Below are 57129 nucleotides of genomic sequence, written 5' to 3'. Positions count from 1 at the left end.
CGTGGCCGGCGATGCCGAGCACGTGCGCAACCCGGATCTGCTGCCGTTGTACCGGCAGGCAGTCAAGAACGCGCGGGTGCGCGACTGGTTTCGCCTGCTCGATTATGCCCGCGAACAGCGGCGCCTGATCGCGGCGGGCGGCAATCCCAACGCGCAACTGGTGCTGGAGGCCTGGCTGGTGCGCTGGGCATCGTTGCTGCGATCTTGACGGTGCCGTGGCGTCGCCGACGGTGCGGCGATCGTGTCCGGTCGCTTCCGCATCGGTCCGATGCCCTTGTTACGGAGTGTTCTGCGTGGCGCAAAAAGCCTTGTCCCTGACATTTCACGATACCCAGACCCTGCACGCGGCCTACATGCCCTGGTTGCAGCGCGGCGGCATCTTCGTGCCCACGTCGGAGCGCTATTCGCTCGGCGATACGGTGTACCTGCTGGTGACCCTGCCGGAGGAAAGCGAGCGCCTGCCGGTGTCGGGGAGCGTCGCCTGGCTGTCGCCACCCGGCATCGGGGGGCGGCGCGTGCCGGGCATCGGGGTGCATTTCAGCGCCGACGACCAGCGCGTGAAGACGTTGATCGAGGCGTGTCTCGACGGTGTCACGCCGACGCGTCCCAGCTATACCCTTTGATTCATGCCGCGGGTCGTGTGCCGGCCCGTTCGATCGTTTAGGTACCCCATGTTCGTTGATTCCCATTGTCACCTCGACCGACTCGATCTCGCCGCCCATGACGGCCAGCTCGCCACTGCCCTGGACGCCGCGCGCCAACGGGGCGTGCGTCAGTTCCTGGCGATCGCCGTCACGCTGGACGACGTGCCCGGGCTGGTCGATATCGCCCGTGCCCACGACGATGTGACGTTTTCCGCCGGCGTGCACCCCCTGCATACGGTGCCGGACGAACCCGACACCCAGGCCATCGTCGCCTGCGCCGAACGCCATGGGGCGGTGGCCATCGGCGAGACGGGACTGGATTATCACTACGACGGCGTCGCCCACGACGTCCAGTACGCCCGCTTCGCCAACCATCTGCGTGCGGCTCGCGAGCTCGCGTTGCCGGTGATCGTGCACACGCGTGACGCCAAGGAAGACACCCTGGCGCTGATCCGCGAGCATACCGACCCGGCGGTGGGAGGCGTGCTGCATTGCTTCACCGAGGACCTCGACATGGCGCGGGAAGCGATAAGGCTGGGGTTCTATATTTCCCTCTCCGGTATCGTCACCTTCCGCAATGCCACCGCCGTGCGTGAATTGGCGCGCCGCATTCCGCTCGACCGTCTGCTGATCGAGACGGACAGCCCCTACCTGGCGCCGGTACCGCATCGCGGCAAGCCCAACGAGCCGCAATGGGTGGTGGAAGTCGCCGAGTGCATCGCCGCCGAGCGCGGGATCAGCGTCGACGAAGTGGCGATGCAGACCACCGCCAACTTTTATCGGCTGTTTCGCGAGGCATTGCCCGAGGCCCCGGAAGACGTGCGCGAGGCGCTGACGCACCTGACCGGCCAGTAATGCCATGCACGAGGAGGCAGCATGTCACTTGAGTCGATGACCGCACACCTCGAGGCATCGCAGGCGAGCGAGATCCCGCCCCTCGACCGCTGGGATCCGCCGTTCTGCGGTGACATGGCCTTGACCATCGCCGCCGACGGCCGCTGGTGGCACGAGGGCGCGCCGATCGGTCGCGCACGTCTGGTGCGGCTGCTGTCGCGCCTGTTGCGGCGCGAGGCGGACGGCGACTATTACCTGGTGACGCCGGCCGAAAAGCTGCGCATCCAGGTCGAGGACCGTCCCTTCCTGATCGTCGATGCCGACTGCCAGGACGGGGTCTGGACGTTGACCACCCAATGGGGCGATAGCGTGACCCTCGACGCGTCGCGGCGCCTTGCGATCAGCCCCACGCCCGCCGGGGAGCCGGTGCCGGAAGTGCCCATCCGTTTCGGGCTGGCGGCGCGGCTCAATCGCAACGTCTATTACCGTCTGATCGAACTTGCCGAGCTTTGCGAAGGTGACGAGGGCACGGCACTGGGGGTCTACAGCGACGGCATCTGGCAGCCGCTCGGGCATCTTCCCGGGGAGCTGCCGTGAGCGAGCCTCCCACGCCCGAACAACGCGCCGTGGTGGGGCACGGCCAGGGACATGCCCGCGTCTCGGCGGTGGCCGGCGCCGGCAAGACCACCACGCTGGTCCAGCGGGTCCTGCACCTGCTGGCCAGTGGCGTGCCGCCCCAGCGCATTCTGGTGCTGATGTTCAATCGCGCCGCCCGCGAGGACTTCACGGCCAAGCTGCAGCGCGAGGCGACGGGGCAGCGCCTGCCCGACGTGCGCACCTTTCACTCCATCGGTCACCGACTGACCCAGACGCTGACGCGCTGGGGATACCTCTCGCCCCGGCAGTTGATCGCGGCGGACTGGCAGCGCGAGCGTCTCCTGCGCCAGGCGGTGCAGATGAGCCTGGAGCAGGCCGATGACAGCCAGCGTCAGGCGGCGCTGGAAGCCGACCGGCTCGAGACGCTCGCGCAGTTCTGCGAACTCGTCAAGGCCGAGATGCGCACGCCCGAGGAGCTTCACGAACGCCTCGACTTCGGGGACGACACCCAGCATTTCTGCGAGGCGTACGCGCATTTCGAAACCCTCCTCGCCGATCACGGCGTGATGACCTACGCCGACCTGCTCTACCGGCCGTTGCGCTGCCTGGAGGCGACGCCCGAGGCGCGCGCCCGCGTGCAGGGATTTCTCGACCACGTGATCGTCGACGAATACCAGGACATCAACGAAGTACAGCAGCGCCTGCTGGCCATTCTCGCGGGGAAGCGCGCACAGGTGATGGCGGTCGGCGACGCCAACCAGTGCATCTACGAGTGGCGCGGTGCGCGCCCGGACGCCATGTTCGAGCGTTTCGGCGCACTGTTCGGCACGGCTCACGACTACCCGTTGTCGTACACCTTCCGGCACGGTCATGTGCTGGCGCTGGCGGCCAACCATGCGATTCGCGCCAACCGCCGGCGTCCCGATCAGCTGTGTCTGGCGGCGCCGGGCACCCCGACGACCCGAGCCGACGTGGCCGTGGGCAATGCGGCGCTGCTCGAGGCGCTGCGCGAATGGCAGCAGGCCGGACGCGCGCTGAGCGAAACCTGCGTGATGGTGCGCAGTTGGGCCCTGTCGGTCTCCGTACAGTTGCAGCTGTTGCGCGCGGGGGTCCCGTTCCGGCTCGCCCGCGAGGACCGCTTCGTCTTTCGTCTGCCGCTGGTGCAGGCGCTGGCCGGTTACCTGGCCCTGGCGCGCGACGGCAACCGCCTGCACGACCCCGAGCAACTCAACCTGCTGCTGTCGCAACCGACGGTGTTCGTGCCGCGCGAGACGCTGACCGCGCTGGCCCGGCAGCTGGCGCACACCCAGCAATGGCCCGAACGTCACGACCCGTTGTTGAGCGCCTTGAAGCCCCTGCAGCGGCGCAATCTCAAGCGGCGCTGGCAGTTGCTCTGCGAATTGCCGCGCCTGGGGCATTGGCCGCCGGCCAAGTTGCTCGAACACGTCGTGGAAGCCACCGAGGCGGACAAGGCGCTCAAGCGTGCGGCCTCGCGCCGCGCCAAGGCGGAGGATGACGTGCGCCTGCTCGATGTGCTGATCGAGCAGGCGGGCGAGCTCGCCAACGATCCCGATGCCTTCATCGAGCTGCTGAGCCAGCCGGTCGAGGGCCGCGAGGATGGCGTGCTGGTGACCACGGTGCATGGCGCGAAAGGGCTGGAATGGCCCCTGGTCGCCTTGTGGGGCGTCAACGAAGAGGATTTTCCGCATTACACGCGGGAGACCCCGCTGGATGCCGAGCGTCTCGAGGAAGAGCGCCGCCTCTACTATGTCGCGATCACGCGGGCGCGCGAGCGTCTGCTGGTGCTCCACGACGGCGGCGACCATCGTCCCAGCCGCTTCATCGACGAGACTGCCTGGGACGACTGCCACCGCGCCGCCGCCGCGCTCGGCGAGGCGCCGTTTGAGTCGCTGGCGGTGCGCGCACCGGAGGTGGTGGGGCCTTATCTGGAGCGCTGCGGCGTGCGTCTGCCCGTGACCCGCGTCGAGGAAAGCGCGACCGCCGCGACCCGCCACTGGGAGGTGGGGCAGTGGGTGCGCCACGGGGTCTTCGGCGAGGGCGAGATCGTGGTGCTCGAAGGTGATCCCGCCAATCCGGTCATCGAGGTGCGTTTCACCCAGGCCGGCCGCCGACGGCTGATCGCGGCAAGGGCGCCGCTCGAGCCCATGGCGGCGCAGGCGAGCTGACAGGCGTCCCGCCGCCGGGCGGCTGGCGAGACGCTATCTTGGCGAGACGCTATCTCTCGGGCGAGGGCCTACATGTTGGGGTAGTTGGGCCCACCGCCGCCTTCCGGCGCGACCCAGGTGATGTTCTGGGAGGGGTCCTTGATGTCGCAGGTCTTGCAGTGCACGCAGTTCTGGAAGTTGATCTGGAACCTGGGCTCGCCGTTTTCCTCGACGATTTCGTAGACCCCGGCGGGGCAATAGCGCTGCGCGGGCTCGGCGTATTCCGGGAGATTGACGCGCACCGGAATCTCGGGATCGGTGAGCCGCAGGTGGCAGGGCTGATCCTCTTCGTGGTTGGTATTGGAGAGGAAGACCGACGAGGCCTTGTCGAAGGACAGCTTGCCATCGGGCTTGGGATACTCGATGGGCGTCGCCTCGCTGGCATGGCGCATGCTGGCATGGTCGGGCGTGGTGTCGTGCACGGTGGGAAGCTTGCCGCCCAGCCACTGGTCCAGGAAGTTGTAGGCGCCGCCCTTGACGGTGCCGTACTTGTGAATCGCGGGGCCGAAGCTGCGGCTTTCGTGCAATTCCGCCCAGGCCCAGCTGTTGCGCCACTTGGTGGTAAAGGAAGACAGCTCCTGGCCGCCCTCGTCGCCGCCCACGAAGGCCTCGAACACGCTCTCGGCCGCCACCAGGCCGGATTTCATCGCCATGTGGATGCCCTTGATCTTGGCGAAGTTGAGCGTACCGGCGTCGCAGCCGATCAACAGGCCGCCGGGAAAGGTCATTTTGGGCAGACTGTTGGCGCCGCCCTTGGTAATGGCGCGTGCCCCATAGGAAACGCGCGAACCGCCTTCCAGGTACTGCTTGAGCACCGGGTGGTGCTTCATGCGCTGGAATTCGTCGAAAGGCGACAGGTAAGGATTGTCGTAGGACAGGTCGACGATCAGGCCGACCACGACCTGCTGGTTCTCGGCATGGTAGAGAAACCAGCCGCCGTGGGTGTCGCCGGGCAGCGGCCAGCCGGAGCCGTGCAGCACGCGTCCGGGCTCGTGCTTGTCGGCCGGCACGTCCCACAGTTCCTTGAGGCCCAGGGCGTAATGCTGGGGATCGCAACCCTCGTCGAGCGAGAAGCGCTGGATCAGCCGCTTGCCGAGATGGCCGCGGGCGCCCTCGGAGAACAGCGTGTACTTGGCGCGAAGCTCCATGCCCGGCATGTGTCCGGGCTTCTCGCTGCCATCGGCGGCCACGCCCATGTCGCCGACGACGATGCCGCGCACCGTGCCGTCCTCGTCGTGCAGGGTCTCCTGGGCGGCGAAGCCGGGAAATATCTCCACGCCCAGCTGCTCGGCCTGTTCGGCCAGCCAGCGGCACAGGTTGCCGGCACTGATCACGTAGTTGTCGTACGCGCCGCCGGTGTTGTGCATGCTCTTGGGGATCAGCGCGTTGGGAAGCTTCTGCGCATTCTCGGCGTCCTTGAGCAGATACAGGTCATCGCTGACGACCGGCGTGGTCAGAGGGGCGCCGCGCGATTCCCAGTCGGGGAACAGCTCGCGCAGGGCGCGCGGCTCGAGCACCGCTCCGGAGAGGATATGCGCGCCCACCTCGGAGCCTTTCTCGACCACGCAGACACTGAGTTCGCGCTGCGCCTCGTTGGCCTGCTGCATCAAGCGACAGGCGGCCGAAAGCCCCGCAGGGCCGGCGCCGACGATGACGACGTCGAAATCCATGTATTCGCGTTCCACGGCTTGATCTCCTTCATCTTCGCGTCGGGCGAGCGCCTCACCCGGTCATGCGCGCCACGTCGCTCGGGGAGAGCGGCACATGAACAATGTTTCGTGGTTGAATTGTATTTTAAACGGTTGTTTGATTCCAGCCGGAACGGCCGACGCGCATGATGTCATCTTCCATGGAGTTTGTCTGCGACTCAGGCGTGGGGCGCTGCGGGGTTTGACCGCGTTGGACGAGTTCACGCAATATTATATAGGGTCGCCGAGTGTGTAACGGGCGACATTTTTTCGGGACACGCCCCCTATCAAACGCTTGAATGAATTTGTTCTAAGGGCATGCCTGCCGGTTCTAACCAAGCGAGGACACCATGAAAGTACTCGTCGCGGTCAAACGCGTCATCGATTACAACGTCAAGATCCGGGTCAAGCCGGACCACTCCGACGTCGATCTCACGAACGTCAAGATGGCCATGAACCCATTCTGTGAGATTGCCGTGGAAGAAGCGGTGCGCCTCAAGGAAAAGGGCGTCGCCAGCGAAGTGGTGGCCGTCACCATCGGCCCCAAGGCCGCGCAGGAACAGCTGCGTACCGCGCTGGCGCTGGGCGCGGATCGCGCCATCCACATCGAGACCGACGACAAGGTCGAGTCGCTGACCGCCGCCAAGCTGCTCAAGCGCGTCGTCGACGACGAACAGCCCGGCTTGACGATCCTCGGCAAGCAGTCCATCGATACCGACAACAACCAGACCGGTCAGATGCTGGCCGCGCTGGCAGGCATGGGACAGGGCACCTTCGCGTCCGAGGTGCAGGTCGAGGGCGACGAGGTCCGCGTGACCCGCGAGATCGATGGCGGCCTGCAGACGGTCTCGCTCAAGCTGCCGGCGGTGATCACCACCGACCTGCGCCTCAACGAGCCGCGTTACGCCAAGCTGCCCGACATCATGAAGGCCAAGAAAAAGCCCATCGACGTGCAGACGCCCGATGCCCTGGGGGTCGCGGTGACCTCCAGCCTGAACGTGCTCAAGGTGGAATCGCCGGCCGAACGTCAAGGCGGCACCAAGGTGGCGTCCGTGGATGAACTCGTCGACAAACTCAAGAACGAAGCCAAGGTGATCGCATGAGCATTCTGGTAATCGCCGAACATCACAACGGCCAACTGGCCGGCAGCACTGCGCATGTGGTCGCCGCGGCCCAGGCCATCGGCGGCGACATCGACCTGCTGGTGGCGGGCGAAGACGTTGCGGGCGTCGCCGAGGCGGCCGCCGGGCTCGCCGGCGTGAGCAAGGTCCGCGTGGCCGATGCCGGCGTCTATGCCCATCAGCTTGCCGAGCCGGTGAGCGACCTCATCGCCGGGCTCGCCGGGGAGTATTCCCATGTGCTGGCGGCGGCTTCCACCCAGGGCAAGAACGTCTTGCCGCGCGTTGCCGCGCTCAAGGACGTGGCGGCGATTTCCGAGGTGCTGGCCGTGGAAAGCCCGGACACCTTCCTGCGGCCCATCTACGCGGGCAACGCGATCGCCACCGTGCAGTCGAGCGATGCCCTCAAGGTACTCACCGTGCGCACCACGGCCTTCGATGCCGTCGAGGCCACGGGCAGCGCCACCATCGAAGCGGTGACCGCCGAGGTCGACAATTCGCTGTCGCGTTTCATCGGCGAGGAACTGGCCAGCAGCGATCGCCCCGAGCTGGGCAGTGCCCGCGTGGTCATCTCCGGCGGGCGCGGCATGGGCAACGGCGACAACTTCAAGCTGCTCGAGGGCATCGCGGACAAGCTGGGGGCGGCGATCGGCGCATCGCGGGCCGCCGTGGACGCCGGCTTCGTGCCCAACGACATGCAGGTGGGGCAGACCGGCAAGATCGTCGCGCCGGAGCTCTACATCGCCGTGGGCATCAGCGGGGCGATTCAGCACCTGGCGGGGATGAAGGACGCCAAGGTGATCGTGGCGATCAACAAGGACGAGGAAGCGCCCATCTTCCAGGTCGCCGATTACGGCCTGGTGGGCGACTTGTTCGAGGTATTGCCGGAGCTGGAATCCAAGCTCTAGGCACGCTCTGGAACGTGCCGTATCGGGGCGGTCGTGCCGCCCCGTCACCCCCCGGAAGAACCGGCCCTCGTGGCCGGTTCTTTCGTTGCATGGGGTGGCTCATGATTGATAATTGTTCTTGTTTGTATTAGCGTGCTAGCCCTTCAGGTGCTGGCCGTTGAGGTAACCGGCACGCAAACGCAACGGGAGAAGGCGTGGTGGCAAACGACACGCGACACCGAACACGGACAGGCTGGTGCGCGGCCTGGGCCGGCATGGCGCTATTGACGAGCCTCGTGACGCCCGCCTGGGCGCAGCAGACGTCATTGCGCGAGGCGAGTGCGCAAGCGCAACAGACCCAGGCGGCGTTGCAGGAAAAGATCGACGCGGCCGACGACGAGACCCGCGAGCTGCTCACTCGCTTGCGGGATGCCAGCCGCGACGCGTCCCGCCTCGAGCGCTACAACGAGGAACTGTCCCGCCGCAACGAGACGCAGGCGGCGCTGATCGAGCGGCGCCGCGAGGCCATCGACCAGCTGTCGGTCACGCGCGAGGCGCTGCCTGGCTTGCTGCGTGACATGGTGACGCGCCTGCGCACCCTGATCGAGGCCGATCTGCCGTTCCTGCGCGAAGAGCGTCTGGCCCGGGTCGAGAGTCTCGAGTCGATGCTCGATGACAGCGAAATGGCGGCCGCCGACAAGCTCGATCGCGTCTTGTCCGCCTGGCGCACCGAGCTCGATTACGGACGCGAGATGGATACCTGGCAGGGCACGCTGGTGGGCGATGAGGCACGCCAGGTCGATTATCTGCGCGTGGGGCGCGTGGGGCTCTATTACCTGACCCCCGACGGGCGCTCCGGGGCGGTCTGGCGTGCCGACGAGCGCGCCTGGCAACCGCTCGAGGGCGATGCGCTCGACGAACTTCGCAAGGGCATGCGCATCGCGCGTGACCAGCGCGCGCCGGCCCTGCTGGACCTGCCGGTCTCGGTGGCGCTCGAGACACGCGCGTCCGACGCTGCCAATTCTTCAGCCGCCGAGGACGAGGAGTCGTGATGAGCGCATGGAAGTCTCTGCTGTTATCCCCGGTGCTGGTCGCGGCGATGGCGTTGCCGGGTGTCGCGTCCCTGGCCTCGGCGCAGGACGATGGCGCGACGCCCTCGCTGGGGCAGTTGCTGGAAAGCTTGCGTACGGACAGCGACGCCGCCGAGGCACGTGACCGGCAGCGCCTCGCCGCCTTGATGGAGGATCGGGAAGCGCTGCGGGACGCCGTGAACGAGGCCGAGGCCGAACGCGAGGCGGCCCGTGAGCGGCGCGACGCGCTGGAAGCTACCCAGGCCGAACAACGCGAGGCGCTCGAGGCGGTGAACGAGCGTCGCCGCAACGAGGCGGGCGACCTCGACGGCGTGTTCGGAGTGGCGCAGGGCGCCATCGGAGAACTGCGCGATGACCTGGGCGACGGCTGGTTGACGGTGGGCACCCGGACCCGGTTGCCGGCGCGCCTGGACGATGGCGCCATCATCGACACCCAGACCCTGGAATCGCTGGGCCGGACCTTTGCCGCGCTGACCGCCGAAACGGGACGCGGCGTACGTTTCGAGGCGCCCATCGCCGATGCCGAGGGCAACGTCGAGCGGCGCGAGGCGATTCGTCTCGGCGACTTTCTGGCCTTCAGCGACGGCAAGCTGTTGACCCGCGACGTCGGCGACGACTCGCGGGAACCGACACTGCGCGTGGTGTCGCACACCCCGGAAGCGGCCTCGCAGGCCTTGCGCGCCTTCCAGCAGGGCGACGGCGATCGCGTGGTGTTCGATCCGACGCGGGGCAATGTGCTCGAGGCGCTCTCGCAGCAGCCCACGCTCTGGGAGCGTTTCCAGCAGGGCGGTGCGGTCGGCTACGTGATCGTGGTGCTGGGCATCGCCGGTCTGCTCGTCGCCTTGTCGCAATACGTCTACCTGCTGCTGGTCAGCGTGCGTCTGCGGCGTCAGCTGCGCTCGCCCGATGCGCTGCGCGACGACAATCCCCTGGGCCGCGTGCTCGGGCGCTTCGCGGCACTGGGGCGCGAGCATGCCCCGGAGGCCCTGGAAGCGCGTCTCGATGAAGCGCTGCTGGCCGAGAAGCCGCGTCTCGAGCGCGGCCAGCCTCTGGTCAAGCTGATGGCGGCCGTGGCGCCGCTGCTGGGGCTTCTGGGGACCGTGACCGGGATGATCGGGACCTTCCAGTCGATCACCGTCTTCGGGACCGGCGATCCGCAGCTCATGGCGGGCGGGATCAGCCAGGCCCTGGTCACCACCGTGCTGGGGCTGATCGCCGCCGTGCCGCTGCTGTTCGCGCATACCGCCTTGAGCAGCCGCAGCCGCGAGTTGCTCGGCACCCTCGAAGGGCGCGCCAGCGCCGTGCTTGCCGAGCATCTCGAAACGCCCGACGGCCACACGGGAACGCAGGCCCATGCCCACACTCGCTGAGCCCATCGTCTGGCTGGTAGGGGCCGGCGGCCCCGTGCTGGTGGTGATCGCCCTGGTCGCCATGGCCCTGTTCGCCATGGGGCTGGAACGCGGCCTCTACTGGCAGTTCGTGCATCGGCGTCGGCGTCGTGCGCTGGTCTCGCGCTGGGTCGCGCGACATGACCATCTGAGCTGGAGCGCGCTGACGCTGCGCGAAGTATGGACCCAGGAACTCATCGGCCAGCTGCGGCGCCCCTTGCCATGGCTCAAGTTGCTGGTCGGGCTGTGCCCGTTGCTGGGACTGCTGGGCACGGTTACCGGGATGATCCAGGTCTTCGACAGCCTGTCGCTGACCGAGGCCAATCAGGCGCGCGCCATGGCCGATGGCGTGGCGCGCGCCACGCTGCCGACCCTGACCGGGATGGCGGTTGCCGTGGTGGGGCTGTTGTTCACCACACGACTCGAACACGTGATTCGGCGCGAGGACCAGCGGTTGCATGACCGCATGGCGCGTGCCGTGGAGGATGCCAATGCGTAGGCGTCGACTACAGGACGTCAACGACGACGCCCAGGAGATCAACCTCACGCCGATGCTCGACGTGGTGTTCATCATGTTGATCTTCTTCATCGTGACGACCAGCTTCATCAAGGAAAGCGGGGTCGAGATCGAGCGCCCCGAATCGTCGGCCGCCACGGCGCGTCCCGATGCCCAGGTGATGGTCGCCATCACGGCCGAGGACGCCGTGTGGGTGGATGGTCAGCCGGTGGACGCGCACCGCGTGGGCAACGAGGTGGCCAGCCTGGTCAGCGACGAGGGTGGGGTCGTGATCCAGGCCGATCGCCAATCGACCACGGGGCTGCTCATCGAGGTCATGGATGCCATCCGCGACGCCGGCGTGGATGACGTCGCCGTGGCGGCGGAGCGAGGCGCCGACGGATGAGGGTGATCGCGGGAGCCGCGGGCGGCGTGCTGATGGCGCTGGGCCTGTTCTATCTGCTGGCATTGCTGGTGGCGCCGCCGGACGATGCGCGCGAGCCCATCGAGCAGCCGATGTCGGTGTCGCGTGTCGAGGCGCCACAGGCGCAGGCACCGGCCCCCCAGGCGGCCGCGCCCGATGCGCCGACGCCACCGGCCGACACGCCGCCGCCACCGCCGCCGTCGCCCGTGCCGGCGGCGCAAAGCGACAGTGCGCTGGCGTTGCCCGAGCCAGAGCGCTCGGCACCGCCCACGCCGGAGGTGCCGCAAGAGACATTGCCGGAGCTGGAGGAGATCGAACCCCAGCCCGAGCCCACGCCGGAACCGCAGCCCGAGCCGGAGCCGGCTCCCGAGCCCGAACCGACGCCACAGCCGACCGAGTCCTCGTCGGCGAACGAGGCGTCCCAGGGCGAGAGCGAGGCCGCCTCGGCGGACCAGGCCGCGGATAGCGGGGAGTCCAGCCAGGCGCCGTCGCAGGAAGTGGGGTCTCCCCAGCCCACCGAGCGCGTGCCGCCGGAATACCCGTCACGGGCGCAGCGTCGTGGCATCGAGGGGTACGTCGAAGTGCGCTTCACGATCCAGCCCGACGGCCGGGTGGATACCGATTCCTTGCGGGTCACCGAGGCCCAGCCGCGAAACGTGTTCGAGCGGGCGGCACTGAAGGCGATCTCCGGCTGGCGGTTCCCGCGTGCGGATGCCCCGCGTGAAGCGCGTCAGCGTCTAGAATTCCGCCTCAAGAGGTAGCGCATGCGGTTGTCTCATTGGAGCTATGCAGTGGTGGTGGGCCTGTGCCTGGGGGCCGCCGGCAGCAAGGCGCTGGCGGCAGGGCCGCCGCTGGCGCCGGACATGGTGAACGCCCTGGAGTCGCTGCAGCAGCGCCTGCAGGACGACGGGGCCAGCCAGGACGAGATCGACGACGCCAAGGCGGCGGCACGCCGACTGCAAGGGGGCAATGCGGCGGACCGCTGGGCGCGGGTGCTATTCCTGCAACTGGCGGCCACCGGTGAAGCCCGGCGGGGGCGTGACGGCGCCGCCGCCGATCTGTATCGCCAGGCGCGGCGCATCGACGGTGTCGACGGCGACTCGCGCCGGCGCTGGCTCGATCAGGAAGCTCGCCTGCGGCTGCGTGCCGGCCAGACCGCGCAAGGCGCCGAGCTGCTCGGCGAGTGGATCGAGCGTCACGGTGGCGACCGCGACAGCCTGTGGTTGATGGCGCAGGCGCAGGCGACGCTGGAGCACTGGTCACAGGCCGCGAACTGGGTCGACCGTGCACGCCGCGCCGGTGGCATGAACGACACGCGTCGTGCCCTGGCGGCGAGCGTCTATCAGCATGCCGAGCGCTATGAGGCGGCGCTGGGATTGCTCGACACGGCGCTCGAGGGGAAGGGCGACGACCCCGATGCCTGGCGGCGCGCGGCGGCCCTGGCGCAGCGCATGCAGCGTCCCGGCCTGGCCGCCGCGTTGTGGGAAGCCGGTTGGCGGCGGGGGGCGCTGCAAGGGCGCGAGGCGCTCGAGCAGTTGATACGCCTGCACGTGGCGGGTGGTACGCCGGCACGCGCCGCCGAGTACCTGCAGGCCGCATTCGAGGACGGTACCTTGCCCCGCGATGTCGAGCATCAGCGGCGCCTCGCCGAAGCCTGGACGGCGGCGCGCGCCCATCGCGAGGCGCTGTCGGCGTGGCGCACGCTGGCCGAACGGACCCGGGCCGCCGAGGACTGGCGGCAGCTCGGCGAACTGGCCTATGGATGGGGCGAATGGTCGACGGCGGTGGAGGCACTGCGCGAGGCTCGCGAGCAGGGCGCCGACCCCGCGCGAACCTGGCTGCTCGAAGGTGTGTCCCTGCTGGAACTGTCTCGCGAGGAAGACGCACGGCAGGCTTTCGAGGCGGCCCGCGACGCGGGCGCGTCGCAGGCCGAGGACTGGCTGGCATCGCTCGACGCCGACTGAGACCGGCGTCGCGCCGTTCTCAGCTCGCGCCGGCGTCGCAGGCGAGCTGCGCCCACACCGGCGCATGGTCCGAGGGCCGCTGAATGCCGCGCAGTTCGTAGTCGATGCCCGCATCCGTCACCCGCTCGCAAAGCGCGGGGGTGACCATGATGTAGTCGATGCGCAGCCCGCGCTTGGGATCGCGCTCGAAACCGCGCGAGCGATAGTCGAACCAGCTGAAACGGTCGTCGACCTCGGGGTAGCGCAGGCGGTAGCAATCGCTGAGCCCCCAGTCGACCAGCCGCGCGAGCCATTCGCGCTCCACCGGCTGGAAGCTGGTCTTGCCCTCGCGCAACCAGCGCTTGCGGTTGGCCTCGCCGATGCCGATGTCGATGTCGGCGGGCGAGATGTTGAAATCCCCCATCACCGCGAGACGTTCACTGGGCGTGTGGCGTTCCTGCAGCAGCGTCGTGAGCCGTGCGTAGAAGTCGCGCTTGTTGGGAAACTTGGTAGGGTGGTCGACGTTCTCGCCCTGGGGGAAGTACCCGTTGTAGACCGTCAGCGGCTCGCCATCGTCACACGCCAGGCGCACGCCGATCAGCCGGCGCTGGGCCTCCTCGCCGTCGTCGGGCAGGCCGTAGTACACCGCCTCGGGCGCCTGGCGCGTCAGCAGCGCGACGCCGTAGTGCCCCTTCTGGCCGTGGAAGGCGACGTGGTACCCCAGTGCCTCGACCGCCTCGCGAGGGAATTCGCTGTCCTGTACCTTGGTTTCCTGGAGGCCGATGACATCGGGCGCGTGGGCGTCGACGAGCGCTTCCAGTTGATGCAGGCGGGCACGGATCCCGTTGATATTGAACGACACCAGGCGCATCAGTCGTCACCTCGCTTGTCGCTGTCGGCGGACGAGGTGCCGCCATGGATGTCGAGCTTGGGCGCCTGCTGCTGACGCGCCAGTCGGCGTGCCGCCTGCAGCTTGCGCTGCTGACGCTTCTTCTGGGTATAGCGCGCCGAGGATTTGACCTCGTCGGGGTTGTCGTGGCGCCATTGACGATAGTCCTTGCGGCGCCCGGTGCGAATCGTCACCTTGCTGGCGAGCGAGCGGGTCTTTTTCCTGCGTGTCATGTCGTATCCCGTGTCGTATTGACTTGGCGCCCATTCTACCAGCCGCGTCGTCGAGCGACATCCGTGCCGGGCGCGATGCCCGCGCGAGGCTCGGCAATGACTGATACAATGCCCGCTTCCGCCGTGATCCAGCTCGGCTGAACGACGGCCGTGGCGCGCGCCGGGAGGCGGGTGAGCGCGCTGGATTCATGCATTCCGTACGAATATTGGACAGACATAGAAGCCTATGAGCGAGTCGGACAAAACCTCAGCACCGGCCCAGAACCGCAAACCGAAACGTCGGCGTCGCAAACCGCGCCGCTCGCAATCCCAGTGGGACATCAAGCAGTTTCAGGTGCCGCCGGTCGCGGGGAAGTGGCGTTTCCACGATTTCGACCTCCCCGTGCCGTTGATGCGCGCGATCCATGCCCTGGGGTTCGAGTATTGCACGCCGATCCAGGCCGAGGCCCTGGCCAAGACCCTGCTGGGCGGGGACGTGGTCGGCAAGGCCCAGACCGGCACCGGCAAGACCGCGGCCTTCCTGATCTCGATCCTGGCCTACTTTCTCGAGGAGAAGGCACCCGACGGTCAGAAGCCGGGGGCGCCGCGTGCGCTGATCGTGGCGCCGACCCGGGAGCTGGCGCTGCAGATCGAGAAGGACGCCAAGGCCCTGGCACGCTTCACCTCGCTCAACGTCGCCAGCGTCGTGGGCGGCATGGACTATCAGAAGCAGCGTGACCAGCTGGGCCGCAAGGTCGATGTGCTGGTCGCCACGCCGGGGCGCCTGCTCGACTTCCACGAGAAGCGCGACGTCGACCTGACGCAGACCGAAGTGCTGGTGCTCGACGAAGCGGATCGCATGCTGTCGATGGGCTTCATCCCCGATGTCAAGCGCATCGTGCGGCATACGCCCAAGGCCGAGGAGCGTCAGACCTTCCTGTTCTCGGCGACCTTCAGCCAGGACATCCTCAACCTCGCCAATCAGTGGACGCACGATGCCGCGCATGTCGAGATCGAGGTCAGCCTCGAGAATGCCGCCAACATCGATCAGCGGGTCTATCTGGTGAGCGACAGCGACAAGCAGCGCCTGCTGGTCAATCTACTCAACCAGGAGAACATGGAGCGCGTGATCGTGTTCGGCAATCGTCGCGACCTGGTGCGCAACCTCGACAGCGAGCTGCGCAAGGCGGGGATCAACGTGGCGATGCTGTCCGGCGACGTGCCGCAGAACACGCGCATCACGACCCTCGACAAGTTCCGCAACGGTGAGGTGGACGTGCTGGTGGCCACGGACGTGGCAGGGCGCGGCATCCACATCGACGATGTCAGCCATGTGGTGAACTACACCCTGCCCGAGGATCCCGAGGACTACGTGCACCGCATCGGACGCACGGGACGTGCCGGTGCGGAGGGCGTGTCGATCAGCTTCGTCGGCGAGGAAGACGCCTTCGCCCTGCCGGGGATCGAGTCCTACATCGGCGACAAGCTGCCGTGCCAGCATCCCCCCGACGGGCTGCTTTGACCCTTGGCCGAGACGACGGATAACGGGCTCGACAGCGAGCTCAAGGCGACGATTCAGACGGCCTATCGCCGGGTGCTCGACTCGCTCGAGCTGACCCCGCGGTACGGCCAGCGTCTGATGATCGCCGAGATCGCGCGAACCCTGGGCGGTATCGAGTCGGACGACGCCGGACGGCGGCTGTCCAACGAGCACGTCTGCGTGCTGGAGGCGGGCACCGGTACCGGCAAGACGCTGGCCTACCTGCTCGCCGCGCTGCCCATCGCCCAGGCACGCGGCAAGCGCCTGGTGATCTCCACCGCCACGGTGGCCCTTCAGGAGCAGGTGCTGCATCACGACCTGCCGGCCCTCAAGGCGCACAGCGGCCTCGACTTCGAGTTCGCCCTGGCCAAGGGGCGCGGTCGCTACTTGTGCGTGGCGCGGCTCGATCAGGCCCTCGAAGGTGGCGAAGACAACCCCACGCTGTCGCTCTTCGAGGAGGCGATGTCCTCCGGCGACGGGGACGACTTCCAGGCCCTGGCCCAGGAGATGGCCGACGCCTATTCGGCGGGGCGCTGGGAGGGCGATCGCGACAGCTGGCCCACCGGGATCGACGACGCCGACTGGCGGCGCCTGACGATCGACCATCGCCAGTGCACCAATCGCCGCTGCGGACACTTCGGGGCCTGCGCCTTCTTCCGCGCGCGTCGCGGGCTCGACCAGGCCGACGTGATCGTCGCCAACCATGACCTGGTGCTGGCGGACCTTTCCCTGGGCGGTGGGCTGGTACTGCCGTCGCCCAAGGATTGCATCTACGTCTTCGACGAAGGCCACCACCTGCCCGACAAGGCGCTGGATCACTTCTACCACCGGCTGCCGGTCAACGGCACGCTGCGCTGGCTGCGGACACTGAAGAAGTCGCTGACCGAGCTCAACACGGCCCTCGGCGTGCAGCCGACCCTGGCGCGCCTGCTGGCGACCCTGCCGGAGGCGATCGCGGCGCTGGAGCCGCGCCTGGGCGAGGCCTTCGCCATGGGGCATCGCCTCGCCGAGCGCGAAGAGGGGCTGCCCGACGATGCCACCGATGCCGTGCACCACCGTTTCCCGATGGGGCGCGTGCCGGAGGCCCTGAGCGAGCAGGCCCAGTCGATGGTGACGGCATTCGCCGAGCTGTCGCGCACGCTCGAAAGCATGGCGGATATCCTGCGCGAGAGCCTCGACCCCGAAAAGGCCACGGGGCTGCCGCGCGAGCAGGCCGAGTCCTGGCTGCCGCTGGTGGCGCTGCTGCACGGGCGCGCGCTGGAGGCGCATGCCTTGTGGCAGGCCATGGCGACGCCGGACCCGGCCGAGGGCATTCCCCAGGCGCGCTGGCTGACCTTCGAGCGTATCGCCGGCGATGCGGAACTGACGTTTTCGGCCAGTCCGGTGTCGGCCGCCGAGACCCTGGCGCGCCACTTGTGGGGCACCTGTCACGGGGCCGTGGTGACCTCGGCGACGCTGACCGCGCTCAATCGTTTCGAGCGCCTGCAGGAGCGGGCCGGACTCGCCAATCGGTATCGCTATCAGCGCCTGCCGAGTCCCTTCGACTATTCCCGCGCCGTGCTCAGCGTACCGCCGGAGGCCGTCGATCCCAGCAACCGTGAGGCCCACGAGCGTGCGCTGATCGACTTCACCAAGGCACTGGACGAACGCGAAGCCGTGCTCATGCTGTTTTCGTCACGCAAGCAGCTGCGCGCGGTGCTGGAGGCGTTGCCGGAGACGGTGCGCGAGCGGGTCGTCGCCCAGAATCACCTGCCCAAGCATGAATTGCTGCAGCGCCACCGCGCACGGGTCGACGCCGGGGAGGGCAGCATCATCTTCGGGCTGGCCAGCTTCGCCGAGGGCATCGACTTGCCGGGCGAGTATCTCACCCACGTGGTGATCACCCGCCTGCCGTTCTCGGTGCCCGACGATCCGGTGGGAGCAACCCTGGCGGAGTGGATCGAGAGCCGCGGCGGCAACCCCTTCATGCGGATCTCGGTGCCGGATGCGTCGATACGCCTGGTTCAGGCCTGCGGACGGCTGATCCGCAAGGAGGCCGATCAGGGTCGCATCACGCTGCTCGACCGGCGCGTCCTGACTCGGCGGTACGGGCGGGCGCTGCTCGATTCGCTGCCGCCGTTTCGCCGCGAGATCGACGGTCAGGCGCAGTAGGCGCGCCGCCCGCGCCGCCGAAAGCCCGGCGCGGACGGCGGTGGGGCGGGCGATCAGGCGCCGCGCTGGCGCTGACCGAGTACCGGCTTGAGCTTCTCGTCCATGCTGCGCATGGCCGTTTCGGTGGTCGGCCAGTCGATGCAGGCATCGGTGATCGAGACCCCGTATTGCAGCTGCGAGCGGTCCTCGGGAATCTTCTGGTTGCCCCAGCCGATATGCGATTCGACCATCAGGCCCATGATCGAGGTGTTGCCCTCGAGGATCTGGTTGGCGATGTTGTCCATCACCAGCGGCTGCAGGGAAGGGTCCTTGTTGGAGTTGGCGTGCGAGCAGTCGACCATGATGTTGGGCGTGACGCCGGCCGCGCGCAGCTCGTTCTCGGCCAGCGTGACGCTGACGCTGTCGTAGTTGGGCTTGCCGTTGCCGCCGCGCAGGACGATGTGCCCGTAGGCGTTGCCGCGCGTGCGGATCACCGCGACCTGGCCGCCCTGGTCGATGCCCAGGAAATTGTGCGGGTGGGCGACCGACTTGAGGGCGTTGACCGCGACATCGAGACTGCCGTCGGTGCCGTTCTTGAAGCCCACCGGCGACGAGAGACCGGAGGCCATTTCACGGTGCGTCTGGGACTCGGTGGTGCGGGCGCCGATGGCCGACCAGCTGATGCAGTCCTGCAGGTACTGGGGCGAGATGGGATCGAGCGCCTCGGTGGCCAGCGGCAGCCCCATTTCGGCGAGTTCCACCAGCAGGCGCCGGGCGGTGCGCAGCCCTTCCTGGATGTCGAAGGTATCGTCGAGGTGAGGGTCGTTGATCAATCCCTTCCAGCCGACGGTGGTGCGCGGCTTCTCGAAATACACGCGCATCACGACGTACAGGCTGTCGCTGACCTCGTCGGCCAGCTTGCGCAGACGGCGCGCGTAGTCGCGCGCGGCTTCCACGTCGTGGATCGAGCACGGTCCGATGACCACGACCAGGCGCGGGTCGTCGCCATCGAGAATGCGCTGCAGGGTCCGACGACCCTCGAGTACCGTGCGCTCGGCTTCCTCGGAAAGAGGGATTTCCCGCTTGAGAGCTTCGGGGGTGACCAGCACGTCCTGCGCGAGGACGTTGATATTGTTGACCTGCTGTTCTGACATTCCGCTACCTGTAGATATGTGTCGCCAAGGGCATCGGTTTCGCTTGCGAAGAAGCGCTACTATCGCTTGTCGGCGCCGGGAAAATCAATGTCGCAGCCGAACTTATCGCCGAGCGAGCGGTCAATGCCCGGATGCCTTGAGCGCATCCGCCGTCGTGTCGCCTTGATGGGACGGGCAGAAACAGGAACACTAGACACATCACAAGCAAGCGGATCGGCCACATGACCCCAGGTCTTCGCCCCATTCGATTCATTGTCTCGATCATTCAGTGCCCCGCGGGCTCGACTGGAACATGATGACCACACAGCAGATGCAAATTTCATGCGGTGCCGCCGAAGCGGGCGGCCCGCGCCATGGTGCCTCCGGCATTGAGGGGGAGTGAATGGGCACAAGGGAAACCGATCACCAGCTCGTTGAGCGTGCCCAGAAGGGAGACACCCGCGCTTTCGACCTCCTGGTCAAGAAGTATCAGCACAAGATCATCGGTCTGATCGGCCGCTATGTGCACGATCCCGCCGAGGTGCAGGACGTGGCGCAGGAGGCCTTCATCAAGGCATATCGTGCGCTCGGCAAGTTTCGCTCCGAAAGTGCCTTTTATACCTGGATGTACCGTATCGCGATCAACACCGCCAAGAACCATCTCGTCTCGCGCGGTCGCCGACCGCCGGGCAGTGACATGGACATCGTCGATGCCGAAGTGCTCGATCACAGCGGTCGCCTGTCCGATATCGATACCCCCGAGGCGGCGCTGCAGCGCGACCAGCTCGAGGCAGTGGTGTTCGAGGTGATCGAGAACCTGCCGGAAGACCTGCGTACCGCGATCACGCTGCGGGAGATGGACGGTCTCGCCTACGAGGACATCGCCAACATCATGCAGTGTCCGGTCGGCACGGTACGTTCGCGCATCTTTCGCGCGCGCGAAGCGGTGGACAAGGCCATCGCCCCGTTGTTGAGCACGTCGAACAAGGCGGACGCCGCCGTCGAGTGATGAAAAATGCAATCCATGTCATCGCGAGTGAACTGTTCGGCGACTTTGACGTCTCAACGGGGTATCAGTGGAATGAGTGGGCGCTACGACGCCATGTGAGCAGGACGCTCGCTCGGGTTTCAGAACCGGTTTCAGGAGCTGTGTTGCCATATGCGAGCCGCTACACAGCGCCCAATGGACGATGGGCATTCGTCTTGTCGAATGTGAGGGTGTAGGTATGAATCAGAACGTGCGAGAGTCTTTTTCCGCGCTGATGGATAACGAAGGCGATGACCTGGAAATACGGCGTGCCTTGAAGGCGCTGCAGGGCTCGCCCGAGGAAGCCGATACATGGCGGCGTTACCATCTGGCGCGCAGCATGATGCAGCGCGATCGCGACGTGGATGTCACGACCGATCTCTCCGCCGGTATCATGGCTCGGCTGGCCGACGAGCCCGCGCCCCAGGAAGCGCCGGCGCCATCCACATCGCGCCGCGCCGCACCGTTTTCCTTCGCCGGTAGTGCCGCTGTCGCCGCGGCGGTATCCCTGATGGTCATCACCGGCGTTCAGGTCTACAACGCCAACGTACCGGGCGATGGCGAAGGCGCGGAGTTCGCCAGCAGCGATGCGGCCACGGGGCAGGGAGGTGCGGATGCGCAGCGCGCCTCGCTGACCAGCGCTCCCTCGGGCGGCGCCATGGTGACGCCGGTCGGCATGGGGGGCGGTGCCTCGGGATTCTTGGCCTCTTCGGCAGGCACCGGTCCGGTCTTCCCGAGCCTGGCGCCGTCAGCGCCGGGCGGCCTCATGGAAGCGGGCATGGACTCGCCGCTGTTTGCCGACCCCGATCGCCAGTCCCAGCGCAGCGGCTATCAGTTCCAGCGTAGCGACTACGAGCAGGTGCTCATGTTGCAGGCGTATCTGAATCAGCATGCCGACCAGTTCGCTGGCGATGGCGCGGGCGATGCATGGATGTCCAGCCGCAGCGTGTCGGGTGGCCCGGAAGCGTCCGAGAGGGCGAGCCAGCGCTGATGCGCTGGATGGCAAGGACACACGAATGACCCATGGGGCGCGCCGCGGATTGCCGGGTGCGCCCTTTTATCGTTCGGGTCGGGGCGTGCGTGTCATGGAGCGGTGCCACGCCTCGGCCGGACCGTAGATGCGCTCGACGCGACACGGGCGAATGGCAGTGTTCAGTGAACTCGTGTTGCGTTAGCGTATCAATGGAGTGTCGGCCGCGTCGCGGATATCGCGGTCGGCCATGGTAGGTCGGCGAGCCCCGCCGGCCATTGTCAATGCGACTCCTCGTTTGGTTAACGAGTCCACGCTTTGTATCAGGAGTCTTTGATGAAATACATCGCCCGTCATACCACCCTTTGGTGTCTTGCCCTGCTGACGCTTTTCACCGCTCAGCTCGCCCAGGCACGCGACCTGCCGGACTTCACCCAACTGGTGAAGGATGCCGCCCCCGGGGTCGTCAACATCTCCACCACCAGTACCGTCGAATCCCGGGGCATGGCCGGGTCGCCGTTCGGCGGTCAGGACGTGCCCGAAATCTTCCGGCACTTCTTCGGCGATCAGATGCCGCCGATGATTCCCGGGGCGCCGGGCTACGGCGGCAGTGAAGAGCGCCACTCCCTCGGCTCCGGCTTCGTCATCAGCCGCGACGGCTACATCATGACCAACGCCCACGTGGTCGACGGTGCCGACGAGATCGTGGTGCGCCTCAACGACCGTCGCGAGCTCGAGGCCACGCTCGTGGGGGCCGACAAGAAAACCGACGTCGCCGTGCTCAAGGTCGATGCCGATGACTTGCCGGTACTCGAGATGGGAGACTCCGACGCCCTGGAGGTCGGTGAATGGGTCGCCGCCATCGGCTCGCCCTTCGGCTTCGATCATTCGGTGACCTCGGGCATCGTCAGCGCCATCGATCGTACGCTGCCCAGCGACGCCTATGTGCCGTTCATCCAGACCGACGTGGCGATCAATCCCGGCAATTCCGGCGGTCCGCTGTTCAACCTCGATGGCGAGGTCGTGGGTATCAACTCGCAGATCTATACCCGCAGTGGCGGCTTCATGGGGGTGTCCTTCGCCATTCCCATCAACGTGGCGATGGATATCGCCGATCAGTTGAAGGACTCCGGGCATGTCAATCGCGGCTGGCTCGGCGTGGTGATTCAGCCGGTATCCCGTGACCTGGCGGAATCCTTCGGGCTCGACGGTCCGCGCGGCGCGCTGATTTCCGATGTCACCGACGACAGTCCGGCAAGCCGTGCGGGACTCGAGGCGGGCGACGTGGTGCTGTCCGTCAACGACGATCGCGTCGAGGATTCCAGCTCGTTGCCGCGTCTGGTGGGGCGTGTCGCGCCGGGCGAGGACATCACGCTGACGGTGATGCGCGATGGCGAACGCCGCGATCTCGACGTGACCGTGGGCAGCTGGCCCGACGAGGGCAAGGCCGTGACGGGGACGTCGAAGAAGGACGACAGCCAGGTGCGGCTCGGCATCGCCATCAGCGATCTGGATGAGCCGATGCGCCGGCAACTGGACGTCGACAGCGGCGTGCTGGTGCGCCAGGTCGACCCGCGTGGTGCGGCCGCCGCCGCCGGCCTGTCACGCGGCGATGTCATCGTCAGCTTCAACGGCCAGGACATCGAGGATACCGATGCCCTGATGGAGGCGGTGAAGGACGCGCCCACCGATCGTGCCGTGCCCGTGCGCATCGTGCGCGACGGCCAATCGTTGTTCGTGGCGCTGCGCCTGGAGACCGAAAAGCAGGAGTGACGTCCGCGGCAATGCTCACCACCTGAGGACGAGGCCCCGCCGAAGCGGGGCCTCGTCGTGTCCGGCAACGCGTCGATCGCACGCGCTTGCTGTCCATGTCAGGTGCATGCCGGTACAATGCCTTTCATTCGAATGCCCGTCGGTCCGCGTACGCTTGCCTCGCGGTATGCTTGGCCGGATCGTGTTTCTGACTCAGGTAGGACTTGATGAGCCGCGACGAAAAGAACGCAACGCTTCCTCACATTCGCAACTTCTCCATCATTGCCCATATCGACCACGGCAAATCGACGCTCTCCGACCGCATCATCCAGATCTGCGGTGGCCTGACCGAGCGCGAGCTGAAAGAGCAGGTGCTCGATTCGATGGACCTCGAGCGTGAGCGGGGCATCACCATCAAGGCGCAGTCGGTCACGCTGGATTACAAGGCCGAGGACGGTCAGGTCTACCAGCTCAACTTCATCGACACGCCCGGCCACGTGGACTTTTCCTACGAGGTCTCGCGCTCGCTGTATGCCTGCGAGGGCGCGCTGCTGGTGGTCGATGCCGGCCAGGGCGTCGAGGCCCAGTCGGTGGCCAACTGCTACACGGCCGTGGAGCAGGGGCTCGAGGTCCTGCCCGTGCTCAACAAGATGGACCTGCCCCAGGCGGATCCCGATCGTGTCGCCCACGAGGTCGAGGAAATCATCGGTATCGATGCCTCCGATGCCTGCCGGGTCTCGGCGAAGAGCGGCCTGGGCATGGAGGCGTTGCTGGAGCGCCTGGTGCGCGACGTGCCACCGCCCAAGGGAGATCCCGAGGCACCGCTGCAGGCCTTGATCGTCGACTCCTGGTTCGACAATTACCTGGGCGTGATTTCCCTGGTGCGTCTGTTCGACGGGACGATCAAGAAGGGCGACAAGATCCGCATGAAGTCCACCGAGCGCGCCTGGGAAGTGGGCGAGGTCGGTATCTTCACGCCCAAGCGCAAGGAGACCGGCATCCTGCGGGCCGGCGAAGTCGGCTTCGTGGTGGCGGGCATCAAGGACATCCATGGCGCGCCGGTGGGGGACACCATCGTGCACGCCAAGGGCGGCGAGGACGTCGCGCGCCTGCCGGGCTTCCAGAAGGTCAAGCCGCAGGTCTACGCGGGCATGTTCCCGGTCAGCTCCGACGACTACGAGGATTTCCGCGACGCCCTGGAGAAGCTGGCGCTCAACGACGCCTCCCTGGACTACGAGCCGGAAAACTCCGATGCCCTGGGCTTCGGCTTCCGCGTCGGGTTCCTCGGCACGCTGCACATGGAGATCGTCCAGGAACGGCTCGAGCGCGAGTACAACCTGGACCTGCTGACCACCGCACCGACGGTCATCTACGAACTGGCCATGAAGGATGGCGAGACGCGTTACGTCTCCAACCCCTCCAAGTTGCCGGACATGGCCGATATCGAAGAGATGCGCGAGCCCGTCGTGCGGGCCAGCATCCTCGTGCCGCAGGATTTCGTCGGCAACGTCATTTCCGAATGCGAGCAGCGTCGCGGCACGCAGCTCGACATGCTGTTCCTGGGCAGCCAGATTCAGCTCACCTACGAACTGCCCATGAGTGAAGTGGTCATGGACTTCTTCGACCGCCTGAAGTCCATTTCCCGGGGATACGCCTCGCTCGAGTACAACTTCGAGCGTTTCGAGGCCGCCAAGCTGGTACGTCTAGACGTGCTGATCAACGGCGACCGGGTCGATGCGCTGGCCACTATCGTGCACCGCGATCACGCGCACCCGCGCGGTCGTGCCCTGGTGGAGAAGATGAAAGAGCTGATTCCGCGTCAGATGTTCGATGTGGCGATTCAGGCGACGCTGGGGGGACAGGTCGTGGCGCGCTCCACGGTCAAGGCACTGCGCAAGAACGTCACCGCCAAGTGCTACGGCGGCGACGTCACGCGCAAGCGGAAATTGCTCGAAAAACAGAAAGCAGGCAAAAAGCGCATGAAGCAAGTCGGCAAGGTGGAGATTCCCCAGGATGCCTTCCTCGCCGTCCTCAAGATGAATGACTAGGAATCGTAGCCATGGATTTTTCGTTGTTGCTGGTGCTGGCCGTGGCCATCACCGGCATTGTCTGGCTGTTGGATATCGTGTGGTGGCGGCGTGCGCGTCGCGCCCGGCTGGCCACGGCCGAGTCGCAGGTCGACGGTGAGCTGGATGCCGCGACGCGCGGCAAGCTGGCCAAGGAACCCTGGCCGGTGGATTATGCGCGCTCCTTCTTTCCGGTGCTGTTGATCGTGCTGGTGCTGCGCAGCTTCGTGGTCGAGCCGTTTCAGATTCCTTCCGGCTCGATGCGTCCCACGCTCAAGGTCGGTGACTTCATCCTGGTCAACAAGTTCACCTACGGGCTGCGGTTGCCGGTGATCAACACGGAAATCCTCGACCTCGGCGAGCCGGAACGCGGCGACATCATGGTGTTCCGTTTTCCGGACGACCCTTCGGTCAACTTCATCAAGCGCGTGGTCGGCCTGCCGGGCGATCGTATTCGCTACGAAGACAAGCAGCTTTACGTCAACGGCCAGCCAGTCGCCAAGTCGGTGACCGACGACGACGCCGATGACGCGCCCGGCGAGCGGCAATTCGAGGAACGCCTGGGGGATGTCGCCCATGCCATCTACAACAATCCGCAGGACCCCGGCCCGCAGATGCGCGAGGTCGTGGTGCCGGACGGGCAGTACTTCATGATGGGCGACAACCGCGACCATTCCAACGACAGCCGCTACTGGGGCTTCGTGCCGGAAGAGAACATCGTGGGCGAGGCCTTTGCCGTGTGGATGCACTGGGATGGCGGTTTGCCGAGTTTCTCCAGTGTCAGGCTCCTCGAATGACCCGGACTCTCGAATGACTCATACTGACGTTCGCATGACCCATACTAGGGGAGAGCGACGCTCTCCGACGCGTTATCAAGAACAGATGAAAAAGGCAGTTCCGTGAGTAGCCCTTTGCAAGCCCTCAGTCGACGGATCGGTTACCAGTTTCGCGATACCTCGCGACTGGAATTGGCGCTGACCCACCGTAGCTACGGGGGCAAGAACAATGAGCGTCTGGAGTTTCTAGGTGACTCGATCGTCAATTTCGTGATCGGCGAGGCGTTGTTTCAACGCTTCCCGCAGGCCCGCGAGGGGCAGTTGTCGCGCCTGCGCGCGCGTCTGGTCAAGGGGCAGACCCTGGCCGAGCTGGCGCGCGAGTTCGAACTGGGCGAGTGCCTGCGCCTGGGGTCCGGCGAGATGAAGAGCGGCGGATACCGCCGCGATTCCATCCTCGCCGATGGCGTGGAAGCGCTGATCGGCGCCATCTATCTCGATGCCGGGATGGACGTCGCCAAGGCCCGTGTCCTCTCCTGGTATGCCACCCGCCTGGAGGCGATCGACCTGCAGGACAACCAGAAGGATCCCAAGACGCGCCTGCAGGAATTCCTGCAGTCGCGCCAGGCGGCGCTGCCCCGTTACGAGGTCGTGTCGGTCGAGGGCGAGGCGCACGCGCAAGTCTTTACCATCGAGTGTCACGTCGAGATGCTCGAGGATCATACGCTGGGTGTCGGCTCCAGCCGCCGTCACGCCGAGCAGCAGGCCGCCGAAAAGGCGCTTGAAACTCTCGAACCTTCCCGGGGCAAGCACGCATGACGCAACACTGTGGTTTCGTGGCCATCGTCGGTCGCCCCAACGTCGGGAAATCGACGTTGATGAACCGGATACTCGGTCAGAAAATCTCCATCACCTCGCGGCGGCCGCAGACCACGCGTCACCAGGTGATGGGCATCAAGACCGAGGGGGAGACCCAGTTCATCTACGTCGATACGCCGGGGATGCACATCCAGACCCGCGATCGCAACAAGGCGATCAACCGCTTCATGAACCAGGCGGCCACGCATGCCCTGCGCGATATCGATTGCGTGATCTTCATCGTCGACCGCACCAAGTGGACCGCGGAAGACGACGTGGTACTGGAAAAGCTCGGCCAGGTCCCCGCGCCGGTGATTCTGGCCGTCAACAAGGTCGATTGGCTCGAGGACAAGAGCAGCCTGCTGCCGTGGCTGGACAGCATCAGCCGCAAGCGCGAGTTCGCCGCCGTGGTGCCCATCTCGGCAAAGCACGGTACCAACGTGCCGGAGCTCGAGGCCGAGATCGCCCAGCGCCTGCCGGAAAGCGTGCACTATTTCCCGGAAGACCAGATCACCGACAAGAGCCAGCGCTTCCTGGCCGCCGAGCTGGTGCGCGAGAAGGTCATGCGCCAGCTCGGTGACGAGCTGCCATACCAGATGACCGTCGAGATCGAGGAATTCAAGGACGACGGCAAGACGCTGCACATCAGCGCGCTGATCATGGTCGAGCGGCCGGGCCAGAAGAAGATCCTGATCGGGGAGCGCGGCGAGCGCATCAAGAGCATCGGACGCGAGGCCCGCCTGGAAATGGAGCGCGCCTTCGACGCCAAGGTCATGCTCAACCTGTGGGTGAAGGTCAAGCGTGGCTGGTCCGACGACGACCGTGCCCTGAAGAGCCTCGGCTACGATCTCGACTGATTGCGCCCACCACGGCGCGGAGATGCCGCGATGACGCCTGAACCGGCCTTTTTGCTGCACAAGCGTGCCTACCGCGAGACCAGTGCCATCGTCGAGCTGCTGACCCTCGGCCAGGGACGCGTGCGTGCCGTGGCCCAGGGCGTGCAGCGCGGCGGCAGCAAGGCGCGCGGTATCCTGCAGCCGTTCTCGCCGTTGCATGTCACCTGGAGCGGCAACGGTGACCTCAAGCGCCTGCGCCTGCTCGAAAGCCAGGGAAGTGCGGCCCTGCTGGCCGGCGAGGGCCTGCTCTGCGGCGTCTATGCCAACGAACTCCTGGCGCGCACGCTACCGCTGGAATACCCGGCGGGCGAAGTGTTCTCGTTGTACGCGCTGACCCTCGAGGCACTGCCATCCCCGGCCAAGCGCGCCGGCGCGTTGAGGCGCCTGGAAATCACCCTGCTCGAGACCCTGGATGCCGCCCCGCGTTTCGTCGACGAGCAGGAGGCGCCGCTGGATGCCTTCACCCATTACCGCTACCATCCCGACCAGCGCTGTTTCCGCGGGGTGCCCGCCGGCAATGGCGGTATCGACGGGCGAAGCCTCAAGTGGCTGGCGCGGGGCGACTGGGAAGAACCCGGCCTGGCGGGCGTCGCCAAGCAGGTCACCCGGGCGGCCCTGGCGCCGTTGCTGGGCGAGCGCCCGCTGCGCTCGCGGGAGTTGATGCGTCGGCTGGCCGAGCGTCGACGCGCTCACTAGGCGCTGCTCCAGGCCTGAACCTCACACCTCCACCGTTCCACCCTTCATTGCCGAGGAATCCGTCATGCATCCGCCACGTATCCTGTTGGGCGTCAACATCGACCACATCGCCACGCTGCGTCAGGCACGCGGAACGCGTTACCCCGATCCCGTGCAGGCGGCCATGCTGGCCGAAGAGGCCGGTGCCGACGGCATCACGCTGCATCTGCGCGAGGACCGCCGCCACATCCAGGAGCGCGACGTGCGCGTGCTCGCCGAGACGCTGGCGACGCGCATGAACCTGGAAATGGCGGTCACCGAGGAAATGATCGCCTTCGCCGAGACGCTGCGTCCCGCCAACGTCTGCCTGGTGCCGGAGAAGCGCGAGGAACTGACCACCGAGGGCGGGCTCGATGTCGTCGGGGCCTGCGAGCGCGTGGGCGACGCCTGCCGGCGTCTGGCCGCGGCGGGCTGCGAGGTATCGCTGTTCATCGACCCGGAACCCGCGCAGATCCAGGCCGCGTACGAGCTGGGGGCGCCGACCGTCGAGCTGCATACCGGGGCGTATGCCGAGGCCAGCGGCGATGCCCAGCGCGTCGAGTACCAGCGCCTGGTGGCGGCCGCGGAAATGGCCTTCGAACTGGGGCTGACGGTCAATGCCGGGCACGGCCTGCATTACCACAACGTCGAGGCGATCGCCGCGATTCCCGGCATCCACGAGCTGAACATCGGGCACGCCATCATCGCCCGGGCGCTGTTCGTGGGCCTCAAGGAAGCCGTCGCCGAGATGAAGCGTCTCGCCATCGCCGGGCAGGAAGCCGGTGTCATGGCCCAGCTGGATGCCCACGAGCACGAGCACGAGCACGAACACGACCATGACCACGACGAGGCCGGCGGCTGCTGCGGCTGAACCTCAGGGCGTCGACCAGTGTCGCGCCTGCCATTCGCGCAGGCGCTCGATCGCGGCCTGGAGCGCCGGGTAGAGTTCCCGACAGCCGTCCAGCCCCTGAGCCTTGAAGCGTGTTTCCAGGGTCTCCGCCAGGAGGGCCAGCTGCGGCACGCCACAGTAGCGGCAGGCGCCATTGAGGCGGTGGACGTGTTCGTGAAAGGCCTCCGCATCCTGCGCGATCCACGCTTCGTGGATCGCGCGTTCGCTGTCGTCCAGATGCTCGAACAGCAGGCCCAGCATGTCGTTGGCCAGGTTCTCCCGGCCGCCCGCCATGCGAATTCCCAGCTGCATGTCGACCACCGGTAGCTCCTCGCTGGCGGTCTCGTCCTCCGTGACGGACGTCGCCGGCTCGTGGGGAGCCGACTCGGAGGACGTCGTGGGGGCGGGTGTCGCCGCGCCGGTGACCACGTCAGAGGCGGTGCCGGCAGGCGCCACCGGCGTGTCCTGGCCGGGAGCATCGGCCAGGTGACGCTCGAGCATGGCATCGAGCGCGGGTTCGCGAATCGGCTTGATCAGACAGTCGCTCATGCCGTCGCGCAACAGCTGCTGGCGTTCTTCCTCCAGGGCATGCGCGGTCAGCGCCACGATGGGGCAGCGCTGCCACTCGTCGCCCAGGTCGCGCAGTGCCCGCATGGTCTCCACGCCGTTCATCCCCGGCATTTGAATATCCATCAGCACCAGGGCCACGGGCTCGCTCTGCGCCATGGCCAGGGCTTCCTCGCCGCTGCCGGCCAGCAACGGCGTCAGGCCGCGATCCTGCAACAGCTCCTTGACCAGCAGGCGGTTGGACGGCGTGTCGTCGACCACCAGCACCTTGCGCGGCGAGACGCCGCCGTTCGGGGCGGGCAGGGCGCTGGGGACGTCGTCCGCCAGCAGCAGGGCGCTCAGCGCGTTGCCCAGGCTGCGCCGCGAGACCGGCTTGGTGGTGATCTCGCCGCCGTGGGGCAAGGCCAGGTCGGGGATCTCGAAGGGATCGGCGTTGACCAGCAGCAGGCCGGGGCATTTGCAGTGATCGAGAACGTCACGCCAGGCACTGATCTCGCGCGGCCGCAGGTCGTCCTGGGTCAACCCCAGCACCAGCAGGTCGAGATCCGGCGTCGAGCTCGAACACGCCTCGCGGGAGCTCAGGGGCACGACCTGGGCGTGCCAGCGTTCGAGCAGGTGGGTCAGGGCATGGCGACTGGCGGGATGGGCCTCGAACAGCCCGATGCGACAGCCGCTCAGGTTCACCTCGGGGAGGCGCTCGCGCTGCTGGGTGGCGATCAACGTCAGAGTGAAGGTGAAGGTCGTGCCTTCACCGCTTTCGCTTTCGACGTCGATATCGCCGCCCATCTGTTCGACCAGGCGCTTGCTGATCATCAGCCCGAGGCCAGTGCCGCCGTACTTGCGCGAGCGGCTGGCATCGCCCTGGCTGAAGGCTTGAAAGAGCCGCTCGCGGCTCGGCAGGTCGAGCCCGATGCCGGTGTCGCGCACGCTGATGCGCAGCTTGGAACTGGTGGCATTGAGGTCGTCGAGCATGACGCGCACCACGACCTCGCCGCGCTCGGTGAACTTGACGGCGTTGTTGACCAGATTGGTGAGTATCTGCTTGATGCGCAGGGGATCGCCCAGCAATTGATCGGGCACGTCGTCGTAGACCAGTCCGAGCAGGTGCAGGCTCTTGCGTTGCGCGGTAGGGGCCTGGAGCCCCAGCACTTCATCGACCAGCGTCACCATGTCCACCGGCACGGTTTCCAGCTCGAGCTTGCCGGCCTCGATCTTGGAGAAATCCAGCACATCGCTGATCAGCGACAGCAGGTTGTCCGAGGCCGTCTGCACCTGTTCGAGCCATTCCCGCTGGCGGCTGTCCAGGGCGCTGCGGCCGAGCAGCTGGCAGAAGCCGATGATGCCGTTGAGCGGCGTGCGGATTTCATGGCTGATGTTGGCCAGGAACTGGGACTTGATGCGGTTGGCTTCCAGGGCGCGCCGGTGAGCCATGTCGAGCTCGATGTTCTTGACTTCGATGGTTTCCATCGACTCGCGCAGGTCGAAGGTGGTCTGGTCGATCTGCGCCTGGGTATCCTCGCGCTGGCGCATCATCTGCTCGCCCAGGGCGTTGAGCTGGTGGCCCAGCGTGACCAGCTCGCGCGAGCCGCGCGGTGTCAGGCGCGCACTGAAATCGCCGCCGTGGAGACGCTCGAGCAACGTGATGTGCCGTTGCAGCGGCGCCGTGAGCCGGCGGCTCAGGGGATAGGCGATCAGAAACAGCACCAGGCCGAGCACCAGGCCGGCCATGCCGTGGCTGGCCAGTTGCCGGTAGAACGTCAGCGTCAGCGCCGTGGTGCCCAGGTCGACGTCGAGCCAATACGCGGTGCCGGCGTTTCCTCGTATCTCCGCCGGGGACCCCAGCGGCTGGAGCCAGCGCCAGCGCGTCTCGGCTTCCTGCAGCGCACTCCGGTCGGGCATGGGCAGCGCGGGGGCGGGCTGGGTTTCCCCCAGGCTGAGCACGGCGTCGCCGTCGGCAGCGCGCACGCTGACGGCAGCGACCTCGTCGATGTCCAGCAGACGCTGGGCGAGTCGCCGCAGGTGGTCGTCCCGTCCCTCTTCCAGGACCAGCGAGACGGCGGGTGCCAGGGCCGCGGTGACATCGGCGATGCGTGTCACCAGCGCCTGGCGTACCTGCTGGCGCTCCATGTAGATATCGTAGGCGCCGTAGATCAGCCCCACGCTCAGGGGCAGGCCCAGCAGCAACAGCAATAAGCGCAGTCGTAGCGACATTCCGACGTTCCCTTCGTTTTCCCCGCCGGCAGTATGCCACACTCGCCGGGTTCGCCTGTCGCCGACGGGCCGTCCCGGATATAATCAGGGGCATCGAACACCCGACGGATGAGTGCCGAAACGCCGTGTGCCGGTCACGCGAGACGTAACGGCGTTCGTCGTGCCAGTAAAGGATGAACCCATGCAATTCCCCACTCTCGCGGATGCGGTCGGTCACACGCCGCTGGTGCGTTTGACGCGGCTTCAGGCAGGGCGCAACAACACGCTACTGGCCAAGCTGGAAGGCAACAACCCGGCCGGTTCGGTCAAGGATCGACCGGCCCTGTCGATGCTCGGCGAGGCCGAGGCGCGTGGCGAGATCCGCCCCGGCGACACCCTGATCGAAGCGACCTCGGGCAACACCGGGATCGCGCTGGCCATGGCGGCGGCGGTCAAGGGCTACCACATGGTGCTGATCATGCCGGAAAGCGCCTCCAGCGAGCGCAAGCAGGCCATGGCGGCCTACGGCGCGCAGTTGATCGAGGTGACCAAGGAGGCGGGCATGGAAGGCGCCCGCGACCTGGCCGACGAGATGATCGCGCGCGGCGAGGGGAAACCGCTCAACCAGTTCGCCAATCCGGACAACCCGTTGTCGCACTATCGCACCACCGGACCGGAAATCTGGGAACAGACCGGCGGCCGGATAACGCATTTCGTCAGCTCGATGGGCACCACCGGCACCATCATGGGCACGTCGCGCTACCTCAAGGAGCAGCGTGCCGACATTCAGATCGTCGGCCTGCAGCCTGCCGACGGTGCGAGCATCGCCGGTATCCGCCGCTGGCCGCGCGAATACCTGCCGAGCATCTTCGATGCCTCGCGGGTCGATGTCACGCTGGATATCGGCCAGCAGGAAGCCGAGGAGCACATGCGCCTGCTCGCCCGCAAGGAAGGCATCCTGGCGGGCGTCTCCTCCGGCGGCGCGCTGGCGGGGGCGCTGCGGATCGCCGAGCAGGTGGAAAACGCGGTGATCGTGTTCATCGTCTGCGACCGTGGCGACCGTTACCTGTCCACCGGCCTGTTCGCCCCGGAGCGCTGAGATGGCGATGCTGGGCAAACGTCGTCCACCGCGCACCGCCAACGAACGCGTGCGTCGGGAGCGCGGGTCGGCAACACGGCGCGACGACGCGACTGCCGACGGCCTGTCCATCGAGCGCCTGGCGCACGATGGGCGCGGCGTGGCGCGCGACCCGCACGGCAAGACCGTCTTCGTGGACCAGGCCCTGCCCGGCGAACGGGTACGGGTCGCCGTGCATCGTCAACGCAAGCGCTTCGACGAGGCGCACGTCGTCGAGCGCCTGGCGACGTCTCCCGAGCGGGCGACGCCGCCTTGTGCGTATTACGGGCGCTGCGGCGGCTGCGACCTGCAGCATCTCGACCTCGAGGCGCAGCGCGAGCACAAGCGCCGCACGCTGGACGAGCTGTTCACCCGTCAGGGCCTGACCCTGCCCGAGATAGAGGTGCTGGCCGGCGAAGGGCTGGCATACCGGCGCCGGGCGCGCCTGGGCGTCAAATGCGATGCCGAAGGTACGCCGCACCTGGGGTTTCGCGCCCGGGGCAGCGAGCACTTGATCGATATCGACAGCTGCGTGGTGCTCGAGCCCGTGCTGTCACGGCTGATCGCGCCGCTGCGTGCATGCCTGGTGCAGCTGGAAGCGCCCCGGCGCGTGGGGCACATCGAGTTGATCGCCACCGCCGAGGGCGCTTGCGTGGTGGTGCGTCAGCTCCGCGAGGTGCCCGGCGACGAAGCCCGCTGGCGCCGGTTCGCCGCCGAGCACGATGTCACCCTGGCCTGGCGGGTGGGACGCGAGACGCCGACGTTGCGCTGGCTGCACGCGCCGCGCGGCGAGGCCCTGCATGTCACCCTGGCACTGGACGACACCACGCTGTCGCTCGGTTGCGTGCCGGGCGATTTCCTGCAGATCAACGCCGACGTAAATGCCCGCCTGGTGCGCACGGCCCTGGCCTGGCTCGCGCCACGCGGGGAAGAGCGCGTCCTCGATCTGTTCGCCGGCGTGGGCAACTTCACGCTCGCGCTGGCGCCCCGCGTCGCGTCGATCACCGGCATCGAGGGCAGTCCCGCGATGGTCGAGCGTCTCGCCGACAATGCACGTCGCGCCGGGCTGCACCAGGTCGGTGCACAACAGGCCGACCTGGCCACCCAGGTACCGGATGTCGCGGCGGTCGACTGGGTGATCATGGACCCGCCGCGCGGCGGGGCGGAGGCCCTGTGCCGCGCGCTCGCCGACAGTCCGGTGACGACGCTGCTCTACGTCTCCTGCGATCCCGCGGCGCTGGCACGCGATGCGGCACGCCTTGTGCAAGGCGGCTACCGTATCCAGCGCGCCGCGCTGGCCGACATGTTTCCACACACCGCGCATTTGGAATCGATGCTGCTACTGACCCGCGACACGCCGCGCGGTCGGTCCACATCCGTAGAAAGGGAAGATCATGGTCAAGGTCCGTGAAGACCAGCCGTTGACGCAGACCGGCGAGGTCGATATCGCATTGTGGCTCAAGCGCCTCCAGGACGATGTCGCGCTGCGCGATGTCGAGGAGTTGCGCGAGGCCTGCGAGCTGGCCCGGCACCTGGCGTACAACGCGGAAAAGCCTCACCACAACTGGGCGGAGCCGGCCTCGAGCTTTCGCACCGGCCTGGAAATGGCCGATATCCTGGGCGAGCTCAAGCTCGATCAGGCGATTCTCGAGGCGGCCGTGCTGTATCGCGCGGTACGCGAGGGACTGATCACGCTGGAAGCCATCGAGAAGCGCTTCGGCGCCGAGGTGGCCTCGCTGATCGACGGCGTCCTGCACATGGCGGCGATCAGCCAGCTGCAGGCGCCCCGCCAGGGCCTGTCACAGCACAACCAGCAGGAAAACCTGCGCAAGATGCTGGTGGCCATGGTCGACGACGTGCGCGTGGCCCTGATCAAGATCGCCGAGCGTACTTGCGCCTTGCGCATGGTGCGCGACGCCCCGCGCGAAAAGCGCCTGCGCGTGGCCCGCGAGGTCTTCGACATCTACGCGCCGCTGGCCCACCGCCTGGGCATCGGGCAGCTCAAGTGGGAGCTCGAGGACCTGTCGTTCCGCTACCTGCAGGAGGACGACTACAAGGCCATCGCCAAGCAGCTGGCCGAGAAGCGCCTCGACCGCGACCGCTACATTCACGACGTGGTGGAGACCCTCAAGGGGCTCCTCGACCAGCAGGGCATCGCCCCCTACGACGTCGACGGGCGTGCCAAGCACATCTATTCGATCTGGCGCAAGATGCAGCGCAAGCACATCGACTTCTCCCAGGTGTATGACGTGCGCGCGGTGCGCATCCTGGTGCCGGAAGTCGCCGATTGCTATACCGCGCTGGGCATCGTGCATTCGCGCTGGCACCACGTGCCGCACGAGTTCGACGACTACATCGCCAATCCCAAGCGCAACGGCTATCAGTCGCTGCATACCGCGGTGATCGGTCCGGAGAACAAGGTGCTGGAGATCCAGATCCGCACCTTCTCCATGCACGAGGAGGCCGAGCTCGGGGTATGCGCCCACTGGCGCTACAAGGGCCACGACGTCGACTCCAAAAGCCGCAGCTACGAAGAAAAGATCGCCTGGCTGCGTCAGGTGCTGGAATGGCAGGAAGAGGTCGGCGAGCTGGGCGATCTGCGCGAAGGGCTCTCCAGCGACGTGGCGCCGGACCGCATCTACGTCTTCACGCCGGACGGCCATGTCATCGACATGCCCAAGGTCGCCACGCCCATCGACTTCGCCTACCGCGTGCACACCGAGATCGGGCACCGCTGCCGCGGGGCCAAGGTCGACGGGCGCATCGTGCCGCTGACCTATCGCCTCGAGACCGGCCAGCAGGTCGAGATCCTGACCGCCACCAAGGGCGGGCCGAGTCGCGACTGGCTCAACCCCAACCTGGGCTACGTCAAGACCTCGCGGGCGCGGGCCAAGATCCAGTCATGGTTCAAGTATCAGGCGCGCAGCCAGAACCTCGAGGAAGGGCGCACCTTGTTCGAGAAGGCGTTCCGGCGCCTGGACATCGAGGGCGTGGATTTCGACGCCCTGGCGCAGGCCGTCAATTACCAGACGGTCGACGACATGTACGCCGCCATCGGCGCCGGCGACCTGCGTATCGGTCAGGTGCTGCATCAGGCGCAGCAGCTCTTCGGCGATACCGACGACCAGGAGCAGCTCGACCGCCTGCTGGCCAAGCCGCGGCGGACCACGAAGGAGGCGGTGGACGACATCACCGTGCTCGGCGTCGGCAATCTCAAGACCTCGATGGCCAACTGCTGCCATCCGGTGCCCGGCGATCAGATCGTCGGCTACATCACCCAGGGGCGCGGCGTCACCATTCACCGCCAGGATTGTCCCAACATCCTGCAGTTGCGCGCCGAGGAGCCGCGTCGCATCGTCGACGTGGAGTGGGGCAACGCCAGCGCCCAGTACCCGGTGGACATCGAGATCGAGGCCTGGGATCGCTCGGGGCTGTTGCGCGACGTCACGCACATCCTCACGGGCGACCGCATCAACGTGCTGTCGGTCAACACGCTCACCGACAAGCACGACAACCTGGCGCGCATGAAGATCACCCTGGAAGTCGAGGGACTCGAGGCGCTGGAGCGTATCTTTTCGCGGATTCAGCAACTGCCCAACGTCATCGACGTCAAGCGGCTGCGCAGCGGAGGAGGCAAGCAGGCATGAGCGACGCGCGAACGCGTTACGATCTCGACGATCTGTTGACCCTGATGGCGGTCCTGCGCGACCCGGCCCAGGGGTGCCCGTGGGACGTCAAGCAAGACTGGCAGAGCATCGTCCCGCATACCCTGGAAGAGGCCTATGAAGTGGCCGATGCCATCGAACGGCGTGCCTTCGACGAACTGCCCGGCGAGCTGGGGGACCTGCTCTTCCAGGTGGTGTATTACAGCCAGTTCGCGCGCGAGGAGCAGCGCTTCGATTTCCATGACGTCGTCGACGCGGTGACCGCCAAGATGGTCGCCCGGCATCCACATGTGTTTCCCGAGGGGACGCTGGCCTCGCGGCGTCCCGCCGGCGTGCCGGCCGAGGAAGTGGAAACGACGGACGTCAAGACGCGCTGGGAAGCCCTCAAGGCCCGCGAACGCGAAACCCGCGAGGCGGTGTCGGTGCTCGACGACGTCCCCGCGTCCCTGCCGGCGCTGTCTCGCGGCACCAAGCTGTCCAAGCGCGCCGCCCGGGTCGGCTTCGACTGGCCCGACGACCAGGGCGTGTTCGCCAAGGTGCGTGAGGAACTCGCCGAGGTCGAGGAGGCGGTGCGTGACGGCGATGCCGTGCACGTGCGCGAGGAAATCGGCGATTTGCTGTTCGCCGTGACCAACCTGGCCAGACGTTTCGATATCGACCCCGAGCAGGCATTGCGGCATGCCAACCTCAAGTTCGAGCGGCGCTTTCGCCATGTCGAGCAGGCCCTGTCGGCCAAGGCGGGCGGCCTCGAGGCGGCCAGCCTCGACGAGATGGAACGCCACTGGCAAGCCGCCAAGGAAAGCGAAACCAGCAACGCCTGAGCGTGGCATGCGTTGTGGGCATCGCCGAGCCCGAGTAACGTAGTCAGGACAACGGCTTTTCAAAACAACCACGCTTCAAAACAACGACTTGCCATCGTCGCCATCACGGAGGGCATCATGAGTCACGACTTGCATGAATCGCTGCGCGACAACGTCCGCATCCTCGGCGATAGCCTGGGGCGCACCATCGCCGACGACCTGGGCGATGGTTTCGTCGACAAGATCGAGACCATTCGTGGCCTGGCCAAGCGCGGACGCCAGGACGACAGCGAAAGCCGCCGTGAACTGATCGAATACCTCCGCGCGCTGCCGGAGAAGGACCTGTTGCCGGTGACGCGCGCCTTCAACCAGTTCCTCAACTTCTCCAACATCGCCGAGCAGCATTACCGGGCCCGCTTCCGCCGCGTCGAGGACTACAAGCCCGGCACCCAGCCCGACCTGGGCGAGCTGCTCGAGCGCATCCGCGGCGCCGGTCACGCCCCGCGCAAGCTGGTCGAGACGCTGGCCGCCATGCGCGTGGAGCTGGTGCTCACCGCGCATCCCACCGAGGTCATCCGGCGTACCCTGATCCGCAAGTACGATGCCATCGACGAATGCCTGACCACCATGGAAGGCGCCACCGAGCGCGAGGAGATCGCCGCACGTGCCCGAGGGCGGCTCGAGGAATTGATCAGCCAGGCCTGGCACACCGACGAGATTCGTCACGAGCGCCCGACCCCGGTGGACGAGGCCAAGTGGGGCTTCGCGGTGATCGAGAACTCGCTGTGGCAGGCGGTACCCGACTTCCACCGCGAACTCGACGATCTGCTGCTGGCCTCCGCCGGGGAGCGCTTGCCGCTGGACGCCGCGCCGCTGCGGTTTGCGTCGTGGATGGGCGGCGACCGCGACGGCAATCCCAACGTCACCGCGCGGGTCACCGAGGAAGTCCTGCTGCTGGGACGCTGGATGGCCGCGGATCTCTACGCCCGCGACCTGCTGCGTCTCAAGTCCGAGCTTTCCATGTGGAAGGCCAACGGTGCCCTGCGCGCCGAGGTGGGCAGCGACCCCGAGCCTTACCGGGCATTGCTCAAGCGGCTGCTGGCCAGGGTCGAGGCCACGCGCGACTGGGCCAAGGCCCGCCTCGACGGGCGGCCCTTCGACAGCAACGTAGCGATCATCGAAACCCGCGACCAGCTGTATGCGCCGTTGCTGTCCTGCTATCGCTCGCTGTGCGACGTGGGCCTGGACACCATCGCCAACGGGGCCTTGCTTGACACCCTGCGGCGCGTGGCGGTCTTCGGCGTGTCGTTGACCAAGCTCGACATCCGCCAGGAAGCCGGGCGCCACGCCCAGGTCTTCGACGAACTCAGCGACTGCCTCGGACTGGGGCACTATCGCGACTGGGACGAGGCCCAGCGCCAGGATTTCCTGCTCGAGGAGCTGGAGTCGCCGCGTCCGCTGATTCCCCGGCGCTGGGACTGCTCGGCGGAAACCCGCGAGGTGATCGACACCTTCCGGGTCATCGCCCGCGAGCACCGCGAAGCGCTGGGCACCTACGTGATCTCCATGGCGGGGCAACCGTCCGACGTGCTGGCGGTGGCGCTGTTGATGAAAGAAGTCGGCGGCGACCTGCAGCTGCCCATCGCGCCGCTGTTCGAGACCCTCGACGACCTCAACCGTGCCGGTGACGTCATCGAGCGCCTTCTGTCGCTGCCCGGTTACCGCCGCATGGCCGGCGACGGTCAGGAAGTCATGATCGGCTACTCGGACTCCGCCAAGGACGCCGGCCAGCTGGCCGCCGCCTGGGCCCAGTACCGCGCTCAGGAACAGCTGGTGGGCATCTGCCGCCAGCACGACGTGGCGCTGACGCTGTTCCACGGGCGCGGCGGCACGGTGGGGCGTGGCGGCGGTCCGGCGCATGCCGCCATCCTCTCGCAGCCACCGGGCTCGGTGAACGGCAGCCTGCGGGTCACCGAGCAGGGCGAGATGATTCGCTTCAAGTTCGGCCAGCCGGACATCGCCCTGCGCTCGATGGAAATCTATGCCTGCGCGGTGCTCGAAGCCACGCTGCTGCCGCCGCCCGACCCCGAACCGGTCTGGCGCGAGGAAATGGATCGCCTGTCCGACATCGCCCATCGCGCCTATGTCGGCGTGGTGCGCGAGGACCCCGATTTCGTGCCCTATTTCCGCTCGGTGACGCCGGAAAGCGCGCTCGGCCGCCTGCCGCTGGGGTCGCGACCGGCGAAGCGCCGCCAGGAGGGCGGGGTGGAATCGCTGCGCGCCATTCCCTGGATCTTCGCCTGGACCCAGACCCGGCTGATGCTGCCGGCCTGGCTGGGCAGCGGCGAGGCGTTCGCCACCCGTCTCGACGAGCCCGGCGGGCGCGAGCGCCTGCGCGACATGCGCGCACGCTGGCCGTTCTTCGGCACCTATCTGGACATGCTCGAGATGCTGCTGGCCAAGGCCGACCCGGACATCGCCGCCTATTACGAACGGCGTCTGGTCGACGAGCCGGCGCTGCAGGCGCTGGGCAAGTCGCTCCGCGAGCGCCTGTCGCGGCTGGAAACCGTGCTGCTGGATATCCTCGATCAGGATACGCTGCTCGAGCATACGCCGCTGATTCGTCAGGCCATCGAGGTGCGCAATCCCTATATCGACCCCTTGCACGGACTGCAGGCGGAACTGCTGCAGCGTAACCGCGACGCCGATGGCGCGATCAGTCCCGAGCTGTCGCGGGCGTTGATGGTGACGATGGCGGGGATTGCGGCGGGGCTTCGCAACACCGGCTAGGCCCTGACGGCGGGTGTCACGCCCGTCGCGTGGCACCCAGCATGCCCTGCGTCAGCAGGCCGCCGACGAGCCCCCAGAAGGCGGCGCCGACACCCAGCAAGCTGACCCCGGAGGCGGTGATCAGGAAGGTGACCAGCGCCGCGTCGCGCTGGCGGGCATCGTGCAGGGCGTTATGCAGACTGCCGCCGATGGTGGTCAGCAGCGCCAGCCCGGCGATGGCCACGATCAACGCCTGGGGCAGGGCATCGAACAAGGTGCCGATGGACCCGCCGAAGACGCCCGCCAGCAGATAGAAGCCGCCGGCACAGGCCGCCGCCATGTAGCGCCGTTCGGGGGCGGGGTGCGCCTCGGGCCCCATGCAGATGGCGGCGGTGATCGCCGCCAGGCAGATCGAGAACCCGCCCAGCGGTGCCAGCACGAGCGTGGCGAGCCCGGTCACCGCGATGAGCGGCGAAATGGGCGGCGCATAGCCGGCGGCCCGCAAGGTCGCCACCCCCGGCGCGTTCTGCGAGGCCATGCTGACCACGAACAGCGGCACGCCCACGCCGATGAGCGAGGCAAGCGTGAATTCGGGCATGATCGGCGCGGGCATGGCGAGGGTCACGGAGGCCCGGGCCGTGTCGATCTCGCCCTGAACGCCGGCGATGGCCAGGCCCGTGGCGAGCACGCCCAGGACGGCGAAACGCGGCCACAGGCGTCGGCCGAGCAGGTACGCGGCGCACATGGCGCCGACCAGTACGAAAGCGTCGTCCAGGGCGGCGAAGGCCTCGAGCCCGAAGCGCAGCAGGACGCCGGCGAGCATGGCGGCGGCGATGGCGTGGGGAATGCGGGCCATCAGGCGAGCGAAGAGGCCGGTGATGCCGCAGGCCAGCACCAGGGCGCCCGAGAACATGAATATCCCGATGGCCTCGGCGAGCGTGTAGTCGCCCAGACTCGTGGCCAGCAGTGCCGCCCCGGGCGTCGACCAGGCGGTGAGAATGGGCGTGCGGTAGACAAGCGACAGGCCCAGCGAGGTGACGCCCATGCCCAATCCCAGCGTGCTCAACCAGCCGCCGATCTGCGCGGGGCTGGCGCCTGCCGCTTCCGCGGCCTGAAAGACGATCGCCGCCGAGCTGGCATAGCTCACCAGTACGGCCACGAACCCCGCCACCAGCGCCGAGACGGAGAGATCGCGTAACGCTGACGGCGCTTGCATGGCGGCTCCTTGCCGATAATGGAACGAGAGGTTTTTGCATTGTGCGTTATAACGCACGATAGCAGCGCCGATGATGGCGTACAATGAGAAGGGGAACCACGCAGGTAGGGATGCATCAGCGAACCGGCTAAGGACGAGGCCCCATATGCAGGATCCAACCGCTCATATCGCCGCGACGCTCAAGACGCTGCGCGGCGCGCAAGGCTGGAGTCTCGATCGTGCCGCGCGCGCGACCGGGGTCAGCAAGGCCATGCTGGGGCAGATCGAGCGCGGCGAGTCCAGTCCCACGGTGGCCACGCTGTGGAAAATCGCCGGCGGTTTCCGCGTGTCGTTCTCGCTGTTCTTCGAACAGGCCTCGGTCCAGGGCATCGTCCCCAATGGCGAGGCCGCGCCCACGGTGCTGGAAGATGCCGCCGCCGGCATGACGGTCACGCCGCTTTTCGCCTTCGATCCACGCCTGCGCTTCGAGATGTTCCTGATCGAACTGGCGCCGGGGGCCTGCAGCGAGTCGTCACCGCACGAACCGGGCGTCGTCGAGCACGTGGTGATGCTCGACGGCACTCTGGAACTGGCGCTCGACGGTCGCTGGGAAGCCCTCCGGCCGGGTGAGGCGCGCCGCTTCGCCGCCGACCGCGAGCATGGCTATCGCAATGTCGGCGAGCGAGCGGCGCGCTTTCACGACGTGATTCATTACCCGCAGCTCTAGTCAAGGTGAAGCGCGATGGGTTGCCACGATGATCAGCGGCAAGCTGCCGCGAGGGCGCGATAACCCCTTCCCTGGGCGCTACATTCGTCATCCCTGACGAATGACCCTCGCTTGCATCTTGCCGCTGCTATCCATTGATGTTGGATGGAGAGCGGAGATCACTCAAAGCCTCGGGCCGATATTTCTCCAGCAATGCCCAGAGAATGGCCGCGCTGTGCGCATCCGGATAGCCGTCATGGCGCGTGGGGCGAAAGTGCATCTGAAACGCGCGCAAGGTGTCATGGGTGAGCGCGTCGAAGCGGCCGGTGACCGCCACGGGATAGCCGTATGCCGCCAGCGCACGCTGCCATTGGGTGAGCGAGGGCGGGTCCTTCATGAAACGTCTCTGGTAGGCCAGGACGCGCGCTGTCTCCGGCCAGGCGCCGATGCCGGCTCGATACAGGCGATACCAGGGGAAGCGTGGGCCGGGGTCGATCTTGCGCCGCGGTGCGATGTCGGCGTGGCCGACCACGTCCACGGGGTCGATGGCGTGGCGCGCGACGATATCCCGCGCCAGCGCGATGAGGGTGTCGATCTGCGCTGAAGGGTAGGGCGTCCAGGCGCGTCCCGCCGGTGTCTGGTAGGGGCCGCGATTGACGACCTCGATGCCGATGGAGGTGTCGTTGAGATTGGTGCGGGAGTGCCAGGCACTGGCCCCGGCATGCCAGGCGCGCCGCGACTCGTCGACCAGTTGATAGACCTTCGGCGCCTCCCGGGTCAGCACGTAATGCGCACTGACGTGGGGGCCGGTCAAGGTCGACAGCGAGCGCCGAGCGTCGCTGTCCGTGTAATGCAGCACCAGATGACGCACCCGGCTGCTCTGTCCGGGCGCGGTGTAGCGGCGATCGACCTGATAGCCATCGCGGGATTCCAGCGTGGGCGCGGCGCAGGCCGTCAGCGCCAGCAGGCAGGGCATCGCCCACAGCCAGCCCTTGCGTGCCAGGCCCAGGCTCGGGCGGCGTGGCCGGTCTCGCCGCGTCGCCTGTCTTGCCGCTCTCACGTCCACGCCTGTCCTCACTCGCCGTCCTCGTCCCGCTTCATCATCGGCCGCTCACATCGCGTGAAGCCACTGTGCGACCAGTATGCCCAGCGTGATGGTCAACGAGAAGCTCAGCATGGTGCCCAGCAGCACGTACTCGGTGAGCTTGCGGTCGCGATCCTCGCGCAGATCGCCGAAACGCAGCACGGACTTGGCGGCGAGCAGAAAGCCGATGGGCACCAGCTGGTCGGCGAGCACGAAGGTCAGCACCAGAAAGCGCTCGAGCATGCCGATGCGCGCACCGGCGTCGGCCAGGGTGCCGCTGTTGTCCACGCCGTGGCTCCAGCGTCGCATGATCATGGCGATGAGGATCGAGAAGGGACGCATGACGACGCCATAGGCCAGCGCCACCAGCAGGACCTCGGGGCGCAGCAGCCAGCCAGTGGCGAGCGCCAGCCATGCCGCGTCGCCGGTCAGCCACAGCCAGGTCAGGACCAGCACCCCGACATGCAGTGCCTGGTCGGCGATGAAATAGCCGATCCGCTCGCTGGGTGCCTGGCTCTTGAGCACATCGATGCCGAAATGCGTCACGGTGATGAAGGCCGCGCCCAGGATGGCCGCGCCGACGGGCTGTCCCCCGACGAGGAGCGCCAGCCAGGCCAGCCCGCCGTGAATGCCGGCATGCAGATAAAGCGCCGTCGAGCGGTGGCCGCGCACCTGCTTGTCGTGCACCCAGGCCGCGCTTTGCAGAAGAAAGTCGCCCGCCAGGTGCGCAAGCAGCAGCAACAACAGCCCGGTGAAGGGAGCGCCGGTCATCGCATGGTCTCCATGAGAGCGTTGAGCCGCTCGCCGACATGCGCCAGATAGTCCTGTATCAGTGGCCAGCGTGCGGCGCTCAAGCGTTGGTGAATGGTCGACTGGGCCCGGCCCAGGCGCGTCGCCAGGGCCTGCTGGGTCTCGGGATGCCGCAATTGCCAGTACACGACCTCGGCGGCGTTGTGCGTCCACCCCTGGAGGATGACATCGGCGAACCGGGTCAGCAGGGCCAGATCGTCGTCGGGCTGCGGCAGTACCAGGGCGAGCCGTTCGTCGCTTTCGCTCAAGCGGTCCAGGGCCTGTCCCGAGCGCACGAAGGCATCGCCGTCCGCCGAGGCGATATGTGGCGCTTCGGGCAGATGACCGTACCCGATGCCCACGGCAATGCGCGCATCCCAGACGTCGCGCCGCGAGGGCGAATAACGCAGCAATGCGGCGCGCGCCAGAACGGCCGCCGTCATGGCCTCGCCAGGATCGCGCAGCGCCACCTGAAAGCCGTCGCCACGGTAGCGATCCACATGGGCGCCGAACTGCCGTTCCAGCAACGCCAGGGTGGTATCCAGCGCCTCGTCGAGCCGTTGTCGGTCGGTGATGCGGCGCGAGCCGACGACATCGCCGGTCAACACGCCAAGCAGCCTATCCGTCATGGCAACTGATCGCCTTCTATTACGATATGAGCCAAATATAGAGGAAAAGTACGATTTTTAAAAATAATAGATAAATAAAACGATAAGAGGGCGGCAAGGGGAAGCCATGCGATGCCCTCTATCTTATACTGTAATTATATACAGTTTTTTGGGCATCGTGCCAACACGCCGATGTACCGATACGTAACGGCGACGACGTGCAAGGGAATCGGATGCAGGAGGGAAACGGCGGATGAGGCGAAAGAACGCTGCGCAGAAGGGCCCAGGCCGCGTCTGAAACGTCGGCGAGGAAGCGGACCACCTTCGCAAAAGGCCTAATCGCAGGCGACGAGCGACGCCTCCTGGACCTTGAGCGTCCGCGCCAGCGTGGTATTGCGACCCGAGGCCTTGCAGGCATACAGCGCCTCATCGGCGCAGGCGACCATTCTGTCGATATCCGCGCTGACCCCGGGCGGGCTGGTGACCACCCCCACGCTGACGGTCACGACCTCGGCGCTGGGGGAGCGCTCGTGAGGAATCCCCATCGCCTGGATCATGCCGCGCATGGCGTCGGCGAGCCGCAGGGCCTCGTCGCTGGGGGTGTCGATGAGCAGGACCAGGAATTCCTCGCCACCCAGGCGTACGGCGATATCGGTCTCGCGTCGAAAGGTGTCGCGTAACACCCCGGCGATCTGGACCAGGCACTGATCGCCGGCCGGATGGCCGTAATGGTCGTTGTAGAGTTTGAAATGGTCGACATCCATCATCATCACCGACACGGTGCAATCGAGACGTCGTGTCAGGGGCAGCGCGACATCCAGGCGATATTCCAGCATGCGACGATTGCCCAGCCCGGTGAGCGGGTCGATCAGCGATTGTTCCAGCAATTGCGCGTTGTGATTCTTGAGATCTTCCACCAGGTGCTGGAACTGACGCGCCAACTCACCGACTTCATCCTGGCGTTCGGTAAGATAGGTGGTCATCATGAAGTGGGAATTATCGCCCTCATGCAGGCGTCGGGCATGCTCGGACAAACTGCGCATGGGGCGCAGCAGGTGGCGTTCCAGTCCCATCAGCGCCAGAGAAACCTGCAGGCACAGCGGTGCCAGGAGCGCGCCAGCCTCAAGGTACCAGGGCCAGCGCATGGTGCCGATCCAGCAGCCCACGCCAACGGTGACGACGGCGGCCATCAATACCTGTACCGCACAGCGCCGTTTGAGCGACACGGTATGTTTTCCCTGCATTGGTATTATAGACATTGAAAGTCATGCCGTTTTTTTATGGAGTCCACATTTTAAACAGTAAGCTAATGTAAGTTAAAGACTATTTTCTGTGAATATGCGTATTTTCCTGAGTGCTTGATTCAGGTCATGTCGAGAACACGCATTTGATGTATAAGTCGTTGAACGATGGGCTTATTGAATTGAATCGGTTTAATTTTTGAAGTTTCGATTCAATTGATGATATCGAATGAAGCGGTGCAAAGAGGCAGGTGTCACGCACAAAAAACCCCGCTCCTGGGAGCGGGGCGCTAAATAGAATTAGCTAGTTAAGCGATGACGCTTAGAAGTTGAAGCCGAAGTTGGACTGCACGCTGGTGTGCCAGTCGCCGTCGGTCGGCGAACCGAAGTAGCCGAGGGCGTTCTTGTTGGCAATGACGCTGAACCAGGCGTAGTACGGGCCGGCGGTGACCTTCATGCCCAGATCGTTGAGCATCGGGTTGTCGACATCGCCGCCATCGCCGCTCGGCGAGTAATCGCCGTTCGGGCTGATGTAGCTGAAGTCGTTGTAGAAGTAGAGGTTGTCGATGTCGCCCCAGTCGACGTTCATGCTGTACGCCAGGCTGGCGGAGTACATCTGGCCTTCGGCGGGGATCAGATAGTTGAAGTTGAACGCCCCGATCTGAATGACGTCATCGGAGACCCCGCTGACCGACTCGTCCGGGTTCTCGGCGTCATATTCGTAGGCGGTGGCCTGCAGCAGCGTGTACCAGTTGCCGTAGCTGCCGTTCAAGCCCAGAGCGGCCTGCCAGTTGTCGCCGCTCTCGTTGGTGTTCTGGTTGTAGAGCTGACCGCCCTTGGCCGAGAAGTTGACCTCGGTGGTGTAGTCGGTGCCCTGACCGAAGGTGTAGGCGACACGGCCGGCGAGCTGGTTCTCGGCGGAGTTGCCCTGGTCGCTGCTGCCGACCGGGTTGGCGCCGTAATGCTCGTTGCTGTCACCCAGCTGGTCGCTCTTGAAGAAGGCCAGCGAGGTGTCCCAGGCGCCCTGGGTGTGATCCCACTTGATACCGGCGTTCTGGTTGTCGTTGAAGCCGGAGAGATACGGCAGGGTGCCGTACCAGCCGAGGTAGCCGTAATCCATGTTGCCGAACGGCGTCTGGACCAGACCCACCTTGACGGTATCGTTCTCGGTGGCCTGGTAACCCATCCAACCGCTCTTCAGGAACTGGTAGCCGTCATAGAAGCGGTAATCGAACCCGTAGAGGAAGTTGCCGTGCTCACCGTTGAGGGCGAGGACGAACTTGCCGAAGTCCATGTCGCCGGCAGTGTCCTTGTCGACCTGATCCCAGTCGTTGTAGGTCGCGTTGAGCTGGAGCGTACCGCTGATCTGCGAGTTCTGGATCGACTCGAGCAGCGAGCGGTTTTCCTCGGCCAGCTCACGGGTCTGCGCGACGTCCTGGCTGTCGGACGCCGCCGGCGTGGACTGCTGGGCTTCGAGCTGCTGCTCCATGCGCTCCACCTGGGCGCGCAGAGCATCCAGCTGACGCTGCATGGCTTGGGTGTCTTGTTGTGCCAATGCCGGTGCGGCGAATGCCAGTGTGCTGGTAACGCCGAATGCGAGGCCAGCTGCCTTGAATGATCGTTGTGTCACTTTCTTTTCTCCGTTTCCTGCTTAGGGTCGTGAGTCATAGGAAGGGCGGGTTTGCCCATGCAAACTGACGCCAAGGGAAACAACGAACCGGGAGTCGTACGAAAGTCCGTACATGGGCGCGCATGAGCACACTCGCCCCGTGAGCGAGGGCGATTGCCATGCTTGGCGGGCCGTGTAGCGGGAGACGGTTCAGAAGTTCCCTGAATTTTCTTGATTTCTCGTTATGGGGCGCATCATACCGAAACACATCGGATACATAAACCGGTGTTATGAAAATGAGGGGGATATCTAATGCGTACCGTTATGGGATTCGCTGGCGGGCAGGGCAGCGCCCCCTTCGAGGCCCGGAACGACGGTCCCGGGTGCATGGTGAAGTGGGGGTTGAGCTGCTAAGGTGCGCATATGTTCAAGTAGTCATGTTCAGTCTTTTTCATGCCCATCGCGGCAAGGTCAGTCAGGGGAGCGTCATGTCGAAGCGTGGAATCGGAACGTCAGGGAGCGCGAGCAGCCTCGGTGGCGAAGGCCTCCGGCCGGGGCGTCTCGTTCTGGGATCCTTGATCCTGATAGGCTTCGCCATGGGAAGCGTTGCCATGGCCGCTGACACGAGCGTCGATGACGATCCCGTGCAAGACGATCCGGCGTTTCTATGGGTCGCCGATAAAGGCGACACGGCGTCGGCAAGAGCCGGCGACAGCGAGCCCCAGGGTGACGATCTGCCCTCGGATGAGGATAATGCGGTGCCCGAAAAGGCGGAGGCTGTGGCACCCTGATGGCGCGTTGCCTCGCGAGGGAACGCACGATAGCCCCATGGACTGGCAAGAGGAGAGAGACGATGCAATTTTCATGGCGACCGATGCTGCTGGTGGGACTCGTCGGCCTGGGATTGAGCGTGACGGCATGCAGTTACACGCCGGCGCGCATCGACCCCGAGCCCGTGGTCGAAGTCGGGGACGGTCATCACGACCATGACCACCGCGATCGCGACCATGGGCATGGCGGCGACTTCTGTCCGCCGGGGCAGGCGAAGAAGGGCAACTGCTAAGCTCTGTCTGAAAAATCGGCGAGCGATGGCCAGACAAGGCAAAAATCGGTGAAAAAGCGGAGTTTACACGGTGTAAATGAGCATTTTGATCCGATTTTTAACGCCGTATGGACAAGCGCAGGCATTTTTCCGACAAAGCGTAGGCGTCGTCCGAAAAGTCGACGCGCGATGTCGGCGCGTACGCAGACCACTCTTTCAGACGGTTTCAGACAGTGCCTGGCAATAAAATCGCCACGACCCGGAGCCTCCGTGTCGTGGCGTAATCATCAGCGCTCCCTTGGCGTCTTCCCGACGCACCGGCTCGGCCGGTTCCTGCGGGCATCCTGCCCAACATGCGTCCCTAACGCGCTTAACGACAGTGTCCCTTGTCTAGCGATACAAGTATCGCACTTCCTTTCTACCGCCGCCGCATGACACGACGATGGCAAGGCCGTGACGTTTCGGTGTCGACTTCTGGTACTATCCCGAACTTTTCGTGAGCCGATTGGCGCCTTCGGCGTCGATGCTTCAACAAACGCAGCGGAACTAGGCTATGTACGAAAAATCGGCGAGCGATGGTCAGACAAGGCAAAAATCAGCGAAAAGACGGACTGGGCTCGCACACGAGTTTACGGGGGGTAAATGAGTACTTTGATCGGACTCGCGCGCGAGCTGATTTTTAACGTGGTATGACCGAGCGCAGGCAGTTTTCGTGCACAGCCTAAGACAACGGGAAACGCAATGAATGCAGTGATTCTGGCCGTTCTGGTCATGGTGGGACTGGCGCTGGCGCGCGTATCAGTCGTATTCGCGCTCATCGTGGGCGCATTGGTGGGAGGCCTGGTTGGTGGCCTGGGACTCGAGGACACGCTCGCGGCGTTCAACGATGGCGTGGGCGGCGGTGCCAAGGTGGCATTGGCGTATGCCACCTTGGGGGCTTTCGCGGTGGCCATTTCGCGCTCCGGCCTGCCCGATCTGCTGGCCCAGCGCCTGATTCGCCTGCTTGGGCAGGAGGCGTCTCAGAAACGCCGGGCGGCGGTGAAATACATCATGCTCGGGGCCGTGCTGCTGGTGGCGATCTCCTCCCAGAACCTGATTCCCGTGCACATCGCCTTCATTCCCATCCTCATCCCGCCACTGCTCAAGATCATGAACTCGCTGCGACTGGACCGTCGCGCCGTCGCCTGTGCTCTGACGTTCGGCCTGACGGCACCCTACATGCTGTTGCCGGTCGGGTTCGGGGCGATCTTCCTCAACGACATCCTGCTGGCCAACATCAATTCGGCGGGCGAGGCCGTCGGGCTCGAGGTGACCCGCGGCATGGTCCCGCTGGCGATGGGGATCCCGGTGGCCGGCATGGCATTAGGGTTGCTGGCCGCGGTGTTCGTGTCCTACCGCAAGCCGCGCGATTATGAAGCGCGTGACGTCGTCACCAGCAACGTGCCGCATCACGACGAGCACGTCAGTCTGCACACCCGTGGCCTGGTCATGGCCGTCGTCGCCATCGTCGCCGCGCTCTCGATCCAGCTCTACAGCGGGTCGATGATCGTGGGCGGGCTGGTCGGCTTTGCCTTGCTATCGCTGGGCGGGATCTTCAAATGGCGCGAGGCCGACGATCTGTTCACCAGCGGGATGCGCATGATGGCGTTGATCGGCTTCATCATGATTTCGGCGGCAGGCTTCGCCTCGGTGATGCAGGCCACCGGCGAGATCGACACGCTGGTCGAGAATGCCTTCGCCATGATCGGCGACAACCAGGGGCTTGCCGCGATCATCATGCTGCTGGTGGGTCTGTTCATCACCCTGGGCATCGGCTCGTCGTTCTCGACGATCCCCATCATCGCCGCGATTTACGTTCCGCTGGCCATGCAGTTCGGGTTCTCGCCCATGGCGACCGTCGCCCTGGTCGGTACCGCGGCCGCGCTGGGAGACGCCGGCTCGCCCGCTTCCGACTCCACGCTGGGGCCGACCTCGGGGCTCAACGTCGACCGCCAGCACGATCATATCTGGGACTCGGTCGTCCCCACGTTCCTGCACTACAACATCCCGCTGATCGCCTTCGGTTGGCTAGCGGCGATGTGGTTATGAGTGGTGGTTGTGAGCGGTGGTTATGAGCGGAGGCCATGTATTGTGATCGGCAACGGTAGCTTTGAACGCCGACTGTGAACGCATGATCCCGAACGCTGTCGATGATTCTTGCGAGTTGCGATAGCGTTCGGCGAGCGTAGCGTTCGGCGAGCGTAGCGCTCAGAAAGAGTAGCGCTCAGAGCGCAAAGCATGGCAACACGGCCGCAATCATCTTGTTTAAAGGGCCGCTCGAACGAACAAGCACCTGCTCCATGGAGCAGGTGCGCACGATTTCGCCCCCGTTAGTTGATGAATCCCGACATATTCCCGTCTTTTTTAATCTGGCTCGCCCCGTATTGGGAAGGGGGGTAACCCGTATTGGGGAGGCGAAGTATAGCGAGGGAGTGGGAAGATAGTCGCACTTCATGGAAAAGTCTCGAAGCGCATGAGAGCCAGGACACTACAACGGAATAAACGGGTATGATATAAAAGATAGAAGCAGGACTTGGCAATGGGCGAATAAGTAGCGATAATGCACTTGCATCCCAATCAACCGTCTTGAGGTATAGAATGTCTCTGTTGAGCGAGTACATGAAAAAGGAGCAGCTGCTCAAGCAACTTAGCGAAGAGCTGCAGCAGCTTGAAAAGGACCAGCGCCTTACCTCCGAGCTGGAGTTCAAGGAAAAGCTCGAAGCCTTGATGAAAGAGTACGACAAGTCTCCCGCCGCCGTGATCGAAATGCTCGATCCGCAGCCGGAATCGCGCTCCAAGCCGGCGACGCAGACCAATACCGCTGGTCGTCGCAAGCGCAAGCTGAAGATTTACAAGAACCCCAATACCGGTGAAGTCGTGGAAACTCGCGGCGGTAACCAGAAAACGCTCAAGGCCTGGAAAGACGAGTACGGCAATGACACCGTCGAGTCCTGGCTGGTGCGCGTCGAGGAGTGATGCCTCGATAGCCTGTCGCATGTATCGCGACGGGCGGGTCATGGCCATACGCGCCTATATGACAAGGCTGATGCTTTCGGGCATCAGCCTTTTTTGTTGCCGCTGACCCGTTCTGAACAGCGTTGACTCGCTCCCCTTTCTTCAACGGCAACGGCCAGCACTTCAAGGTCAGGAACAGCTTTGGCCTTCGCCAGTATAAGTTTCGTTCTGGCAGCTTCAACGAGGAGATCTGAGGCCGCTGGTACTTCAATATGGTGGTCGAAATGCAGGCTCGGTTATCTATCGACCAGGGCGGCGTCGACCTGGGCCTGAAGGACGTGGCGGCCCGTAGCGACGGCGTGAAGCTGGAGAACGGCCGTTTCTACCGCGATCTCGAAAACAAGCTGCCACCCAGAGGGCTCGCAGCAAGCGCCGAGTGAAGTCCCTCCACGCCAGGTCAAGAATCGCCGCAGGTACGCCTTGCATAAATTCTCCCGCCGGCTGGCCGATCAACACTGGGAAATCGTAGTAGGCGATGCCTCGTCCACCAAGCTCGCGAAGACCCGCACTGGCAAGTCGGTACTAGATGCTGGCAGGAAGCAACTAAAGGCGATGCTGGGATCCTATTGCGATCACGCAGACATCATCTTTCTGAAGGGTCGTGAGGCATGCATCAACCACACCTGTTCGTTGTGCGGCTCGCTAAGCGGGTTGCAAGGCGTCAAAGGGCTGCGAATATCTGCTGGGCTTGCGGATTCCCGGCACGCCCGAGGTCCTCACCACCCATGCCAGCGTGTTCCTTGATTGCATCTGCCAGTCGGGTGCGATTTTCTCGACTACGATGGAAGAAACATCATGCCTGAGACTGTGAGACACGATAACGAGAGCGCCGCCGGCATCGTGCGCCGGTGATGAATGGATGGGGAAGGAAGATTGCACGTGAGATGGGAAGAAGCCAAGAGCATGGCGACGAAGGGGCGGTGGCGACTGGCAATGACGATTGAGCTCCGGGGCCTCGCGCGGATGGTGATGGCTTCCTGTCTCATGTGCGTGACGTACTGGCAGGCGGTGCCCGGCCAGGCCGCCGAGCCGCCGGCCAATGCCATGATCGTGGTGCCTAGCCAGTTGGCCCTGCAAAGCGATGCGCCGTTGTTGGCCGATCTGCGCGAGCGGCTGGCGAGCCGCGTGGGGGAGGCCAATGTCACCCTCGAGATATTGGGCGACGACCGTTTCCCGACATCGACCATGCTGCACCGTTGGCGCGAGACCATGGCACACCGCCAACCCGTGGGCAGCGAAGCCAGCGACGAATATGTCGTGCTCATGCACGATGCTGCCGTGCGCGCCTACCGCGGGCTCGCACCGCCGATGAAAAACTCGCATGCGGTGGCATACGGCGTTCGCGACACGGCACTGCGCGAATGGCTGAAGGACAACCGTATTCCGCACGTCGCGCTGGATACCTACGCCGAGCGCAGCCTGCATTGGGCGCTCGGCGCCCGCCGCGCCGAGGCCGGGCCGCTGGCGCTGTGGTACGTGGATGCCGCGCGCCGCGATGCCATCGTGGCCAGCGTCCGCCGCCAGGGTGAGACCACTTCGGGCGGGGGCGCGACCCATGCCGCATTCGACACCTCCTCGCTCAGTGACACCTGGCTCCCCCTGGCCGGGCCCGACCAGGGCGCGGTGGCGCAATTCACGGCACGCCGTCAGCAACAAGGCCAGCCGCGTCAGGCATTTCTTTCGGCGCCGATTACCCGCGATAACCTGCGGCGTGTACAGGCCCTGGCCGCCGATGGCTGGCAGTTCTGGTGCTATCAGCGCGAATGGTTGCGCCATGGCTGTCTGGGCGGCATCTTCCCCGAGCCCGACGCCATGGCCGGTGCGCTGGAAAGCCAGCTGTTTTCCTCCGCGACCACCCTCAACCTGGGGGAGGGCCTGTTTGCCTCGAGTCCGCCCAGTGTGCTCTACAGCGCTCGGGAATGGATCCGCGGTGCCGCCCGCGACGACGTGAGCTGGCTGGAAGTGCCCGAGTCGATCATCGCGCAGCGCCACTGGACGTGGCTCGCCTTCGGCCTGGCGGCGGGCGCGCTGCTCATCGGGGGGCTCCTCGGCTGTCTGGCATGGCGCCGCGAGACGCTGCGGCAGCGTCGTCGGCTCGCCATGCGCAACGACCAGGTGACCGATCTGCCGGGCCGCTTCCTGCTCGAGCGTCGCCTGCAGAGTTTCATGGAAGACGCCTACGCCGTCTCGCTGTATTACCTGGCGTTCGATTCCCTGCGTCACCTGCGGGCCCAGTTCGGGGTCGAATACGCCAACGTGGCGGCACAGTGCGTGGCGGAACGCCTGCGCGGCGCCTGCGGTGGCGTGTGCTATCCCGCGCGGCTCTCCGATGACGTGTTCGTGGTCATGGCCTCGGGCGCGCAAGACCCCATGACCACCGCGCAGCGCTATCAGGATGAGTTCGACATCCCTATCGAAGTCCTCGGCGTGCCGCACCGGCTGGAACCGCGCATCGGCGTGGCGATTTCCCCCGAACATGGCAAGACGCCCACGGCGCTGTTGCAGGCCGCGCAGGACGCCGCCGACCAGGTCCTGGCCAGCGCCGGCACGGAGCCGCAATTCTTCCAGCTCGACATGCTCAAGACCGCCGAGCGGCGGCGCATTCTGGCCGAGACCCTGGCCGATGCCCTGGAGGAGGAAGCGCCGTTCTTCGAGCTGTACCTGCAGCCGCAATACCGGCTTGCCAAGCGTGAACTGGTCGGCGCCGAAGCCTTGATACGCTGGCATCACCCGGCCCTGGGCACCATTTCACCGGGCGAGTTCATCCCCGTGGCGGAGGCCAGCCACCAGATCGTGCCGCTCGACGAGAAAGTCTTCGGCGCCATGCTCGAGTGGCTGTCGCACAATGTCATGTGGCCGAAGGAGGGCATGGCCAACGGGCGCTCCCTGGTGTGGGCGATCAATCTCTCGATCCGCCATTTCGACGACATGCGCTTCACCGACTGGCTGCTGGCACGCTGCAAGGAATACGGCATTGCGCCGCAGTGCATCGAACTCGAGGTGACCGAGCACGTCGCTACCCAAGACCTGGGGCAGGTGCGTCAGGTCATGCGTACCCTGCGCCTGCACGGTTTCGGGCTGGTGCTGGATGACTTCGGTGCCGGCTATACCTCGCTGCGCTTCTTGAAGGAACTGCCGTTCACCAAGGTCAAGCTCGACAAGGTCTATGTCGATTCCATCGCCGACGACGAGCGCAGCCAGCTGCTGGTCAAGGGTATCACCGACCTTGCCCGGGGGCTTGGGCTCACCGTAGTGGCCGAGGGCATCGAGACCCAGGAGCAACTGGACATTCTGCGCGGGTTGGGGTGCCCCATCGGGCAGGGCTACCTGCTGGGCCGGCCGTGCCCGGTGGATGACTTTCTCTCCCGGCTGGCGGGGAAAGATATCGCCAAGACGGTCTCTTCCTCCTCGCGCTGACGGCCGAGCCCGGCGTGGCGCAACACGCGGTATTGAACTTTAGGCATTAGCCACCATCTATACACCCGGGCCGAGCCACGGCGCCTGCGCCGTCCACGGCGCACCTTCTTCGATCACCGTCAGTTTCGTGCGTTGTCCAGGCCTCGCCTGGCCTGAAAAGTGTCCAGGGAGGTGGCTCGCTTTTTTTTAGAACGTTAACGATGATTCCAACATGTTTATGAAAAACAATCGTCAGTCATCCTCACGTTCCATGAATGAACGTGAAAAACTTCGCATGTTTCGTGAACTCGACGATGCGCTCGCATCCGCGCTTCGCGACATCGGCGGTGGAGATGCCGATTCGCAGGACGCATCGCCCGCATTCGAGGAACGCCTGCACGAACTGATGCAGGAATATCAGCTCTCCAGCCGCAATGTCGCCACGCTGCTGCGCACCATCGTCGAGCTGCGTCAGGCCCAGTGACAGGGGCTGTGGCGAGAGGGAGAGGCCAGGCTCAAAATATGTTGTCGAAAGAACGTTGACAGGGCCTCGGCAAAGGCGCAAGCTGTGCTCAGTAGGTTAGCAAGTGGCATACGGTCAGTAGTAGTCGATACCCTCGATGGTCTGGTGTATAGCTTATTTGTCTTACCCACTGTAATCGGGTAACACCCGGCAATTGAAAGCGCAACGCGTAAAGGATATCGAAACATGGCTACTGGCACAGTTAAGTGGTTCAACGACGCTAAAGGTTTTGGCTTCATTTCTCCGGAAGACGGTGGCGACGATCTCTTCGCTCACTTCTCCGAGATCCAGGCTGAAGGCTTCAAGTCCCTGCAAGACGGTCAAAAGGTCTCTTTTGACGTGACTCAGGGCAAAAAAGGCCTCCAGGCTTCCAACATCAAGCCTGCCTAAATAGCGCGCTGTTCTCAGCCGGTATTAAGAGGCGCTAGCCTCGGCGCCACTCGGCAACGATGGCTAGCACCAAGAAACAGGGCCCGCTTCGGCGGGCCCTGTTTCGTTTGTGGTATCGATAAGCCGTGTCGACATGCAGGTCGATCGCGTCGTTGGCAGGGCCGGTAGCGGTATCGTGATCCGTCGTGGTGCCGCAAGGCCCTGGTGTCGCCGGCAGGGCGGCATCAGCCGCCCTGCTGCGGAGCAGACCACCCGGTGCGCTGGTCGAGGCCCGCTCCGTGAATACGAATGCCGGCCTCGACCGAACGGGCTCAGTTGTTGGGCAGCGACTCCAGCCACTGGCGAATCCGCTTCTGATGCCAGCGCCGCGACAAGCGGTGCGTGTCGAACGAGGTCGGCACGATGAGGCAGTCCTGATTCTTGATGTGCGGATCGAGGTCCTGCTTCTCCAGCATGAAACACCGGTAGGCGCCCAGCGGACGGTTCTCGCTGCCATAAATGGCGATCAACCGGATCTCGAGCATCCTCAGCGTTTCACCTTCCAGCGTCAGCGTCTCCCGGTCGATATCCAGCTCATGGCCCTCGGCGATGTGATCGATGATCTCCCGGAACGAGCATATCTGGTGATAATCGCCCGAACCCAGGGGACCCTGGCGCGTGGCGTGCTCTTCCCTTCGCCCTTCGTCGCTGTCGTCGGTGCGCGTGTAGTCGGTCAGGTCACAGGCGTATTCCCCCTGCGACGTATGCAGCACCCCCACCACGTGCGATACGAAGATCGCCTCCGAACTCATGTTGCTCACCAGGCACATGCCGTCCGGCGACTTGCTGCGCCCCCGGTTGATGAGAATGCGCGGCCGCCGCTGACGGGCAAAGCCGAGATACAACAACTGCGCGTAGAACAGCCACACGCCTAGCGTGCAAAAACTGGCGATGGCACTTAACGCGCCACTGTTATTGTTTAGCCACTCGAGCATTCCTTGCTTTCCTCTTGAGTGATGAATGAAACACGATGAACAAAAAGAAAAACGCCACAGGGCACGGTGCCCGGCAGCGTTCTTCGATGGAGAGTCTAATGTGGTGTTCCGCAAGTAAGTATCAAAAATATAGTCTATCCTGATACTGAATTCCGCTGTGCTGCTGGAGGTATCATGGCAAAGCGAGGTCGGCCTGCTACCCAAATTTCCGTTACAGACAATCAGC

The 57129-nt window shown here is 65.6% G+C and carries 50 protein-coding genes (1 of these 50 only partly in view); 38 read left to right on the top strand and 12 right to left on the bottom strand.

What is annotated here, in order from left to right; genetic code table 11:
• From ABGX75_RS03370 to ABGX75_RS03350, 5 genes are all read left to right on the top strand, one after another.
• Positions 1-208 carry the 3' portion of a DNA polymerase III subunit delta' gene (locus ABGX75_RS03370; RefSeq protein WP_110061670.1) on the top strand. It extends 770 nt beyond the left edge of the window, so only the last 208 of its 978 coding nucleotides appear in the window; the start codon falls outside the window, past its left edge; the stop codon is at positions 206-208.
• 85 nt (positions 209-293) lie between these two features.
• Entirely contained in the window at positions 294-623 is a 330-nt protein-coding gene (locus ABGX75_RS03365; protein ID WP_011506907.1) for a PilZ domain-containing protein, read from the top strand.
• 48 nt (positions 624-671) lie between these two features.
• Positions 672-1499, top strand: coding sequence for a TatD family hydrolase (locus tag ABGX75_RS03360; protein ID WP_011506908.1), 828 nt, complete (start codon positions 672-674; stop codon positions 1497-1499).
• Positions 1500-1520: 21 nt separating this feature from the next.
• The gene (locus tag ABGX75_RS03355; RefSeq protein ID WP_035412494.1) at positions 1521-2075 is read left to right on the top strand and encodes a DUF1285 domain-containing protein; all 555 of its coding nucleotides are present in this window, start codon (positions 1521-1523) and stop codon (positions 2073-2075) included.
• Positions 2072-4261, top strand: a complete 2190-nt coding sequence (locus ABGX75_RS03350) for an ATP-dependent helicase (protein ID WP_287124012.1) — start codon at positions 2072-2074, stop codon at positions 4259-4261. Before ABGX75_RS03355 ends, ABGX75_RS03350 begins: the two co-directional genes overlap by 4 nt.
• Positions 4262-4329: 68 nt before the next feature.
• Here the strand turns inward: ABGX75_RS03350 and ABGX75_RS03345 are convergent, their stop codons facing one another.
• Positions 4330-5970, bottom strand: coding sequence for an electron transfer flavoprotein-ubiquinone oxidoreductase (locus ABGX75_RS03345; RefSeq protein WP_035412953.1), 1641 nt, complete (start codon positions 5968-5970; stop codon positions 4330-4332).
• Between the two features lie 368 nt (positions 5971-6338).
• Here ABGX75_RS03345 and ABGX75_RS03340 point away from each other — a divergent pair, with 368 nt between their 5' ends.
• The 8 genes from ABGX75_RS03340 (at position 6339) to ABGX75_RS03305 (ending at position 13356) form a co-directional block, all read left to right on the top strand.
• Positions 6339-7091: an electron transfer flavoprotein subunit beta/FixA family protein gene (locus ABGX75_RS03340; RefSeq protein WP_011506912.1), complete on the top strand. Its 753-nt coding sequence runs from the start codon at positions 6339-6341 to the stop codon at positions 7089-7091.
• Entirely contained in the window at positions 7088-8014 is a 927-nt protein-coding gene (locus ABGX75_RS03335; RefSeq protein WP_287124011.1) for an FAD-binding protein, read from the top strand. Before ABGX75_RS03340 ends, ABGX75_RS03335 begins: the two co-directional genes overlap by 4 nt.
• A gap of 254 nt (positions 8015-8268) precedes the next feature.
• A complete protein-coding gene (locus ABGX75_RS03330; RefSeq protein WP_240673338.1) occupies positions 8269-9045 on the top strand; it encodes a DUF3450 domain-containing protein in 777 nt (258 codons plus the stop codon).
• Entirely contained in the window at positions 9045-10454 is a 1410-nt protein-coding gene (locus ABGX75_RS03325) for a MotA/TolQ/ExbB proton channel family protein (RefSeq protein ID WP_179153610.1), read from the top strand. Before ABGX75_RS03330 ends, ABGX75_RS03325 begins: the two co-directional genes overlap by 1 nt.
• On the top strand, positions 10438-10971 hold the full coding sequence (locus ABGX75_RS03320) for a MotA/TolQ/ExbB proton channel family protein (protein ID WP_011506916.1): 534 nt from the start codon (positions 10438-10440) through the stop codon (positions 10969-10971). Before ABGX75_RS03325 ends, ABGX75_RS03320 begins: the two co-directional genes overlap by 17 nt.
• The gene (locus ABGX75_RS03315; RefSeq protein WP_011506917.1) at positions 10964-11374 is read left to right on the top strand and encodes a biopolymer transporter ExbD; all 411 of its coding nucleotides are present in this window, start codon (positions 10964-10966) and stop codon (positions 11372-11374) included. Before ABGX75_RS03320 ends, ABGX75_RS03315 begins: the two co-directional genes overlap by 8 nt.
• Positions 11371-12153 (top strand): energy transducer TonB, encoded by a 783-nt coding sequence (locus ABGX75_RS03310; RefSeq protein WP_179153609.1) that lies wholly within the window; start codon positions 11371-11373, stop codon positions 12151-12153. The genes ABGX75_RS03315 and ABGX75_RS03310 overlap by 4 nt, the downstream gene beginning before the upstream one ends.
• Before the next feature lie 3 nt (positions 12154-12156).
• Entirely contained in the window at positions 12157-13356 is a 1200-nt protein-coding gene (locus ABGX75_RS03305) for a hypothetical protein (protein WP_347410967.1), read from the top strand.
• Between the two features lie 19 nt (positions 13357-13375).
• On the opposite strand, the gene xthA is transcribed toward ABGX75_RS03305, so the two are convergent.
• Both xthA and ABGX75_RS03295 read right to left on the bottom strand, forming a co-directional pair.
• On the bottom strand, positions 13376-14206 hold the full coding sequence (xthA, locus tag ABGX75_RS03300; RefSeq protein ID WP_011506920.1) for an exodeoxyribonuclease III: 831 nt from the start codon (positions 14204-14206) through the stop codon (positions 13376-13378).
• On the bottom strand, positions 14206-14457 hold the full coding sequence (locus ABGX75_RS03295; protein WP_011506921.1) for a hypothetical protein: 252 nt from the start codon (positions 14455-14457) through the stop codon (positions 14206-14208). The genes xthA and ABGX75_RS03295 overlap by 1 nt, the downstream gene beginning before the upstream one ends.
• 226 nt (positions 14458-14683) lie before the next feature.
• Here ABGX75_RS03295 and ABGX75_RS03290 point away from each other — a divergent pair, with 226 nt between their 5' ends.
• A complete protein-coding gene (locus ABGX75_RS03290) occupies positions 14684-15958 on the top strand; it encodes a DEAD/DEAH box helicase (RefSeq protein ID WP_011506922.1) in 1275 nt (424 codons plus the stop codon).
• Between the two features lie 3 nt (positions 15959-15961).
• Positions 15962-18127, top strand: a complete 2166-nt coding sequence (gene dinG, locus ABGX75_RS03285; protein WP_287124009.1) for an ATP-dependent DNA helicase DinG — start codon at positions 15962-15964, stop codon at positions 18125-18127.
• A 53-nt stretch (positions 18128-18180) separates the two neighbouring features.
• On the opposite strand, the gene ABGX75_RS03280 is transcribed toward dinG, so the two are convergent.
• Positions 18181-19260 (bottom strand): 3-deoxy-7-phosphoheptulonate synthase, encoded by a 1080-nt coding sequence (locus tag ABGX75_RS03280; protein WP_011506924.1) that lies wholly within the window; start codon positions 19258-19260, stop codon positions 18181-18183.
• A 382-nt stretch (positions 19261-19642) separates the two neighbouring features.
• On the opposite strand from ABGX75_RS03280, the gene rpoE reads away from it, so the two are divergent.
• The 9 genes from rpoE (at position 19643) to pdxJ (ending at position 29166) form a co-directional block, all read left to right on the top strand.
• The gene (rpoE, locus tag ABGX75_RS03275; RefSeq protein WP_011506925.1) at positions 19643-20248 is read left to right on the top strand and encodes an RNA polymerase sigma factor RpoE; all 606 of its coding nucleotides are present in this window, start codon (positions 19643-19645) and stop codon (positions 20246-20248) included.
• Positions 20249-20465: 217 nt separating this feature from the next.
• A complete protein-coding gene (locus ABGX75_RS03270; RefSeq protein ID WP_287124008.1) occupies positions 20466-21257 on the top strand; it encodes a sigma-E factor negative regulatory protein in 792 nt (263 codons plus the stop codon).
• Between the two features lie 315 nt (positions 21258-21572).
• Positions 21573-23009 carry a DegQ family serine endoprotease gene (locus ABGX75_RS03265; RefSeq protein WP_035412532.1) on the top strand — a complete coding sequence of 479 codons (1437 nt, stop codon included), beginning with the start codon at positions 21573-21575 and terminating at the stop codon, positions 23007-23009.
• A gap of 206 nt (positions 23010-23215) precedes the next feature.
• Positions 23216-25036 (top strand): translation elongation factor 4, encoded by a 1821-nt coding sequence (gene lepA / locus ABGX75_RS03260; protein ID WP_011506928.1) that lies wholly within the window; start codon positions 23216-23218, stop codon positions 25034-25036.
• A gap of 11 nt (positions 25037-25047) precedes the next feature.
• Positions 25048-25851 carry a signal peptidase I gene (gene lepB / locus ABGX75_RS03255; RefSeq protein WP_011506929.1) on the top strand — a complete coding sequence of 268 codons (804 nt, stop codon included), beginning with the start codon at positions 25048-25050 and terminating at the stop codon, positions 25849-25851.
• 102 nt (positions 25852-25953) lie between these two features.
• Complete coding sequence (rnc, locus tag ABGX75_RS03250; protein WP_035412536.1) at positions 25954-26646, top strand: ribonuclease III; 693 nt, start codon at positions 25954-25956, stop codon at positions 26644-26646.
• Entirely contained in the window at positions 26643-27542 is a 900-nt protein-coding gene (gene era / locus ABGX75_RS03245; protein ID WP_011506931.1) for a GTPase Era, read from the top strand. The genes rnc and era overlap by 4 nt, the downstream gene beginning before the upstream one ends.
• A 30-nt stretch (positions 27543-27572) precedes the next feature.
• Complete coding sequence (gene recO / locus ABGX75_RS03240; RefSeq protein ID WP_347410968.1) at positions 27573-28277, top strand: DNA repair protein RecO; 705 nt, start codon at positions 27573-27575, stop codon at positions 28275-28277.
• Between the two features lie 64 nt (positions 28278-28341).
• A complete protein-coding gene (gene pdxJ, locus ABGX75_RS03235) occupies positions 28342-29166 on the top strand; it encodes a pyridoxine 5'-phosphate synthase (protein WP_347410969.1) in 825 nt (274 codons plus the stop codon).
• Between the two features lie 3 nt (positions 29167-29169).
• Here pdxJ and ABGX75_RS03230 read toward each other — a convergent pair whose 3' ends face one another.
• Positions 29170-31962: an ATP-binding protein gene (locus ABGX75_RS03230; protein ID WP_347410970.1), complete on the bottom strand. Its 2793-nt coding sequence runs from the start codon at positions 31960-31962 to the stop codon at positions 29170-29172.
• Positions 31963-32143: 181 nt separating this feature from the next.
• On the opposite strand from ABGX75_RS03230, the gene cysM reads away from it, so the two are divergent.
• The 5 genes from cysM (at position 32144) to ppc (ending at position 40313) form a co-directional block, all read left to right on the top strand.
• Complete coding sequence (cysM, locus tag ABGX75_RS03225; RefSeq protein ID WP_035412547.1) at positions 32144-33040, top strand: cysteine synthase CysM; 897 nt, start codon at positions 32144-32146, stop codon at positions 33038-33040.
• 1 nt (position 33041) lies between these two features.
• Entirely contained in the window at positions 33042-34469 is a 1428-nt protein-coding gene (locus tag ABGX75_RS03220; RefSeq protein WP_035412549.1) for a 23S rRNA (uracil(1939)-C(5))-methyltransferase, read from the top strand.
• A complete protein-coding gene (gene relA / locus ABGX75_RS03215; RefSeq protein WP_179153605.1) occupies positions 34453-36705 on the top strand; it encodes a GTP diphosphokinase in 2253 nt (750 codons plus the stop codon). The genes ABGX75_RS03220 and relA overlap by 17 nt, the downstream gene beginning before the upstream one ends.
• Positions 36702-37544, top strand: a complete 843-nt coding sequence (gene mazG, locus ABGX75_RS03210; RefSeq protein WP_347410971.1) for a nucleoside triphosphate pyrophosphohydrolase — start codon at positions 36702-36704, stop codon at positions 37542-37544. Before relA ends, mazG begins: the two co-directional genes overlap by 4 nt.
• A 117-nt stretch (positions 37545-37661) precedes the next feature.
• Positions 37662-40313: a phosphoenolpyruvate carboxylase gene (gene ppc / locus ABGX75_RS03205; protein WP_011506939.1), complete on the top strand. Its 2652-nt coding sequence runs from the start codon at positions 37662-37664 to the stop codon at positions 40311-40313.
• Positions 40314-40329: 16 nt separating this feature from the next.
• Here ppc and ABGX75_RS03200 read toward each other — a convergent pair whose 3' ends face one another.
• Positions 40330-41508, bottom strand: a complete 1179-nt coding sequence (locus ABGX75_RS03200) for a benzoate/H(+) symporter BenE family transporter (protein WP_347410972.1) — start codon at positions 41506-41508, stop codon at positions 40330-40332.
• 145 nt (positions 41509-41653) lie between these two features.
• Here ABGX75_RS03200 and ABGX75_RS03195 point away from each other — a divergent pair, with 145 nt between their 5' ends.
• Entirely contained in the window at positions 41654-42214 is a 561-nt protein-coding gene (locus tag ABGX75_RS03195; protein ID WP_011506941.1) for a helix-turn-helix domain-containing protein, read from the top strand.
• Between the two features lie 127 nt (positions 42215-42341).
• Here ABGX75_RS03195 and ABGX75_RS03190 read toward each other — a convergent pair whose 3' ends face one another.
• From ABGX75_RS03190 to ABGX75_RS03170, 5 genes are all read right to left on the bottom strand, one after another.
• Positions 42342-43253, bottom strand: coding sequence for an N-acetylmuramoyl-L-alanine amidase (locus ABGX75_RS03190; protein WP_347410973.1), 912 nt, complete (start codon positions 43251-43253; stop codon positions 42342-42344).
• Positions 43254-43304: 51 nt separating this feature from the next.
• Positions 43305-44048, bottom strand: coding sequence for a DUF3307 domain-containing protein (locus tag ABGX75_RS03185; protein ID WP_347410974.1), 744 nt, complete (start codon positions 44046-44048; stop codon positions 43305-43307).
• Positions 44045-44695, bottom strand: a complete 651-nt coding sequence (locus tag ABGX75_RS03180) for a hypothetical protein (RefSeq protein WP_347410975.1) — start codon at positions 44693-44695, stop codon at positions 44045-44047. Before ABGX75_RS03180 ends, ABGX75_RS03185 begins: the two co-directional genes overlap by 4 nt.
• A gap of 314 nt (positions 44696-45009) precedes the next feature.
• Positions 45010-45900, bottom strand: a complete 891-nt coding sequence (locus ABGX75_RS03175) for a GGDEF domain-containing protein (protein ID WP_050934512.1) — start codon at positions 45898-45900, stop codon at positions 45010-45012.
• 337 nt (positions 45901-46237) lie between these two features.
• Complete coding sequence (locus tag ABGX75_RS03170) at positions 46238-47545, bottom strand: hypothetical protein (protein ID WP_287123999.1); 1308 nt, start codon at positions 47543-47545, stop codon at positions 46238-46240.
• Between the two features lie 590 nt (positions 47546-48135).
• Here ABGX75_RS03170 and ABGX75_RS03165 point away from each other — a divergent pair.
• The 8 genes from ABGX75_RS03165 to ABGX75_RS03130 all read left to right on the top strand — a co-directional run bounded on the left by ABGX75_RS03165 (position 48136) and on the right by ABGX75_RS03130 (position 55929).
• On the top strand, positions 48136-48315 hold the full coding sequence (locus ABGX75_RS03165; RefSeq protein ID WP_347410976.1) for a hypothetical protein: 180 nt from the start codon (positions 48136-48138) through the stop codon (positions 48313-48315).
• Between the two features lie 62 nt (positions 48316-48377).
• Entirely contained in the window at positions 48378-48587 is a 210-nt protein-coding gene (locus ABGX75_RS03160) for a hypothetical protein (protein ID WP_240673339.1), read from the top strand.
• 720 nt (positions 48588-49307) lie between these two features.
• On the top strand, positions 49308-50654 hold the full coding sequence (locus ABGX75_RS03155) for a Na+/H+ antiporter family protein (RefSeq protein ID WP_035412580.1): 1347 nt from the start codon (positions 49308-49310) through the stop codon (positions 50652-50654).
• A 549-nt stretch (positions 50655-51203) separates the two neighbouring features.
• Complete coding sequence (locus ABGX75_RS03150) at positions 51204-51581, top strand: histone-like nucleoid-structuring protein, MvaT/MvaU family (protein ID WP_035412583.1); 378 nt, start codon at positions 51204-51206, stop codon at positions 51579-51581.
• A 251-nt stretch (positions 51582-51832) separates the two neighbouring features.
• Positions 51833-52000 carry a hypothetical protein gene (locus ABGX75_RS03145; RefSeq protein ID WP_156961517.1) on the top strand — a complete coding sequence of 56 codons (168 nt, stop codon included), beginning with the start codon at positions 51833-51835 and terminating at the stop codon, positions 51998-52000.
• Positions 52001-52553: 553 nt separating this feature from the next.
• The gene (locus tag ABGX75_RS03140; protein ID WP_347410977.1) at positions 52554-55037 is read left to right on the top strand and encodes a GGDEF domain-containing phosphodiesterase; all 2484 of its coding nucleotides are present in this window, start codon (positions 52554-52556) and stop codon (positions 55035-55037) included.
• A gap of 274 nt (positions 55038-55311) precedes the next feature.
• A complete protein-coding gene (locus ABGX75_RS03135; RefSeq protein WP_224114205.1) occupies positions 55312-55500 on the top strand; it encodes a hypothetical protein in 189 nt (62 codons plus the stop codon).
• A gap of 225 nt (positions 55501-55725) precedes the next feature.
• Positions 55726-55929, top strand: coding sequence for a cold-shock protein (locus tag ABGX75_RS03130; RefSeq protein WP_011506967.1), 204 nt, complete (start codon positions 55726-55728; stop codon positions 55927-55929).
• 311 nt (positions 55930-56240) lie between these two features.
• Here ABGX75_RS03130 and ABGX75_RS03125 read toward each other — a convergent pair whose 3' ends face one another.
• Positions 56241-56903, bottom strand: coding sequence for a hypothetical protein (locus ABGX75_RS03125; RefSeq protein ID WP_347410978.1), 663 nt, complete (start codon positions 56901-56903; stop codon positions 56241-56243).
• Between the last annotated feature and the right edge of the window lie 226 nt (positions 56904-57129).

Origin of the sequence: Chromohalobacter sp., assembly GCF_039830575.1 — a bacterium.
Taxonomy (GTDB): Bacteria; Pseudomonadota; Gammaproteobacteria; order Pseudomonadales; family Halomonadaceae; genus Chromohalobacter; species Chromohalobacter israelensis.
This window is presented reverse-complemented; position numbering and strand designations above follow the sequence as displayed.

What these genes read in the sequence shown, in the direction of transcription:
- ABGX75_RS03360 (WP_011506908.1), top strand. Translation starts at nt 672, where the DNA reads ATGTTCGTTGATTCCCATTGTCACCTCGACCGACTCGATCTCGCCGCC.
- ABGX75_RS03355 (WP_035412494.1), top strand. Translation starts at nt 1,521, where the DNA reads ATGTCACTTGAGTCGATGACCGCACACCTCGAGGCATCGCAGGCGAGC.
- ABGX75_RS03345 (WP_035412953.1), bottom strand. Translation starts at nt 5,970, where the DNA reads ATGGATTTCGACGTCGTCATCGTCGGCGCCGGCCCTGCGGGGCTTTCG.
- ABGX75_RS03340 (WP_011506912.1), top strand. Translation starts at nt 6,339, where the DNA reads ATGAAAGTACTCGTCGCGGTCAAACGCGTCATCGATTACAACGTCAAG.
- ABGX75_RS03335 (WP_287124011.1), top strand. Translation starts at nt 7,088, where the DNA reads ATGAGCATTCTGGTAATCGCCGAACATCACAACGGCCAACTGGCCGGC.
- ABGX75_RS03330 (WP_240673338.1), top strand. Translation starts at nt 8,269, where the DNA reads ATGGCGCTATTGACGAGCCTCGTGACGCCCGCCTGGGCGCAGCAGACG.
- ABGX75_RS03325 (WP_179153610.1), top strand. Translation starts at nt 9,045, where the DNA reads ATGAGCGCATGGAAGTCTCTGCTGTTATCCCCGGTGCTGGTCGCGGCG.
- ABGX75_RS03320 (WP_011506916.1), top strand. Translation starts at nt 10,438, where the DNA reads ATGCCCACACTCGCTGAGCCCATCGTCTGGCTGGTAGGGGCCGGCGGC.
- ABGX75_RS03315 (WP_011506917.1), top strand. Translation starts at nt 10,964, where the DNA reads ATGCGTAGGCGTCGACTACAGGACGTCAACGACGACGCCCAGGAGATC.
- ABGX75_RS03310 (WP_179153609.1), top strand. Translation starts at nt 11,371, where the DNA reads ATGAGGGTGATCGCGGGAGCCGCGGGCGGCGTGCTGATGGCGCTGGGC.
- ABGX75_RS03305 (WP_347410967.1), top strand. Translation starts at nt 12,157, where the DNA reads ATGCGGTTGTCTCATTGGAGCTATGCAGTGGTGGTGGGCCTGTGCCTG.
- xthA (WP_011506920.1), bottom strand. Translation starts at nt 14,206, where the DNA reads ATGCGCCTGGTGTCGTTCAATATCAACGGGATCCGTGCCCGCCTGCAT.
- ABGX75_RS03295 (WP_011506921.1), bottom strand. Translation starts at nt 14,457, where the DNA reads ATGACACGCAGGAAAAAGACCCGCTCGCTCGCCAGCAAGGTGACGATT.
- ABGX75_RS03290 (WP_011506922.1), top strand. Translation starts at nt 14,684, where the DNA reads ATGAGCGAGTCGGACAAAACCTCAGCACCGGCCCAGAACCGCAAACCG.
- ABGX75_RS03280 (WP_011506924.1), bottom strand. Translation starts at nt 19,260, where the DNA reads ATGTCAGAACAGCAGGTCAACAATATCAACGTCCTCGCGCAGGACGTG.
- rpoE (WP_011506925.1), top strand. Translation starts at nt 19,643, where the DNA reads ATGGGCACAAGGGAAACCGATCACCAGCTCGTTGAGCGTGCCCAGAAG.
- ABGX75_RS03270 (WP_287124008.1), top strand. Translation starts at nt 20,466, where the DNA reads ATGAATCAGAACGTGCGAGAGTCTTTTTCCGCGCTGATGGATAACGAA.
- ABGX75_RS03265 (WP_035412532.1), top strand. Translation starts at nt 21,573, where the DNA reads ATGAAATACATCGCCCGTCATACCACCCTTTGGTGTCTTGCCCTGCTG.
- lepA (WP_011506928.1), top strand. Translation starts at nt 23,216, where the DNA reads ATGAGCCGCGACGAAAAGAACGCAACGCTTCCTCACATTCGCAACTTC.
- lepB (WP_011506929.1), top strand. Translation starts at nt 25,048, where the DNA reads ATGGATTTTTCGTTGTTGCTGGTGCTGGCCGTGGCCATCACCGGCATT.
- era (WP_011506931.1), top strand. Translation starts at nt 26,643, where the DNA reads ATGACGCAACACTGTGGTTTCGTGGCCATCGTCGGTCGCCCCAACGTC.
- recO (WP_347410968.1), top strand. Translation starts at nt 27,573, where the DNA reads ATGACGCCTGAACCGGCCTTTTTGCTGCACAAGCGTGCCTACCGCGAG.
- pdxJ (WP_347410969.1), top strand. Translation starts at nt 28,342, where the DNA reads ATGCATCCGCCACGTATCCTGTTGGGCGTCAACATCGACCACATCGCC.
- ABGX75_RS03230 (WP_347410970.1), bottom strand. Translation starts at nt 31,962, where the DNA reads ATGTCGCTACGACTGCGCTTATTGCTGTTGCTGCTGGGCCTGCCCCTG.
- cysM (WP_035412547.1), top strand. Translation starts at nt 32,144, where the DNA reads ATGCAATTCCCCACTCTCGCGGATGCGGTCGGTCACACGCCGCTGGTG.
- ABGX75_RS03220 (WP_035412549.1), top strand. Translation starts at nt 33,042, where the DNA reads ATGGCGATGCTGGGCAAACGTCGTCCACCGCGCACCGCCAACGAACGC.
- relA (WP_179153605.1), top strand. Translation starts at nt 34,453, where the DNA reads ATGGTCAAGGTCCGTGAAGACCAGCCGTTGACGCAGACCGGCGAGGTC.
- mazG (WP_347410971.1), top strand. Translation starts at nt 36,702, where the DNA reads ATGAGCGACGCGCGAACGCGTTACGATCTCGACGATCTGTTGACCCTG.
- ppc (WP_011506939.1), top strand. Translation starts at nt 37,662, where the DNA reads ATGAGTCACGACTTGCATGAATCGCTGCGCGACAACGTCCGCATCCTC.
- ABGX75_RS03200 (WP_347410972.1), bottom strand. Translation starts at nt 41,508, where the DNA reads ATGCAAGCGCCGTCAGCGTTACGCGATCTCTCCGTCTCGGCGCTGGTG.
- ABGX75_RS03195 (WP_011506941.1), top strand. Translation starts at nt 41,654, where the DNA reads ATGCAGGATCCAACCGCTCATATCGCCGCGACGCTCAAGACGCTGCGC.
- ABGX75_RS03185 (WP_347410974.1), bottom strand. Translation starts at nt 44,048, where the DNA reads ATGACCGGCGCTCCCTTCACCGGGCTGTTGTTGCTGCTGCTTGCGCAC.
- ABGX75_RS03180 (WP_347410975.1), bottom strand. Translation starts at nt 44,695, where the DNA reads ATGACGGATAGGCTGCTTGGCGTGTTGACCGGCGATGTCGTCGGCTCG.
- ABGX75_RS03165 (WP_347410976.1), top strand. Translation starts at nt 48,136, where the DNA reads ATGGCCGCTGACACGAGCGTCGATGACGATCCCGTGCAAGACGATCCG.
- ABGX75_RS03160 (WP_240673339.1), top strand. Translation starts at nt 48,378, where the DNA reads ATGCAATTTTCATGGCGACCGATGCTGCTGGTGGGACTCGTCGGCCTG.
- ABGX75_RS03155 (WP_035412580.1), top strand. Translation starts at nt 49,308, where the DNA reads ATGAATGCAGTGATTCTGGCCGTTCTGGTCATGGTGGGACTGGCGCTG.
- ABGX75_RS03150 (WP_035412583.1), top strand. Translation starts at nt 51,204, where the DNA reads ATGTCTCTGTTGAGCGAGTACATGAAAAAGGAGCAGCTGCTCAAGCAA.
- ABGX75_RS03145 (WP_156961517.1), top strand. Translation starts at nt 51,833, where the DNA reads ATGGTGGTCGAAATGCAGGCTCGGTTATCTATCGACCAGGGCGGCGTC.
- ABGX75_RS03140 (WP_347410977.1), top strand. Translation starts at nt 52,554, where the DNA reads ATGACGATTGAGCTCCGGGGCCTCGCGCGGATGGTGATGGCTTCCTGT.
- ABGX75_RS03135 (WP_224114205.1), top strand. Translation starts at nt 55,312, where the DNA reads ATGTTTCGTGAACTCGACGATGCGCTCGCATCCGCGCTTCGCGACATC.
- ABGX75_RS03130 (WP_011506967.1), top strand. Translation starts at nt 55,726, where the DNA reads ATGGCTACTGGCACAGTTAAGTGGTTCAACGACGCTAAAGGTTTTGGC.
- ABGX75_RS03125 (WP_347410978.1), bottom strand. Translation starts at nt 56,903, where the DNA reads ATGCTCGAGTGGCTAAACAATAACAGTGGCGCGTTAAGTGCCATCGCC.